The organism is Pseudoselenomonas caprae (assembly GCF_008271345.1).
In the GTDB taxonomy this organism is placed as follows: Bacteria; Bacillota; Negativicutes; order Selenomonadales; family Selenomonadaceae; genus Selenomonas_A; species Selenomonas_A caprae.
In genome coordinates this window covers 1-57,671 of the sequence record NZ_VTOZ01000005.1, presented here as the reverse complement: position 1 = coordinate 57,671, position 57,671 = coordinate 1, and the positions used below count along the sequence as shown (strand labels likewise).

54 protein-coding genes, 3 pseudogenes and 1 riboswitch (1 of these 58 running past the window's edge) are annotated in these 57,671 nt (G+C 49.0%); of the genes and pseudogenes, 2 read left to right on the top strand and 55 right to left on the bottom strand.

The genetic code is table 11. From position 1 onward, the window contains the following. The 26 genes from FZ041_RS03510 to argC form a co-directional block, all read right to left on the bottom strand. Window positions 1–609 carry the 5' portion of a bifunctional 3,4-dihydroxy-2-butanone-4-phosphate synthase/GTP cyclohydrolase II gene (locus tag FZ041_RS03510; protein WP_033169808.1) on the bottom strand. The gene continues 603 nt to the left of window position 1, outside the view, so the window shows 609 of its 1,212 coding nt (coding positions 1–609); the start codon lies at window positions 607–609; the stop codon falls past the left edge of the window. A gap of 16 nt (window positions 610–625) precedes the next feature. Then, window positions 626–1,261 carry a riboflavin synthase gene (locus FZ041_RS03505; protein ID WP_149188542.1) on the bottom strand — a complete coding sequence of 212 codons (636 nt, stop codon included), beginning with the start codon at window positions 1,259–1,261 and terminating at the stop codon, window positions 626–628. 4 nt (window positions 1,262–1,265) lie between these two features. Beyond that, a complete protein-coding gene (ribD, locus tag FZ041_RS03500) occupies window positions 1,266–2,384 on the bottom strand; it encodes a bifunctional diaminohydroxyphosphoribosylaminopyrimidine deaminase/5-amino-6-(5-phosphoribosylamino)uracil reductase RibD (protein WP_149188541.1) in 1,119 nt (372 codons plus the stop codon). A 79-nt stretch (window positions 2,385–2,463) separates the two neighbouring features. Next, window positions 2,464–2,580: riboswitch (FMN riboswitch) on the bottom strand. A 52-nt stretch (window positions 2,581–2,632) separates the two neighbouring features. Then, on the bottom strand, window positions 2,633–4,474 hold the full coding sequence (locus FZ041_RS03495) for a methyl-accepting chemotaxis protein (RefSeq protein WP_255449224.1): 1,842 nt from the start codon (window positions 4,472–4,474) through the stop codon (window positions 2,633–2,635). Window positions 4,475–4,930: 456 nt separating this feature from the next. Beyond that, the gene (locus FZ041_RS03490) at window positions 4,931–6,616 is read right to left on the bottom strand and encodes a glycoside hydrolase family 13 protein (protein WP_149188540.1); all 1,686 of its coding nucleotides are present in this window, start codon (window positions 6,614–6,616) and stop codon (window positions 4,931–4,933) included. Window positions 6,617–6,740: 124 nt separating this feature from the next. Further along, a complete protein-coding gene (locus FZ041_RS03485) occupies window positions 6,741–7,133 on the bottom strand; it encodes a C-GCAxxG-C-C family protein (RefSeq protein WP_255449223.1) in 393 nt (130 codons plus the stop codon). A gap of 92 nt (window positions 7,134–7,225) precedes the next feature. Continuing rightward, entirely contained in the window at window positions 7,226–7,408 is a 183-nt protein-coding gene (locus tag FZ041_RS03480) for a YjfB family protein (protein ID WP_075441751.1), read from the bottom strand. A gap of 115 nt (window positions 7,409–7,523) precedes the next feature. Then, window positions 7,524–8,009, bottom strand: a complete 486-nt coding sequence (gene ahbB / locus FZ041_RS03475) for a siroheme decarboxylase subunit beta (protein ID WP_075441979.1) — start codon at window positions 8,007–8,009, stop codon at window positions 7,524–7,526. Between the two features lie 23 nt (window positions 8,010–8,032). Continuing rightward, window positions 8,033–8,491, bottom strand: a complete 459-nt coding sequence (gene ahbA / locus FZ041_RS03470; protein ID WP_075441749.1) for a siroheme decarboxylase subunit alpha — start codon at window positions 8,489–8,491, stop codon at window positions 8,033–8,035. A gap of 94 nt (window positions 8,492–8,585) precedes the next feature. Continuing rightward, window positions 8,586–9,218 (bottom strand): ribosome biogenesis GTP-binding protein YihA/YsxC, encoded by a 633-nt coding sequence (gene yihA, locus FZ041_RS03465; RefSeq protein WP_149188538.1) that lies wholly within the window; start codon window positions 9,216–9,218, stop codon window positions 8,586–8,588. 48 nt (window positions 9,219–9,266) lie between these two features. Further along, window positions 9,267–11,573 (bottom strand): endopeptidase La, encoded by a 2,307-nt coding sequence (gene lon / locus FZ041_RS03460; RefSeq protein ID WP_149188537.1) that lies wholly within the window; start codon window positions 11,571–11,573, stop codon window positions 9,267–9,269. Between the two features lie 74 nt (window positions 11,574–11,647). Continuing rightward, on the bottom strand, window positions 11,648–12,913 hold the full coding sequence (gene clpX, locus FZ041_RS03455) for an ATP-dependent Clp protease ATP-binding subunit ClpX (protein WP_075441743.1): 1,266 nt from the start codon (window positions 12,911–12,913) through the stop codon (window positions 11,648–11,650). An 11-nt stretch (window positions 12,914–12,924) separates the two neighbouring features. Then, window positions 12,925–13,536, bottom strand: a complete 612-nt coding sequence (gene clpP / locus FZ041_RS03450; protein WP_075441741.1) for an ATP-dependent Clp endopeptidase proteolytic subunit ClpP — start codon at window positions 13,534–13,536, stop codon at window positions 12,925–12,927. Window positions 13,537–13,563: 27 nt separating this feature from the next. Next, complete coding sequence (gene tig / locus FZ041_RS03445) at window positions 13,564–14,853, bottom strand: trigger factor (RefSeq protein ID WP_075441739.1); 1,290 nt, start codon at window positions 14,851–14,853, stop codon at window positions 13,564–13,566. 158 nt (window positions 14,854–15,011) lie between these two features. Then, the gene (locus FZ041_RS03440; RefSeq protein ID WP_149188594.1) at window positions 15,012–15,605 is read right to left on the bottom strand and encodes a GerMN domain-containing protein; all 594 of its coding nucleotides are present in this window, start codon (window positions 15,603–15,605) and stop codon (window positions 15,012–15,014) included. Window positions 15,606–15,626: 21 nt separating this feature from the next. Further along, window positions 15,627–16,694: an N-acetylmuramoyl-L-alanine amidase family protein gene (locus tag FZ041_RS03435; RefSeq protein WP_149188536.1), complete on the bottom strand. Its 1,068-nt coding sequence runs from the start codon at window positions 16,692–16,694 to the stop codon at window positions 15,627–15,629. A 29-nt stretch (window positions 16,695–16,723) separates the two neighbouring features. Further along, the gene (locus FZ041_RS03430; RefSeq protein ID WP_075441735.1) at window positions 16,724–16,924 is read right to left on the bottom strand and encodes a DUF3006 domain-containing protein; all 201 of its coding nucleotides are present in this window, start codon (window positions 16,922–16,924) and stop codon (window positions 16,724–16,726) included. Beyond that, window positions 16,921–17,928, bottom strand: a complete 1,008-nt coding sequence (locus tag FZ041_RS03425; RefSeq protein ID WP_149188535.1) for a ComEC/Rec2 family competence protein — start codon at window positions 17,926–17,928, stop codon at window positions 16,921–16,923. The genes FZ041_RS03430 and FZ041_RS03425 overlap by 4 nt, the downstream gene beginning before the upstream one ends. A 10-nt stretch (window positions 17,929–17,938) precedes the next feature. Beyond that, on the bottom strand, window positions 17,939–18,757 hold the full coding sequence (locus FZ041_RS03420) for an HAD family hydrolase (RefSeq protein WP_149188534.1): 819 nt from the start codon (window positions 18,755–18,757) through the stop codon (window positions 17,939–17,941). Between the two features lie 115 nt (window positions 18,758–18,872). Then, a complete protein-coding gene (gene argH / locus FZ041_RS03415) occupies window positions 18,873–20,300 on the bottom strand; it encodes an argininosuccinate lyase (protein WP_149188533.1) in 1,428 nt (475 codons plus the stop codon). After that, the gene (locus FZ041_RS03410; protein ID WP_149188532.1) at window positions 20,297–21,514 is read right to left on the bottom strand and encodes an argininosuccinate synthase; all 1,218 of its coding nucleotides are present in this window, start codon (window positions 21,512–21,514) and stop codon (window positions 20,297–20,299) included. Before FZ041_RS03410 ends, argH begins: the two co-directional genes overlap by 4 nt. A 37-nt stretch (window positions 21,515–21,551) precedes the next feature. Then, window positions 21,552–22,481, bottom strand: coding sequence for an ornithine carbamoyltransferase (gene argF, locus FZ041_RS03405; protein ID WP_149188531.1), 930 nt, complete (start codon window positions 22,479–22,481; stop codon window positions 21,552–21,554). A 110-nt stretch (window positions 22,482–22,591) separates the two neighbouring features. Beyond that, window positions 22,592–23,797: an acetylornithine transaminase gene (locus FZ041_RS03400; protein WP_149188530.1), complete on the bottom strand. Its 1,206-nt coding sequence runs from the start codon at window positions 23,795–23,797 to the stop codon at window positions 22,592–22,594. A 26-nt stretch (window positions 23,798–23,823) separates the two neighbouring features. After that, window positions 23,824–24,708, bottom strand: a complete 885-nt coding sequence (argB, locus tag FZ041_RS03395; protein ID WP_075441721.1) for an acetylglutamate kinase — start codon at window positions 24,706–24,708, stop codon at window positions 23,824–23,826. Window positions 24,709–24,729: 21 nt separating this feature from the next. Next, window positions 24,730–25,941, bottom strand: coding sequence for a bifunctional glutamate N-acetyltransferase/amino-acid acetyltransferase ArgJ (gene argJ, locus FZ041_RS03390; RefSeq protein WP_149188529.1), 1,212 nt, complete (start codon window positions 25,939–25,941; stop codon window positions 24,730–24,732). Window positions 25,942–25,962: 21 nt separating this feature from the next. Then, on the bottom strand, window positions 25,963–26,997 hold the full coding sequence (gene argC / locus FZ041_RS03385) for an N-acetyl-gamma-glutamyl-phosphate reductase (RefSeq protein WP_149188528.1): 1,035 nt from the start codon (window positions 26,995–26,997) through the stop codon (window positions 25,963–25,965). A 204-nt stretch (window positions 26,998–27,201) separates the two neighbouring features. On the opposite strand from argC, the gene FZ041_RS03380 reads away from it, so the two are divergent. Then, complete coding sequence (locus FZ041_RS03380) at window positions 27,202–28,035, top strand: transglycosylase domain-containing protein (RefSeq protein ID WP_149188527.1); 834 nt, start codon at window positions 27,202–27,204, stop codon at window positions 28,033–28,035. 50 nt (window positions 28,036–28,085) lie between these two features. Here FZ041_RS03380 and FZ041_RS03375 read toward each other — a convergent pair whose 3' ends face one another. From FZ041_RS03375 to FZ041_RS03350, 6 genes are all read right to left on the bottom strand, one after another. Next, entirely contained in the window at window positions 28,086–28,652 is a 567-nt protein-coding gene (locus FZ041_RS03375; protein WP_149188526.1) for a coenzyme F(420) biosynthesis enzyme, read from the bottom strand. Between the two features lie 118 nt (window positions 28,653–28,770). Further along, window positions 28,771–29,646, bottom strand: coding sequence for an L-serine ammonia-lyase, iron-sulfur-dependent, subunit alpha (gene sdaAA, locus FZ041_RS03370; protein WP_149188525.1), 876 nt, complete (start codon window positions 29,644–29,646; stop codon window positions 28,771–28,773). A 34-nt stretch (window positions 29,647–29,680) separates the two neighbouring features. Next, entirely contained in the window at window positions 29,681–30,343 is a 663-nt protein-coding gene (sdaAB, locus tag FZ041_RS03365; protein ID WP_149188524.1) for an L-serine ammonia-lyase, iron-sulfur-dependent subunit beta, read from the bottom strand. A 61-nt stretch (window positions 30,344–30,404) separates the two neighbouring features. Further along, window positions 30,405–31,292 carry a 4-hydroxy-tetrahydrodipicolinate synthase gene (dapA, locus tag FZ041_RS03360; RefSeq protein WP_149188523.1) on the bottom strand — a complete coding sequence of 296 codons (888 nt, stop codon included), beginning with the start codon at window positions 31,290–31,292 and terminating at the stop codon, window positions 30,405–30,407. 91 nt (window positions 31,293–31,383) lie between these two features. Then, window positions 31,384–34,299, bottom strand: coding sequence for an insulinase family protein (locus tag FZ041_RS03355; protein ID WP_149188522.1), 2,916 nt, complete (start codon window positions 34,297–34,299; stop codon window positions 31,384–31,386). A gap of 41 nt (window positions 34,300–34,340) precedes the next feature. After that, the gene (locus FZ041_RS03350; RefSeq protein WP_149188521.1) at window positions 34,341–35,330 is read right to left on the bottom strand and encodes a bifunctional heptose 7-phosphate kinase/heptose 1-phosphate adenyltransferase; all 990 of its coding nucleotides are present in this window, start codon (window positions 35,328–35,330) and stop codon (window positions 34,341–34,343) included. Window positions 35,331–35,560: 230 nt separating this feature from the next. Between FZ041_RS03350 and FZ041_RS03345 the strand changes: the two genes are divergently transcribed. Continuing rightward, a complete protein-coding gene (locus tag FZ041_RS03345; RefSeq protein ID WP_187626293.1) occupies window positions 35,561–36,511 on the top strand; it encodes an Rpn family recombination-promoting nuclease/putative transposase in 951 nt (316 codons plus the stop codon). 65 nt (window positions 36,512–36,576) lie between these two features. Here FZ041_RS03345 and FZ041_RS03340 read toward each other — a convergent pair whose 3' ends face one another. From FZ041_RS03340 to FZ041_RS03235, 23 genes and pseudogenes are all read right to left on the bottom strand, one after another. Further along, window positions 36,577–36,768, bottom strand: coding sequence for a hypothetical protein (locus FZ041_RS03340; RefSeq protein WP_149188519.1), 192 nt, complete (start codon window positions 36,766–36,768; stop codon window positions 36,577–36,579). A gap of 47 nt (window positions 36,769–36,815) precedes the next feature. Continuing rightward, window positions 36,816–37,505 (bottom strand): thiamine pyrophosphate-dependent enzyme, encoded by a 690-nt coding sequence (locus FZ041_RS14720; RefSeq protein ID WP_255449222.1) that lies wholly within the window; start codon window positions 37,503–37,505, stop codon window positions 36,816–36,818. 164 nt (window positions 37,506–37,669) lie between these two features. Further along, a pseudogene (locus FZ041_RS14925) lies at window positions 37,670–38,149 on the bottom strand (UbiA prenyltransferase family protein); the annotation flags it as partial. 314 nt (window positions 38,150–38,463) lie between these two features. Beyond that, entirely contained in the window at window positions 38,464–39,246 is a 783-nt protein-coding gene (locus tag FZ041_RS03325) for a phosphocholine cytidylyltransferase family protein (protein ID WP_149188516.1), read from the bottom strand. Continuing rightward, a complete protein-coding gene (locus tag FZ041_RS03320; RefSeq protein WP_222931129.1) occupies window positions 39,243–39,869 on the bottom strand; it encodes a gamma-glutamyl-gamma-aminobutyrate hydrolase family protein in 627 nt (208 codons plus the stop codon). The genes FZ041_RS03325 and FZ041_RS03320 overlap by 4 nt, the downstream gene beginning before the upstream one ends. A gap of 1 nt (window position 39,870) precedes the next feature. Then, window positions 39,871–42,654 (bottom strand): PEP-utilizing enzyme, encoded by a 2,784-nt coding sequence (locus tag FZ041_RS03315; protein ID WP_187626292.1) that lies wholly within the window; start codon window positions 42,652–42,654, stop codon window positions 39,871–39,873. A gap of 93 nt (window positions 42,655–42,747) precedes the next feature. Next, window positions 42,748–43,803, bottom strand: a complete 1,056-nt coding sequence (locus tag FZ041_RS03310) for a CDP-glycerol glycerophosphotransferase family protein (RefSeq protein WP_149188514.1) — start codon at window positions 43,801–43,803, stop codon at window positions 42,748–42,750. Window positions 43,804–44,010: 207 nt separating this feature from the next. Further along, window positions 44,011–44,220 carry a thiamine pyrophosphate-binding protein gene (locus FZ041_RS14715; RefSeq protein ID WP_255449221.1) on the bottom strand — a complete coding sequence of 70 codons (210 nt, stop codon included), beginning with the start codon at window positions 44,218–44,220 and terminating at the stop codon, window positions 44,011–44,013. Window positions 44,221–44,239: 19 nt separating this feature from the next. Next, on the bottom strand, window positions 44,240–45,370 hold the full coding sequence (locus tag FZ041_RS03300; RefSeq protein WP_149188513.1) for a phosphonoacetaldehyde reductase: 1,131 nt from the start codon (window positions 45,368–45,370) through the stop codon (window positions 44,240–44,242). 10 nt (window positions 45,371–45,380) lie between these two features. Next, window positions 45,381–46,664 (bottom strand): annotated as a pseudogene (gene aepX, locus FZ041_RS03295) (phosphoenolpyruvate mutase). A 342-nt stretch (window positions 46,665–47,006) separates the two neighbouring features. Then, window positions 47,007–47,321, bottom strand: a pseudogene (locus FZ041_RS14920) (DUF6564 domain-containing protein); the annotation flags it as partial. Between the two features lie 88 nt (window positions 47,322–47,409). Beyond that, the gene (locus tag FZ041_RS03290; RefSeq protein WP_149188512.1) at window positions 47,410–48,840 is read right to left on the bottom strand and encodes a lipopolysaccharide biosynthesis protein; all 1,431 of its coding nucleotides are present in this window, start codon (window positions 48,838–48,840) and stop codon (window positions 47,410–47,412) included. Beyond that, the gene (locus tag FZ041_RS03285) at window positions 48,833–49,837 is read right to left on the bottom strand and encodes a hypothetical protein (protein ID WP_149188511.1); all 1,005 of its coding nucleotides are present in this window, start codon (window positions 49,835–49,837) and stop codon (window positions 48,833–48,835) included. Before FZ041_RS03285 ends, FZ041_RS03290 begins: the two co-directional genes overlap by 8 nt. 29 nt (window positions 49,838–49,866) lie before the next feature. Further along, a complete protein-coding gene (locus FZ041_RS03280) occupies window positions 49,867–50,682 on the bottom strand; it encodes an acyltransferase family protein (protein WP_369407309.1) in 816 nt (271 codons plus the stop codon). A 311-nt stretch (window positions 50,683–50,993) separates the two neighbouring features. Then, window positions 50,994–52,097 (bottom strand): DegT/DnrJ/EryC1/StrS family aminotransferase, encoded by a 1,104-nt coding sequence (locus FZ041_RS03275; RefSeq protein ID WP_149188509.1) that lies wholly within the window; start codon window positions 52,095–52,097, stop codon window positions 50,994–50,996. Between the two features lie 15 nt (window positions 52,098–52,112). Beyond that, window positions 52,113–53,060 (bottom strand): GNAT family N-acetyltransferase, encoded by a 948-nt coding sequence (locus FZ041_RS03270; protein WP_149188508.1) that lies wholly within the window; start codon window positions 53,058–53,060, stop codon window positions 52,113–52,115. Beyond that, window positions 53,060–53,974 carry a glycoside hydrolase family protein gene (locus FZ041_RS03265; RefSeq protein ID WP_149188507.1) on the bottom strand — a complete coding sequence of 305 codons (915 nt, stop codon included), beginning with the start codon at window positions 53,972–53,974 and terminating at the stop codon, window positions 53,060–53,062. The genes FZ041_RS03270 and FZ041_RS03265 overlap by 1 nt, the downstream gene beginning before the upstream one ends. A 2-nt stretch (window positions 53,975–53,976) precedes the next feature. After that, complete coding sequence (locus FZ041_RS03260; RefSeq protein WP_149188506.1) at window positions 53,977–54,663, bottom strand: acetyltransferase; 687 nt, start codon at window positions 54,661–54,663, stop codon at window positions 53,977–53,979. A gap of 1 nt (window position 54,664) precedes the next feature. Then, the gene (locus tag FZ041_RS03255; protein WP_149188505.1) at window positions 54,665–54,886 is read right to left on the bottom strand and encodes an acyl carrier protein; all 222 of its coding nucleotides are present in this window, start codon (window positions 54,884–54,886) and stop codon (window positions 54,665–54,667) included. Window positions 54,887–54,900: 14 nt separating this feature from the next. Further along, the gene (locus FZ041_RS03250) at window positions 54,901–55,875 is read right to left on the bottom strand and encodes a ketoacyl-ACP synthase III (protein ID WP_222931128.1); all 975 of its coding nucleotides are present in this window, start codon (window positions 55,873–55,875) and stop codon (window positions 54,901–54,903) included. Next, window positions 55,872–56,288 carry a sugar 3,4-ketoisomerase gene (locus FZ041_RS03245; protein ID WP_149188504.1) on the bottom strand — a complete coding sequence of 139 codons (417 nt, stop codon included), beginning with the start codon at window positions 56,286–56,288 and terminating at the stop codon, window positions 55,872–55,874. Before FZ041_RS03245 ends, FZ041_RS03250 begins: the two co-directional genes overlap by 4 nt. A 35-nt stretch (window positions 56,289–56,323) precedes the next feature. Then, a complete protein-coding gene (locus FZ041_RS03240) occupies window positions 56,324–57,280 on the bottom strand; it encodes a glycosyltransferase (RefSeq protein ID WP_149188503.1) in 957 nt (318 codons plus the stop codon). 8 nt (window positions 57,281–57,288) lie between these two features. Continuing rightward, window positions 57,289–57,671 (bottom strand): DapH/DapD/GlmU-related protein (locus FZ041_RS03235; RefSeq protein ID WP_304621468.1); only part of this gene is annotated, 383 nt, incomplete at its 5' end.

Here is a 57,671-nt window from a genome sequence, read left to right as displayed (position 1 = left end):
CTCCGTGCGTTTGCGGTACTCGATGAGCGCCTGCACCGTAATCATATGCAAGCCATGCTCCTTGGCAAACTCGATGAGTTTCGGCGTGCGCATCATGTGCCCATCGTCGTCCATGATTTCGCAGCAAAGGCCTGCGGGATAAAAACCAGCCAGCCGCGCCAGATCCGTCGTCGTCTCCGTATGGCCGGCGCGGCGCAGGACGCCGCCCTCGACCGCCCGCAGTGGGAACACATGGCCCGGGCGGCGGAAATCCGACGGACGCGCCTTCGGATCGAGGAGCTTGCGAATCGTCAGGCAGCGTTCATAGGCCGAGATGCCCGTATCCGTCTCATGAGCGTCAATCGAGACCGTGAATGCCGTCTCATGATTGTCCGTATTGTTGACGACCATCTGGCCGATGTTGAGCTCATCGAGACGCTTGCCGTCAATTGGCGTGCAGATGAGACCCTTGGCATATTTAGCCATAAAGTTGACATCTTCGGGCGTAACCGTCGCTGCGGCGACGATGAGGTCGCCTTCGTTTTCGCGGTCCTCATCGTCGACGACCACTACCATTTTGCCATTCTTGATATCTTCAATGGCTTGCTCTACTGTTGCAAAATCTGCCATAATCTTTCTCCTTCATTCAAAAACCGTTCTCGAGCAGGAACGCGCGCGAAAGTCCGCCAGCCTTTGGCTGATTCTCACTGCCGCCCAACATCTTTTCAACGTATTTGCCGAGCACATCGGTTTCAATATTAATTGTACTGCCCGCCTTCTTACTGCCAAGGTTCGTGACCTCGCGGGTATGCGGGATAAGGCTTACCGTAAAATCTGCCTTCGTCACGGCTGCCACCGTCAGGCTGATACCATCGAGGGCCACCGAACCCTTTTCCACGATATAGCGCAGAAGTTCCGGCCCCGCCGCAATCTTCATCAAGATTGCATTGCCTTCCTCCTTAAAGGAAAGGATCTCGCCCGTGCCATCGATATGGCCGCTGACGATATGACCGCCGAGACGGCTCGAAAGCGTCAGTGCCCGCTCGAGATTCACAGGACTGCCCTTTTTAAGCTCCGCCAGCGACGTGCGCCGGATGGTCTCAGGCATCACATCTGCCGTGAAATGATTCTTGTCAAACGAAGTCACGGTAAGGCAGACGCCATTTACGGCAATGCTGTCGCCCAAAGCGGCATCCTCAACTACCTTCTGGCAGTCGATAGCAAGCTGCCCGCCGCCAATGCGCCGGATATGCCCGACCTCTTCAACGATTCCAGTAAACAACGTCTCACCTCCGTACCACATAACCCGTGAGCAGGATATCGCCCGCCAGCGGCTCTGCCGACACGCGCGTAAGCTCTACGGCATCGGAAAGCCTTGCAAAGCCCTCGCCCTCGACCGGCGTCAGCGCCTCGCGCCCGCCAATCAGCTTGGGCGCGATAAACGCCTGGACTTTGTCTACCAGACCTGCCTCAAGCAGGGAGAAATTCACGCGGCCGCCGCCCTCGACAAATACCGAGCAGATTTCCCGCTCGCCAAGTTTTGCCAAGAGCAGTTGCAAATCAACGTGTTCGCCACTGCCTGCCACCAGGATTTCGACGCCAGCTTCCTTCAGCGCCTGCACGCGCTCTTTGGGTGCCTGCTCCGTCACCGCCACGATCGTCGGTGCCGCACCGTCGGTCACGACCTTAGCCGTAAGCGGCGTGCGCGCCTTGCTGTCGACGATGATGCGGATGGCATTTTTGCCCGTCCGGCCCGGAATCCGCGTCGTAAGGCTCGGGTCGTCTTTAAGCACCGTGCCGATTCCCGCGAGAATACCATCGTAGATATCACGCAGCTCATGGACGCGCCGCCTGGAAGTCTCATTGGTAATCCACTGCGACTCGCCGGCAGATGTCGCGATCTTGCCGTCAAGCGTCATCGCGGTCTTGAGCACCACAAACGGAAGCCTGGTCGTAATCCATTTGAGGAACACCTCGTTTAGCGCCACAGCCTCTTCTTCGAGCACGCCACAGACCACCTCGACACCAGCATCTTCCAAAATCTTGATGCCCTTGCCAGCAACCAGTGGATTCGGGTCGCGCATCGCGATGACCACTTTGGCAACGCCAGCTTCCGCTACCGCTTTGGCGCAAGGCCCCGTGCGCCCATAGTGGGCACAGGGCTCCAACGTCACATAGAGCGTTGCTCCGCGGGCCAGGTCACCTGCCATGCGCAACGCATGAACCTCGGCGTGGGGCGTGCCGGCCTTGCGATGCCAGCCAGCCGCCACGATGCGGCCATCGAGGACAATCACGGCACCGACCAGCGGATTCGGCGAGGTACGCCCCTCCGCATTGCGGGCCATCTGCAACGCCACACGCATAAAATCTTCATCCTGCAATCGTATCACCTCAGATTCTTTCATCTTAGGTTTGTGATTGAGACCCAGAAAAAAAGCCAGCGGAAGATTTCTCTTCCCGCTGGCTTAAATTGCATGCAAAACAACATGCCTTTTCTCGTCCCGACTATACGGTCGGCTCCGGAATCTCACCGGATCATGCTCCCTAGGGCTCGCGGGCTATACCGCCGGTGGGGAAATTCTCCCCGCCTCAAAGACAAATCTCAAGTCTTATTATAGCACGCTTTTATCCATCCTATCAATATATCTTGTAATCAGAATTTGAATTTTGCCGTCGCATCCTGCAGCTCCGTCGCCATATTGGCCAGGGACTGGGACGCCGAAGCGATTTCCTCCGTCGATGCCGACTGCTCTTCCGTTGCGGCCGAAATCGTCTGCGTATGCGCAGCCGCCTTGCGGCTGACTTCGTCGATTTCTTCCATGGTTCCGACAATCGAGCTGGCACCGCTCGAAACCTTATGCACCCGCGTATTCATGTCCGCTACTTCTTCCTTGATATCATGAACTTTCGCGATGATACGTCCGAACTGATCGCCGACCTCACGGATAGCATCGGTACCGAGCTGGATCTGCTCCGTACTTGCTTTCATCGAACCAACCGCCTGATTCGTATCGCTCTGGATCGACGTGATATGACGCTTGATGTCTTCGGCTGCTTCCTGGGATTCAGCGGCCAGCTTGCGGACTTCCTCCGCCACCACCGTAAAGCCGCGGCCCTGCTCGCCGGCACGGGCTGCCTCGATAGCTGCATTGAGGGCCAAGAGGTTTGTCTGCTCGGCAATGGCCGAGATCGTCTCCACGATCTTGCCGATCTGCTCGCTGTTCTTGCCCAGCTGCGATACGATGGCTGCCGATTCCTGGGATGCCTGCTCGATCAAAGCCATCTTTTCCATCGCCGACTGCATGAGTGCACTGCCCGCAGCCGCCGTATCGTTGGTCTCATTGGTGCGCGCATTGACATGCTCCATGCCCTTGGCCACATCGTTGATATGGCCGACCACTTCTTCCACGACATCCTTCGCATGATCGACGCTGGCCGCCTGGTCGCTGACCCCCTGGGCCACATCCCCCACGGACACTGCCACGCTGTTGGCGGCCTCAGCCGACTGCTGGGCACTGGCCGTAAGCTCCTCGGAGGATGCTGCCACCTGCTCAGCGGCGGCGCTCATCTTCTGAATGAGACTGCGGATGTTCTTGTTCATGGTATTGAAAGCCTGGGTGAGCTGACCGATTTCATCGGTACTTTCCACCGGCAGGTCGGCCATGCGCAGATTGCCATCAGCCAGCTGAACCGCATGCTCGTTGAGTCCCAAAATCGGCCGCGTGATTTTCTGGGCGAAATACTGGCAGACAAACATCATCAGCGCAAAACCGACGAGCGTCAAAAGACCAAATACCCAACGCATATGCTTGAGCGCTGCAAATACAAAATCCTCCGGCACCGCAATGCCAATCAGCCATTCCGTCGAAGGCACCTTCGCATAGGCAAACACGATATCATTACCATCACTGCTCGTCGTAAAGTAACCGGATTCCTTCCCCTGCATTTCCTTGAAGTGCTCGCCAAAGCCATCGACCTCAGCAAAATTCTGCATAGGTTTGCCAAGGCCGGCCGTCGCGAGGATGTTGCCCGTCTTCTCTAAGATGATGCCCTGGCCTTCGCCATGGTACTCGATATTCTTTACCTGCTCATCGAGTGCATCAAGCGAAATATCGTTGCAGACCGCACCGATAAACTGCCCGTTGGCCTTGACCGGCGCAATGGCCGAGATGATGAGCTTATTCGTGATGGCATCGACATACGCATCGGTGAATTCCACCTTGTCGTCCTTCTTGGCCTGCTGATACCACGGACGTTGCGTCGGGTCTTTTTGACCGGTCAGATTGCCGCCCGTCGAGGAAGCGAAATACTTATCCTCCATGCCGAGCGTGACACCCATGACATCGGCCTCCGACGATGCCGATTGCAGGGCTGCGTTGGTCTGCATGCTGGCCTTGTCCCCATTATACGCCGTCATGACATTGGCCGTATGCGCAGTCGACGCCTGCTTGGCCATAAGCCAGCCATCCACATCGGACACCTCTTTGGCCACCACCGTGCGCAGCTCATTGTCAACACTCTACGCCAGGTCCGAGCTGGCTATATAGTAGCCCGCAATCGACACCACAGCCATCAAGATCCCCATGATCCCCGACAACACTAGAAACTTTTGCTTGATTCCCATTCACATTTCTCCTTCTGCATATGGTATTGGATCTATAAAAACAGCCTGGGCTGTCCTTACCGACTGAAACGATTGCTGCGATTAGTTGCTTGATGAAAGTAAACTATCTCCCATTTGCAAAGAATCCGAGCTGCCATTCCGCAGCCCGGATTCTTTGCTATTTCCCTGCGCCTTCCCCAACAGCCCGCAATGATACACTGTCACAGAAATACGCCTTGCTTTATTAAGAATAGATTATAACACAAGGACAAAAGGAAAGCAAGAAAACCTTTTCTTTTGTACACTTATTGTTTATGTATACATCATATGTACATATATGCTTATATATCAAGATTTGTCTGTGAGGATTACACGCGCCTCGTATGGCTGGAGCCAGCCATTTTTATGCGCTGCGTAATTCGCGATGAGCTCTCTGCCCGGCAGTCCATCCAGCAAATTGCACGGAACCTCCCGCTCCGTCCAGTTCGCTGCCACCGTCAGCACCTGCCCGTCAAGCTCACGCTGATAGGCGTAGATTTCCCCGCTGTCCTCCAGCAGCGGCCGAAACCTTCCATAGACGATGATTGGGTAGGTATGGCGCAGCTTGATGAGCTGCTGGTAATAATAGAACACGGAATCCTTGTCTGCCAGTGCCGCCTTGACGTTGATATCCGTATAATTCGGATTGAGGGCCAGCCATGGCTTGCCCGTCGTGAAACCGGCATTTTGCGTATCGTCCCACTGCATCGGCGTGCGCGCATTGTCGCGGGCCACCGTATCAAAGCAGGCGAGCAGCGTCTTTCCATCCACGAGCTTTTTGTCCACCACGAGCTCCTGCCAGGCATTTTTCTCCTCGATATCCGCGCAGTCCGCTACCGAATGGAAATGCATATTCGTCATGCCGATTTCCTCGCCTTGGTAGATATAGGGCGTCCCCTTCTGCATGTGCAGCACCGTGGCAAGCATCTTGGCCGACTTCACGCGCCACTGCGGCGCATCATTGCCGAACCGCGAGACCGCCCGCGGCTGGTCGTGATTGTCCCAATAGAGACTTCCCCAGGCCTTGCCCTCCAGTTCCGTCTGCCACTTATTGAGGATCTTGCGCACATACGGCATCTTCGGCGGGTTCTTCGTCCACTTGCCGATGACCGCCTCCGAGTTGGCGGCACCATCCGTGTGCTCAAAATGGAAAACCATGCCGAGCTCCGTCCCCGCACTATTGGCGTATTTCTTGGCCTCCTCGACCGTAACGCCAGCTGCCTCCCCGACGGTCAGCAAATCATACCGCGAGAGCACCCGGCGATTCATTTCCTGCAGGTACTCATGCACATGGGGCCCGTTGCAGACATAGGCAAACATATCGCTATAGCCGTCTTCATGGACAGGCCCATCGGGGAAATCCGGATGCTTGCTGATCATCGAAATGACGTCCATGCGGAACCCGTCGATACCCTTCTGGCACCACCAGTCCATCAGGTCAAACACCTCATCGCGCACTTTGGGATTATCCCAGTTGAGATCCGGCTGCTTGCGGCTGAAACAATGCAGGTAATACTGGCCGGTTTGCTCATCATACTGCCAGGCCGGGCCGCTGAAACACGAAGCCCACTTATTCGGTGCCCCACCATCCCGTGGATCTTTCCAGATATAGTAGTCGCGATAAGGATTATCCTTGGACTTACGGCTTTCGATAAACCACGGATGTTCATCCGAGGTATGGTTGACCACCAGATCCATGACGATGCGGATATGGCGCGCATGTGCCTCCGTAAGCAACCGGTCAAAATCAGCCATCGTGCCAAAGTCATCCATGATGGCACGATAATCCGAAATGTCATAGCCATTGTCATCATTCGGCGACGCATAGATCGGCGAAAGCCAGATCACATCGATGCCCAGCTCTGCCAGATAATCCAAGTGCTCCGTGATGCCATTCAGATCCCCGATGCCATCGCCATTGCTGTCGGCAAAGGACCGCGGATAGATCTGATAGATCACAGCTTCCTTCCACCATGCTCGTTTCTCTTGTTCCATACCATATGCCTCCATTTTTTTCTTGACTTACGCTTCTAGACTTCCCTTTTCCTTCGCAAGAAACCTGCTGAAGCGGAAACCAAAAATGGATATCGGTACAATCTCTGTACCGATATCCAAGCAATCATGCCATATGTTTTTCGAGCGCCGCCACGGCATGGCGTACGCAGTCATCGCAGGAGCAAAGCACCTGCTTCGTCTTGATGCCCTTGAGGTCTCCGCAGATGGTTGCCCCGGCAGCCGCCTTGAACTCCGCATTCATTTCGCGGGCGATTTTCTTGCTGGCCACATTGTCATTCTGCATCAACCCGACCACCATAACCGCACCACAGAACGCACCACAGGTACCCTCCATGCTGCCCATACCGGAGCCAAAGCCTGCTGCCCAAGCCTTTATCTCCTCTTCAGATTTTCCGTGCATATCACGGAACGCACACAGCACAGCCTGCGCGCAATTGCACCCGCCATGCAGATATTCCACAGCCTTTTCAGCCCGAACGCTATTTACTGCCATCATGATTCCTCCTAAAATATAACCTGCCTTTATCTTACACGATTAACCCCCAAAGTGCAAAAAAGAATCCTGCCGTCAGACAGGATTCTTTTGCGTTAGGCCTGAATGTCAACCAGAGCGCCGAGATTGGGGTCAAGGCTTGCTTCCATCTGCTCGAGAAGTTCTTCCGGGCCTGCCTCGGCCGTCTCCATCGCCATCTTGAGGACAGCGACGCCCATATCCTGACCGGCCTGTGCCTGATGCATGCCTACCGACATAGCGGCAATGCTCATATCCATATCGTGCACCTCCTATCACACATCCTTGTGCCATATATATTATCGGCTGAAACAGCCAAATACTTAAATAGCAAAATGCCTGCCAGGGGCACCGCCCCCTGCAGGCACTATCTTGTCATTCACAGAAATATTTCATCGAAGTCTTCTTCCACTCTTTCTTGGAATAGAGCTTCGTATGCTCGCTGATGCCGCAGGCCTTGCCGAGTTCCTCGACAATCTGCTCGCATTCCTCACGGCTATGGCCATGCACCATCGTATAGAGGTTGTACGGCCAGTCCGGTGCCGTATTGCGGTCATAGCAGTGCGAGACCGACGGGCTCGCCGCCATCTTCTGGGCCACCTCATCCAGCCGTGCCTCAGGCACCACCCAGGCGACCAGGACGTTGGCGCTGAAACCGACCTCACGGTGGCGCAGCACCGCCCCCATCTTGCGGATGACCTTCTGCTCTTCGAGCACCTTGACACGAGCCAGGAACTCCTCCTTCGAGACCCCCGCCTGATCAGCAAGCACCTGATACGGCTCGGCGACCAAGGGGAAATCTCCCTGCAAGGCGCGGATTATCTTCTTATCAAGTTCTGTCATTGCTGTTTCTTGTGCCATCATCTCTACCCCGGTCTTCCTCATCAATGCAGCTTGAACTGTACATTGATCTTGTATTTCTTGTTCGCCTTGAGATTCAGCAGATCCTCAACGCCAGGCAGTGCCTCGACCTCATCGAGGATCTTCTTCTCCGTCTCCAGGCACGGCGTCAGCAAAGTGAACCAAAGGTTATAGCGGCCCTCGCGCTCATAGTTGTGCGTGGCCCCCGGGTAGCGGTTGATGGCCTCAGCCACCGTCTCGATCTTGTCCGGCTCGACACGCAGTGCTACCAGCGTGCCCTTATAGCCCAACTTGTTCGAATTGAAGAACGTGCCGATGCGGCGCAGGTATCCCTCCTGCTTCAGCATCTGCAAGCGCGTCAGCACCGTCTGCTCATCGGTGCCCAGCTCGTCAGCCAATGCGGCGAATGGATGGCTGCAAACCGGCAGATTGCCTTGCAGCAGATTGAGTAAAGACTTGTCAAATGACGTAAGCTCTTTCATGGTATATCCCTCTCCCTAATAAATACACCGTTCCGATTCTTATCTATGCTGCTCATTTCCCCCAGATGTGAATCGGATTCATATTTCTTTACTCTTATTCTACCAAACTATCCCCAATGACGTCAAGTAAATCTGAACGGCCTTCATTTTTCAGTGACGAATACGGCAGCACCGACAGCTCCGCGACGCCGAGCTTGCGCTTGATGGCCGCAATGCTTCTCTGCCGCACCGTCTTGCCAATCTTGTCGCACTTCGTGGCCACGATCAGCACCGGAATATTGTTCTTTACGAGCCATTCAAACATCTCGACATCCGAAGCCATCGGTTCATGACGGATGTCGATGAGCTGGCAGACGAACTGCAGCCGCTGGGAAGTCAGCAGATATTCCTCGATGAATTTTGACCAGATCTTGCGCTTCTCCTTGCCCGTCTTGGCATAGCCATAGCCTGGCAGGTCGACAAGATAGAAGGCCTTGCGGCCCTCGACCTCGGCAATCTTTAGACCGACTTCAAAGAAATTGATGGTCTGCGTCTTGCCTGGCTGCGAGGAAACGCGCGCCAGATTGTTGACCCGTGTCAGCGAATTGATCAGCGACGACTTGCCGACATTCGAGCGGCCGATGAAGACAATCTCCGGCAGATCGTTTTCCGGATACTGATCCTTCTTGACCGCCGAAGCCACATACTGGCCCTGGGTGATGATGACTCTATCCTTCTTTGTGCTCATGCTTTCATCTCCTTCATGAAGAAACCTTCCCCAAAGGGAAGGCTCTTCTTACATCAATGCGGTTTTCAATACCTGATCCATCGATTCCACTGGCACAAACTCCAGCTTCTCGCGGACCGATTCGGGTATATCTTCGATGTCGCGTTCGTTATCCTTCGGCAGGATGATTGTCTTCATGCCCTCACGATAAGCAGCCAGCACCTTCTCCTTGAGCCCGCCGATTGGCAGCACCGTGCCGCGCAGCGTGATTTCACCCGTCATGGCCACGTCGCTGCGCACCTTGCGGTTTGTCAGCGCCGAGATCATGGCCGTTGCCATCGTGATGCCGGCCGAGGGGCCGTCCTTCGGGATAGCTCCCTCAGGCAGATGGATGTGGATGTCTTCCTTCTCATAGAAGTCCTCTGGCAGCTTCAGCTTGTCCGAGCGGCTGCGGATATAGGTAAGGCCTGCCTGCGCCGACTCCTGCATGACATCGCCGAGCTGACCGGTCAATATCAGCTTGCCCTTGCCCTTGAGCACCGAGACCTCCGTCGGCAGCAGCGTGCCGCCGACCTCTGTCCAGGCCATGCCGGATACGACACCGACCTGCGGTTTCTTCCTGCCCTTGGGATCGAGATACTTGACCTTGCCGAGGAAATCAGTCAGATTCTTTTTCGTCACCTTGATGGGTGCCTCTTCGCCCTCGACAAGACGGCGCGCCGCCTTGCGGCATACCTGCCCGATGACGCGCTCAAGCTCGCGGACGCCAGCCTCGCGCGTGTAATTCTCGATGATCTTGTCGATCACCCCTGCCCCGAAGTGGATATCCTTGGCCTTGAGCCCGTTCTGCTCACGCTGGCGCGCGACGAGATAGCGCTTGGCAATCTCGCGTTTCTCGATTTCGGTGTAGCTTGACAGCTGGATGATCTCCATGCGGTCGCGCAGAGCCCGCGGGATATTGCTCAGGTTATTCGCCGTGACGATCCACATGACTTTTGACAAGTCAAAGGGCAGCTCGATGAAATGGTCGCTGAACGTCGAGTTCTGCGCAGGGTCCAATACCTCGAGCAGTGCCGCCGACGGGTCGCCACGATAGTCCATGCTGAGCTTGTCGACCTCATCGAGCAGGAACACCGGATTGCAGGTGCCCACGTTGCGGATGCCCTCGATGATACGGCCCGGCATGGCACCGATATAGGTGCGGCGATGGCCGCGGATTTCGGCCTCATCGCGCACACCGCCCAAGGAGGCCCGCACGAACTCACGGCCCGTCGCCCGCGCCACCGACGAGGCCAACGACGTCTTGCCGACGCCTGGCGGCCCCACGAGGCACAGAATCGGCGCACTCTTGTCCTTGGCCAGCTGATGCACAGCCAGGTAGTCGAGGATGCGGTCCTTGACCTTCTTGAGGCCATAGTGGTCATGGTCGAGGACCTTCTGCGCCTCGCCGATATCGACGGTATCCTCCGACTGCTTGCGCCAGGGCAGATCCAGCAGCCAGTCGATATAATTGCGGATCACATTGTTTTCCGCATTCATGCTGCTCATACCATCGAGGCGGTTGATTTCCTTCTCCACGGTCTTCTGGACCTGCTCAGGATAATCGCCCTCCGCCAGCTTGCGGCGTGCCTCCTCGATATCGGCAGTCTTGCCGTCCTTATCGCCGAGCTCCTCGCGGATGGCCTTGATCTGCTCACGCAGATAGTAATCCTTCTGGATCTTATCCATCTGCTTGCGGACCTTGCGGCCGATTTTTTGCTCCAGCTGCAGGATCTCGAGCTCACGTGCCAGCACCTCGTAAAGCTTCTCCAGGCGCGCCTTGATGTCGATGGCAGCCAGCAGTTCCTGCCGCGTCTCCAGCTTCAGGTTCAGATGGCTCGCGATGAGGTCAGCCAGCCGGCCGGCATCGTCGATGATGGCGACAGATACCAGCGTCTCAGGCGGGATCTTCTTCGAGAGCTTGACCCACTCCTCAAACTCATGCACTACGGCACGATTCAGTGCTTCCATGCCCATCGACGTATCGATCCTGTCTTTATACTCTTCGATGTCGACTTCGGCATAATTCTCGGTCTCGCGGTAAGCCTTGATGATAGCGCGGTGCTGGCCTTCGACCAGCACGCGCACGCTCTCGCCCGGCATCTTGACGATCTGGCGGATTTCAGCCACCGTACCGACCGTATAGAGATTTTCCATCTTGGGTTCATCGACTTCTGCATCCAGCTGGGCCGTCAGCATGATCTCCCGATCATCCACCATAGCCTGCTCCAGCGCCGCCATCGAGCGGGTGCGTCCCACATCGAGATGAATCATCATGTACGGAAAAACCATCATGCCGCGCAGTGGCAGCAATGGCAAAGTACGTATCTCGGCCATACTATCCCCTCCTTTTCTTTTTAGATAAGAACAAGGCGCTGCCGCGGCAGCGCCTCATTTTATTCCGGCTGCCGTCAGGCAGTCTCTTCTTCACTGTCCTTTGCCTTCTTATCGATGGTCAGGACAGGATCTTTTTTGGTATTGACGGTGTCCTTGGTCACCCGGCAGGCCGTTACGCCCGGGATCGACGGCACATCATACATGACATTGCGCATGATTGCCTCGATGATAGAACGCAGGCCGCGCGCGCCAGTCTTGCGCTTAAGCGCTTCCTTGGCAATCTGACGCAGGGCATCATCATCAAACTCCAGCTTGACGCCATCCATATCCAACAGCTTCTGGTACTGTTTGACCAGTGCATTCTTCGGCTGGGTCAGGATGCTGATCATCGCCTCTTCATCGAGCGAATCCAGCGTCACCACGACCGGCAGACGGCCGATGAACTCCGGGATCAGGCCGTGCTTCAAGAGATCCTCCGGCAGCAGCTTGCGCAGGGTATCGCCCACGGAGCGCTTGCGTTTGGACTTGATATCGGCGCCGAAGCCCATCTGCTTCTGGCCCAGACGGCCCTCGATGACCTTCTCGATGCCATCGAAAGCACCACCGCAGATGAACAGGATATTCGTCGTATCGATCTGGATGAGTTCCTGATGCGGATGCTTGCGGCCGCCCTGGGGTGGTACCGAAGCCGTCGTGCCCTCGAGAATCTTCAGCAGTGCCTGCTGGACACCCTCGCCCGACACGTCACGCGTGATCGACGGATTCTCCGACTTGCGGGCAATCTTATCGATCTCATCGATGTAGATGATACCGCGCTCAGCCTTCTCCACATCATAGTCCGCAGCCTGAATGAGCTTCAGGAGGATGTTCTCGACATCCTCGCCGACATAGCCGGCCTCCGTCAGTGACGTGGCATCAGCGATGGCAAACGGCACATTCAGGATACGGGCCAGGGTCTGGGCCAGCAGCGTCTTGCCGCTGCCCGTCGGACCCAGCATGAGGATGTTCGACTTCTGCAGCTCCACATCCTCACCTTTCACGGTCCCCATGTTGACGCGTTTGTAATGGTTATAGACAGCAACCGCCAAGCTCTTCTTGGCTTCGTCCTGACCGATTACATACTGATCCAGGGTAGCACGGATGTCCTTCGGTTTTGGGACGTCCTTGAGTTCTACCTCTACATCTTCGCTGAACTCTTCCTCGATAATCTCATTGCAGAGCTCGATGCATTCATCGCAGATATAGACACCAGGACCAGCAACCAGCTTGCGCACCTGTTCCTGCGTCTTGCCGCAGAACGAGCACTTGAGCTGTCCTTTTTCATCCCCAAACTTCAACATTCCATCACCCCTTAGTCCTTAGATTCCGTTTTCTTGCTTTTTTTCGGACGGGTAATCACTTCATCAACGAGGCCGTAGGCCTTAGCCTCCTCAGCCGTCATAAAGTTATCGCGCTCCGTATCGTTGTTGACCTCTTCCAGCGTCTTGCCCGTGGCATTGACGATGATATCGTTGATGACATCACGGATACGCTGGATCTCACGGGCCTGGATCTGGATGTCCGTAGACTGACCCTGAGCACCGCCCAGCGGCTGGTGGATCATGATGCGCGAATTCGGCAGGGCAAAACGCTTGCCCTTGGCACCTGCCGTCAGCAGCAGCGAGCCCATGCTGGCTGCCTGACCAATGCAGATGGTCGACACGTCCGGTTTGATATACTGCATGGTATCGTAGATAGCCAGACCGGCAGTAACAACACCGCCCGGGCTATTGATGTAGAGGTAGATATCCTTGTCCGGATCCTCAGACTCGAGGAACAGGAGCTGTGCCACGACTACATTGGCTACATTGTCGTCAATCGGACCGCCCAGGAAAATGATGCGGTCTTTGAGCAGGCGCGAATAAATATCATACGCGCGCTCGCCCCGATTCGACTGCTCTACTACCATTGGTACATAACTCATAGATATACCCCCATTATCAGGGTCTGCTTACTCAGCAATGCTATCGATGATGAACTGTGCCGTCTTCTTGCGGAGTACGGATGCAGCCAGATCGCCGATACGACCCTGCTCCTTGATGATTTTCTGAACCTGCTGCGGCGTAGCGCCATAAGCAGCTGCCATAGCAGCAACTTCTGCATCCAGATCCTTAGCTTCAACCTTGATATCCTCAGCTTTGGCAACTTCTTCCAGCATGAGATCCGTCTTGACGTTCTTCTCAGCCGTCTCACGGTAATCCTCACGGATCTTGGCGATGTCCGTGCCAGCATACTGCAGGTACTGCTCGAGCTTCATGCCCTGCTGCTCGAGGCGCATAGCCATTTCCTGGATCATGGACGTTACGCGGTTGTCGATCATGACAGCCGGGATGTCAACCGTCGTGTTGTTCGTAGCCTGCTCGATTGCAGCGCTCTTCTGGTCATTCTCAGCCTTGCGCTCAGCGTTCTCCTGCAGGTTCTTGCGGATGTCAGCCTTGAGCTCATCGAGGGTCTCGAAGGTGCTGACTTTCTTAGCGAGCTCGTCATCGATAGCCGGCAGCTCTTTCTGCTTGATGCTGCGGACCGTGCATTTGAACGTAGCGTCTTTGCCAGCCAGCTCTTTTGCATGGTACTCTTCCGGGAACTTGACGTTTACTTCCTTCTCCTCGCCGATCTTAGCGCCGATCAGCTGCTCCTCGAAGCCCGGGATGAAGCTGCCGGAACCGATCTGCAGCGGGTAGTCCGTGCCCTTGCCGCCCTCGAAAGCCTCACCATCGACAAAGCCCTCGAAATCGAGCGTCGTGAAGTCGCCATCAGCAACAGCAGCACCTTCCGGAGCATCAACCATCTTGCCCTGACGATCCTGGAAGTTCTTGAGCTGTTTCTCAACGTCTTCGTCTTTGATCTCAACAGCAGCCTTCTCTACTTTGAGGCCTTTGTATTCGCCGAGCTTGACTTCCGGACGCGGCGTAACCGTAGCCTTGAATACGAGATCCTTGCCGTCCTCAAGCGTAACGATATCGATGTTCGGGCGCGTTACCGGCTCGATCTTCTGCTCAGTCAGAGCCTCATCGAAAGCTTTCGGAGCTACGAGATCGAAAGCTTCCTGCATCAGAGCATCCATACCAACGTGACGCTCAACAATCTTGCGCGGAGCTTTGCCCTTACGGAAGCCCGGGATATTTACACGGTTAGCCAGACGCTTAGCTGCACGCTCAACCGCCTTGGAAACCTCTGCTGCTTCAACTTCAATCGTCAGAGTAACCTGCTGGTTTTCACCATTCTCAACCGTAACCTTCATTGTCTGAAATGACCTCCTGTAATATCTGTTTCTAAGTGACGACACAATAAAACTATTTTACCATCTACTATGTCATACTCTTGTCATAATAACATAAAGTGCGCAGAAACACAAGAATTTCTGCGCACAGCATTAAATATTTGTCAAAAAGTCAAAAATCACTTCACCAAGCTGCTCATACGCTCAATCGGCATCGTAAGATCCACATGACCGCCGAGCGTCTCCACCTTGTTTCCCTCAATCAGGATCTGTACCTTTTTGATTTCCGGGAATTCCGTCAGCGTGTTGACCACAGAGCCGACCAGCATCTCTTCTCCCGTCGAGCCGCCCGTGAAGTGCTTGACAAGATCCTGGTTGAAGTCAACATAGGCCGTATCACCCTTGACCTTGACGCTCTTGACCTTCGCCTGCTTCGGGATGATCGTGGTCTGTCCCTTTTGCTTCGTACCGGTCAGCAGGGATTTCATCGCCGCTGCATATTTGCCCGCAGCATCGGTTTTGATGGTGCGCTTAACGGCAACGAGCTTCAGTCCCTGGTCATCCGGATAGTAGACCTTGATGTCCAGTTCCTTCGCCGCCTCTTTCTTATCGGCCGAGGAGACAGCCGCACTGCCAGCCGATACTGCCCCATTGCCAGAAACAGACGCCGAAGAGCCGTTCACCGTCCCCTTCTCGTTGTTCGGGTCGCAGCCAGCCGTCACCAGCAAAGCCAGCGTCATCATCGCCAGCAGGATGTATTTCATTCTTTTCATCATCTATCACCTCTTCATATATCAAACGCTGCGGAAATAGCGGGATATCGCCCGGGCCACAGCCATCGCCAGCTTCTGCTGCTGGCTGCCTGAGCTCAGCAGCCGTTCCTCACGATAGTTCGAAATGAAGGCCAGCTCGATAAGTGACGACGGCATATTCGTATGCTTGATGACATAGAAGTTCGCCGTCTTCACGCCGCGGTTGAACAGCCCCATCTCCTTATCGAGTTCCTCATTGAGCAGTGCTGCCAGCCGCTTGCCCTGCCGTGAACCAGCGTAATGATACGTCTCCATGCCATTAGCCGAAGGATTCGAGAAGGAATTGCAGTGGATCGACACAAAGATCTCTGCCGAAGGATCGAAATTGGCTACATTGCAGCGCGCTTGGAGTTCCTGGGCCGCTGTACTGTTAGGCCCATAGACATCCACATCCTTCGTGCGGGTCATGACCACGCGGGCACCGGAGTTCTGCAGGATCGCCTGCACCTTCTTAGCTACCGCCAGCGTGACTGTCTTCTCAGCCACCCCCGTCGGGCCCACGGCACCGCTGTCACTGCCGCCGTGCCCTGCATCGATGACCACCGTATGTCCCTTCACGCCACCGACACTGCCTGCGGCAGGTTCCCCTTCGGGCTCCAGGATATCGATGACCAGCCGGTACGGCTTCTTGGCCTTGCGGTCGCGATCCAGCGTATAAACCTTATAATTTTCCGCCTGTACATCACTTGTGAAATCGATGCGTACCTGCGTATGATTGCGCTGCAATTCCGCAATGCGGACACGGCTGGCCAGACTGCTTTTCATTTTGATTGTCTTGCGCAGCTCACCCGGCATCGTATTTTCCATATCAATGACCAGCTGCTTTGTCAGATACGGTCTTGTCGAGACCTTGTACTCGAGCTTGTCACGATCCATGCCAATCTCAATGCGCAGGGCCTTGCGGCCATCAACGGTCGTCTCCGAAGTCTGGAAATAGTTCAGCTCATGGTCCTGCACCGGACGTGCAGCTTCCGCCGCCCCCGGCAGCAGCATCATGACAGCCAGCAGGACGATTCCCGCCCAACTTGCCCAGCGGAATAGCGTATTCATCAAGGTTCCTCCTTAGTTTCCCCAGCCTCTTACTCTTTGAGCAGATCCAATGCTTCCTGTTCAGCCTGTTCTGTCGCTTCCTTATCATAGGAAAGCTCCAGCTTCAGATAGTCGCCTTCCCCTACCTGTTCGGGCAGGCAGCTCACAGGAAAGTTTACCTTCTTCATGTCATCACCGAGCAGCAGGACAGCCAGATCGCCCTCTATCCGGTCGATATATGCGCTTATCATTGTGCCGCCCCCTGTTCTGCCGTCACCTCATAGCTATTGCCATCGGTCGTCACCGTTATCGTGCCATTCTTATCGGTCTCATAGACCTTGGCCTTGAAGACCTCACCTTTGTCATTCTTGACGATCTTCGTCTTCTTCGTCTTGCCATCGCGGCGGTCCGTAAACTTCGGCTCAGCCAGATAGCGTGCCAGGATGTCCGGATGCGGATGTCCATAGTCGTTGCCCTGACCGCAGGAAATCAGCACCGTCTCCGGCCATACGGCCTTGAGGAAATGCACCGACGATGCCGTAGCACTGCCATGATGGCCAGACTTCAGGATGGTGCTGCGCAGATCTGCCGAATGTGCTGCCAGCAGCTTCTCCTCGGCATCTTTTTCCGCATCCCCCGTCAGCAGCATCGAAAATGCGCCGCAGGTCAGTTTACCGACTACCGATTCATTGTTCGGATCGTGTTTATACCCCGGCGTTGCACCTTCTTTCGCCAATTCAGCCGAAGGATACAGCGCCTTAAACGACACCCCGTTGCCAAGATCCAGCACATCGCCATCCTTGAGTGCATGGCGCTTGATGCCCTTGGCTTTAAGTTCTTTCATATAGCCGATGTAGATCTTGGACGTCGACGGCATGCCGTTGTCGTAGACCTCACCGACTTCATATTCCTTGAGCAATAACGCCATGCCACCGATATGGTCAGCATGCGGATGCGTCAGGATCACCTTGTCGATCCTCTTGACGCCAGCCTTGTCAAGCTCGCGCTTCAGCTTGTCGCGCTCATCGACATCACTCGTATCGACAAGCACCGTCTGCTCGGCCGTCTGCACGAGGATAGCATCCCCCTGCCCGACATTGAGCATCTTTATGGTCAGCTTGGCCGCCTGGGAACTCTCCACGGCAGCCGCCGTGCTGCTGGCTGCGGAGCTGCCGCCCGGCGCAGCGCCGCAGCCAGCCAGCACCGCGGCTGTCAGCATGACCAGCCCCAGTATTATCCCTATTTTCTTTCGCATGTCTGTCACCTCAAATCACCTGCAAGATATGACGGTAAATCCCCTCGGCCACGCCATCCTCATCTACGGATGGCAGGACAAAGTCAGCCTTGGCCTTGAGCTCATTGCCGGCATTGCCCATGACCAGGCTGGTACCGACCGCATCCATCATCTCCAGATCGTTGAGCCCATCGCCGAACGCACAGCTATCAGCTGCAGGAATCCCAAGATGCTCCAGCGCTCGTTCGATGCCTGTCGCCTTCGAGACATCCGCCGAGTATATCTCCATATATTTGAGCAGCGTCGGATCGATGAGGCCTGTAAGCCCCGGCCAGGCCAGCAACTCATGGAACAAGCCTCCCGCGTGCGGCGTCTCCGACAGGAACTCGATCTTGCCGATCTGCATTCCCGCCAGTGACGGGTCATACTCACGCACAAAATGATCCAAGCGGATATCGATAGAAGTGTATACCTTCTCCAGCGCCTTGTACTCCTCCTTCAGATAGACCGCAGGATGACTCTCAAGGATGTATTCCACCTGATTCTGCTCGGCTGCTGCAATCATCTTCTGCACCGTCGCCAGCGGCAAATCCTGCCGGAAGATGACCTGGCCTTCGACCAGCACGATAGCGCCATTCATCAGCACATGCCCATCAAACAGATCCGGGTCGCGCATCTCTTCGCTCAGATAGGCATAGGGCCGTCCCGAAGCGATGAACGTATGATGGCCAGCCTTGCGCAGCGCGCGGATGGCATCCTTCACCGGCGCGCTGATATGCGTCTGCTGGCGATGGATGTTGATGAGCGTGCCATCGATGTCAAAGAAAATTGCCTTTCTCTTATCCGTCATGAAAAAAAAAGACTCCAATCTCTAGTAAACATAGAAGTATATCCACCTCTATACTACTAAAAATCAGAGTCTCATTCAAGCACTTTCAGGCTTCCAGACGCCTGTTGCCTGTTTTTTAATCTACATGCACCTGCTTGGCCTCAGCAGACAGGCAGAGTTTCTGCTCCGCTGCCAAGAGCTCCTTGGCAGCTTTGAGCTGGAGCTCAACCTGTCCATAGGAAGTGCCTCCCAGCGAGTTGCGGTTCTTGACGCAGGTCTCAGGGCTGATAGCCTCCTTGATATCATCGCCGAAAAGCGGCGAGAGCGCCTTGAACTCCTCGATGGTCATATCCTCGAGATACTTGCCCTTAGCGATGCAGTCATGCACCGCCGTGCCCGACACGGCATGTGCCTTGCGGAATGGCATGCCCTTCTTGACGAGATAGTCAGCCAGGTCGGTCGCGTTGGAGAAGTCCTCCGTCACCGCCTTCATCATGACATCCTTGCGCACCTTCATGCCGCGGATCAGCTGCGCGTAGACAGCCAGGCTGAACTTGACCGTATCAATGGCATCGAAGATGCCTTCCTTGTCTTCCTGCAAATCCTTGTTATAGGCCAGCGGCAGGCCCTTGACCGTCGTCAGCATCGCCATCAGATGGCCGATGACACGGCCGCTCTTGCCGCGGACAAGCTCGGACACATCGGGGTTCTTCTTCTGCGGCATCATCGACGAGCCCGTGCAGTGCGCATCGTCCAGCTCCACAAAGGAGAACTCGCGGCTGCACCAGAGGATCGTCTCCTCTGAAAGTCGCGACAGATGCACCATCAGGATCGAAGCCGCGCTGAGGAATTCGAGGATATAGTCGCGATCGCTCACGGCGTCGAGACTGTTCGTATAGATATTCTCGAAGTTCAGCTGCTTGGCGACAAACTCGCGGTCAATCGGGAACGTCGTGCCCGCCAGGGCTCCCGCCCCCAGCGGCATGATGTCAGCCCGCTTGTAGACACCCTCGAACCGTGCGAAATCGCGCGAGAGCATCCCGAAATATGCCAGCAGATGATGGGCAAACAGGATGGGCTGCGCACGCTGCAGGTGCGTGTAGCCCGGCATGATGGCATCGCCATACTTCTCAGCCGTCTCCACCAGCGCCTGCTGGAGGTTCTGGATTTCCTTCTGCACCTCCACGACCTGACGGCGCACATACATGTGCGTATCGAGCGCCACCTGGTCGTTGCGGCTGCGCGCCGTATGCAGGCGTCCGCCAGCTTCGCCGATAGCATCGGTCAGACGCTTCTCGATATTCATATGGATATCTTCGAGGTCCACCGAAAAGTCGAACTTGCCATCTTCAATCTGCTTGAGGACATCCTTGAGCCCGGCGATGATCTTATCCTTATCCTCTGCCGAGATGATACCGCATTTGGCCAGCATCGTCGCATGGGCGATGGAGCCCGCGACATCCTCGTGGTACATCCTCTTGTCAAAGCTTATGGAGGCCTGGAACTCATTGATCATCTCATCGGTGGTCTTTGTGAACCGGCCGCCCCACATTGCCTCACTCATTTATTCGTCTTCTCCTGCATCAGGGCGCGAACCTTGAGCGGCAGGCCGAACAGGTTGATGAAGCCCGTGCCATCTGCCTGGTTGTAGACATCATCATGTTCAAACGTCACGAATTCCTGGCTGTAAAGCGAATACGGGCTCGTGCTGCCTGCAGAGATGATGTTGCCCTTGTAGAGTTTGAGCTTGACAGAGCCCGTGACCGTCTGCTGCGTGCTGTTGACGAAAGCATCGAGAGCCTCGCGCAGCTGGCAGAACCACATGCCATCATAGACGAGCTCTGCATAGCGTACGCCGACCGTCTGCTTGTAATGGTACGTTGCGCGGTCAAGGCAGAGATACTCGAGCTCACGATGTGCATAGTAGAGCAGCGATCCGCCCGGATTCTCGTAAACGCCACGGGACTTCATGCCGACCAGGCGGTTCTCGCAGATATCGACAATGCCGACACCATTGCGCGCACCGATCTCGTTGAGCTCCGTCAGGAGCTCGACAGCGCCCATCTTCTTGCCATTCACGGCCACCGGCTCGCCCTTCTCGAAATCGATTGTCACGTATTCCGGCTTATCCGGTGCATCTTCCGGCGCCTTGGAGATCAGGAACATGCTGTTCTTCGGCTCGTTAGCCGGATCCTCGAGGTCAGAGCCTTCATGGGAAAGATGCCAGATGTTGCGGTCCATGGAGTAGGTCTTGTTCTCCGTTGCGATGGGGATGCCATGTTTCTTGGCATACTCAATCTCAGCGCTGCGGGAATCCAGATCCCACTCACGCCACGGAGCGATCAGCGTGATGTTCGGAGCCAGTGCCTTCACCGTCAGCTCGAAGCGGACCTGGTCATTGCCCTTGCCCGTAGCACCATGAGCGATAGCATCCGCGCCTTCCTGCTTAGCGATCTCGACGAGTTTCTTCGCGATGATCGGACGTGCAAAGGACGTACCGAGCAGGTATTTATCCTCATAGACAGCACCGGCCTTGAGCGTCGGCCATACATATTCTTTCAGGAACTCTTCCTTGAGGTCTGCGATGTAGACCTTGGAAGCACCAGACTGCAGGGCTTTATCGTGGACGACATCGAGCTCATCGCCCTGGCCGACATCGGCGCAGGCAGCGATGACTTCGCAGCCATCATAGTTTTCTTTGAGCCAGGGAATGATGACGGAGGTATCAAGACCACCGGAATAAGCGAGTACGACTTTCTTGATCTGTTTCTTTGCCATAGAAAATTACCTCTTTTCCTCAACCTTCAAATATCAATCAGCACATGGTGAGTGCCATAATAGCTTTCTGGGTATGCAGGCGGTTCTCCGCCTCATCGAAGATGACATCGGCATTAGCCTCAAGCACCTCTTCGGTGATTTCCTCACCTCGGTAGGCCGGCAGGCAATGCATGACGATGACACGTTTGTCGGCGCCAGCCAGCAGCTCCTTGTTGACCTGATACGGTGCAAAGATCTTCTTGCGGGCATCGTGCTCATCCTCCTGGCCCATGCTGGCCCAGGTATCGGTGACGACGATATCTGCATCCTTCACGGCCTCTTTCGGATCCGTGACGAGCGTGATCGACGCCCCCGTCAGTTTGGCATCCTCGATGGCCTGCTTCGTCACCGTCTCATCAGGACGGTAATCCGCCGGCGTCGCAGCGACGAACGTCATGCCAGTCTTGGCGCAGCCATACATATACGAGTTCGTCATATTGTTGCCATCACCGACATAGGCCATCTTGAGTCCCTTGAGGTTCTTGCCTTTGAGCTCCTGGATCGTTAGCAAATCCGTAAGCACCTGGCAGGGATGCAAAAGGTCCGTCAGTGCGTTGATGACCGGAACATCTGCCCACTTGGCCAGCTCTTCGGCACGGTCATGACCAAAGGTCCGGATCATGATGCCATCGAGATAGCGGGACAGCACGCGCGCCGTATCCTTGATCGGTTCGCCGCGGCCGAGCTGCAGGTCACGGTTCGAAAGGAACAATGCCTGTCCGCCGAGCTGATACATGCCCGTCTCAAAGGACACGCGGGTCCGCGTCGACGACTTCTCGAAAATCATCCCGAGCGTCTTGCCCTTGAGCAGGTGATGCTCGATGCCAGCTTTCTGCTTGGCTTTGAGTTCCTTGGCCAGTGCCAGGATCTCCTGCACTTCATCCACCGACAAGTCGTGGATAGATAACATATCTTTCCCCTTCAGCATCAAACAACCTCCATTACTGTAAATCATGTCCGTCACTATTGCATATTATAGCACTTTAGTTTTCACTTGTGAAGAGAATTTCGGAATTATTTTGTATACATATGCAAGAATCATGCATATTTTCTTAAAACCTCATCGAGGACAGCCACGACCTCATCCACCTGCTCCTGCGTGATGATGAGCGGCGGGATGAAGCGCAGCACCTTGCCGACCGTGCAATTGATGATGGCGCCCTTTTCCAAGCAGTCATTGACAATATCGCGGCCATGCTCAGCGCTCGTGAGCTCTGCCCCCAGGATGAGGCCCGTGCCGCGGACCTCCTTGATGAGCGTTGGATATTTATCCTTCAATGCTGCAAGTTTATCCTTGAAATACAAGCCCACCGTTTCAACATTATGCAGGAACTCCGCCTGCGGGACTGTATCGAGCACGACATTGGCAGCTGCGCAAGCCAGCGGGTTGCCGCCAAACGTCGTGCCATGATCTCCCGGCTTGAAGGCGGCCGCAACCTCATCGGTCACAATAAAGGCGCCGATTGGCACGCCGCCAGCCAGCCCCTTGGCCAGGGTCACGATATCCGGCTTGACGCCATACTTCTCATAAGCAAAGAACTTGCCCGAGCGGCCGATGCCCGCCTGGATCTCATCGAAGATCAACAGGGCATGATGCTTGTCGCAGAGCGCCCGCACCTTCTTGAGATAGTCATTCTCCGGCGTATAGACACCGCCCTCGCCCTGGATCGTCTCCAGCATGACGGCAGCCGTCTTGTCACTCATCAGCGACTCGAGTTCCTCGATGTCGTTGTAGTGCACATAATCGAAGCCAGCCGGCAGCGGGCCGACGCCTTCCTGATAATGCGGCTGGCCCGTAGCCGTGAGCGTCGCCAGCGTACGGCCATGGAAGCTGTTCCAAGCCGTGATGATCTGCGACTTCTCGGGATCGATCGCATGAGCATATTTGCGCGCGATCTTGATGGCACCCTCGTTGGCCTCAGCCCCCGAGTTGCCGAAGAATGCCTTGCCCAGCCCGCTGAGCTTCACGAGCTTGGCCGCAGCATCAGCCTGGGCCTGCGTATAATAAAGATTCGAGCAGTGGATCAGCTTGCCCGCCTGCTCCGCCACTGCGTCAACGAGCGGCTTATACGCATGCCCCAGCACATTGACCGCGATACCGCCGAGAAAGTCGATGTACTTCCTGCCATTGTTGTCCCAGACATAGACGCCTTCGCCATGGTCGAGAACGATCTTATAGCGATTGAATACCGGCACATAGCTGGCCTTGTCCGTCGCAAATATTTCCTGATCCGTCTGTTTCATAAACTACTCCTTATATCCAAACACGCTTACCGGACCACCTGCGTACCAATACCCTGTGAGGTGAAGATCTCCAGGATGATGGAATGGTCGAGACGCCCATCGATGATATGCGTCTTGCCCGCCCCCTGCTCCAGCGCCTTGAGGCAAGCCTCGACCTTCGGGATCATGCCGCCAGCGATGATGCCCTCGCGGATATACTGACGGGCCTCCGGCAGATGCAGCGTCGAAATAAACGTGCTCTTATCGTTGAAATCCTTATAAATGCCCTCGATATCGGTGAGCAGCAGCAGCTTCTCTGCTTCGAGAGCCCCCGCCAGCTCTGCTGCCACATAATCGGCATTGATGTTGTAGCTTTCGCCATCGCTGCCAACACCGATTGGCGCAATGACCGGCACATAGCCCTGATCGAGCAAATCCTCGACAATGGCCGTATCGACCTTGTCGACCTCACCGACATAGCCGATATCCACCTGCTTCGATTCATCCCCCTCATAAACCGTTGCGAGTTTCTTGCGCGCCGCGATGAGGCCCGCATCCTTGCCGCTGAGACCTACAGCCCGCACGCCGCGGCGATTCAGGAGATTGACGATTTCCGAGTTCACCTTGCCATCGAGCACCATCTCGGCAATCTCGACGGTCTCCTCATCGGTCACGCGCAGCCCGGCCACAAAGGAGGACTGCTTGCCGACTTTCTTGAGGAAGCCCGTGATCTCCGGGCCGCCGCCATGGACGATGACCGGACGGATGCCGACGTATTTCATCAGCGCGATATCCTGCATGACCTTTTCCTTGAGGTCATCGTTGATCATCGCGTTGCCGCCATACTTGATGACGATGGTCTTGCCGTAGAATTCCTGGATGTAGGGCAGCGCCTCAACGAGGATGGCCGCTTTGTTTTCTGGTGTGAACATACTCTGCCTCCCCCTGCGCCATCAGGTGTGGTATTCGCCGTTGATCTTCACATACTCATAGGAGAAATCACAAGTCCAGACCGTAGCCTCTTCCTCGCCAGCGCCCATATCGATATCGATGACAATATCGTGCTCCGCCATGACCTTGCGCAATGCCTCTTCATCGAATTCTGCACCGACGCCATTGGCATACACCGGAATATCACCGAATTTCACGACGGTCTTCTGGGGGTCCATCGGCACGCCGGCATAGCCGACTGCACAGATGACGCGGCCCCAATTCGGGTCCTCGCCAAAGAACGCCGTCTTCACCAGCGGGCTCTTGGCTACGCTCATGGCAATCGTCTTGGCATCGGCAAACGACTTCGTACCCTTGACATTGACCGTCAGGAACTTCGTCGCACCCTCGCCATCGGCAGCAATGCGCTTGGCCAGCCCCTGGCACATCTCCTGCAGCGCAGCCTTGAACGCTTCATAGTCCTCGCCTTCCGTCGTGATCGTTTCATTGCCAGCCGCACCATTAGCCAGAACGATAGCCATGTCGTTCGTGCTCATGTCACCGTCAATCGAAATCATATTGAACGATACCTCGACAACCTCCGAGAGCGCCTTCTGCAGCAGCGAGCTCTCGATGGCAGCATCCGTCGTGATGAAGCAGAGCATCGTCGCCATATTCGGCTGGATCATGCCCGAGCCTTTGGCAATAGCCCCCAGACGGACCTGCTTGCCGCCCAGCGCGACCTCTGCCGTGCAGGTCTTCGAATACGTATCCGTCGTGATGATGGCGTTGCCAGCCTTCTCGCTGCCATTTTCATCAAGCTCTGCCACTGCCTGCTTGATGCCCTTTTCCATCTTATCCATCGGCAGATTGACGCCGATGACGCCTGTCGAAGCGACAATGACATCACTGGGCTTGCAGCCCAGCGCCTCAGCCGTGATCTGCTGCATAGCCTGTGCATCCTTTTCGCCCTGCTCCCCCGTGCAGGCATTAGCACAGCCAGCGTTAGCCGTGATGGCGTGCGCCGTGCCCGTCTTGACGACCGCCTTTGAAGCAAATACCGGTGCTGCTGCTACAGCATTCTGCGTGAATGTCCCCGCAACCGCTGCTTCCTTCTCCGTATAGATAACCGCTACGTCAAGATTGCCGCTCTTCTTGATGCCCGCCTTGACACCGGCAGCCTTGAATCCCTGCGGGAACGTCACGCCCGCTTTTGCATTCTGTTCGTTGATCATAACCAAATTCCTTTCTATCCATCAGGGGTACATCGGCACATTGTCGAGTCCCAGTTTTTCCTCAAATCCACAGGCGATATTGAAATTCTGCACAGCCTGTCCCGCCGCCCCTTTGACGAGGTTATCGATGACCGAAAGCACGATTACGCGCTGCGTGCGTTCATCGATATGCCAGGCAATATCACAGAAATTCGACCCGCGCACATCCTTCGTTGCCGGATAAGCGCCGCGGCCCAACAGGCGGATGAAATATTCCTTGCCATAAAGTTTTTCGAAGGCTGCATCGATAAGCTCGGGCTGCACACCATCCTTGAGCGTCGCATAACAGGTCGACAGGATACCACGCGACATCGGCACGAGATGCGGCGTGAAATTCAGCACCGTCTGCTCGCCCGACAGATCTGTGATGGCTTGCTCGATTTCCGGCGTATGACGATGCTTGGCTACGTTATAGGCCCGGAAATTATCGTAGAGCTCCGGGAAGTGGTTCGGCTGCTTGGCCGAGCGCCCCGCGCCCGATACGCCGGACTTGGCATCGATGATAATCGTATTGACGTCAATCAGATGCTGCTTGGCAAGCGGTGCCAGCGCCAGGATGCTCGCCGTCGTGAAGCAGCCTGCATTGCCGATGATCTTAGCCTCGCGGATCTTCTCACGGTACAGCTCAGCCAAGCCATAGACCCGCTCCGCCTCGGGATGCGTATGCGGGACATGATACCAGGCCTCATACACCGAGGTATCCGTAAAACGGTAATCCGCGCCGAGATCGATGATGCGTACAGGCATGCCAGCCAGTGCCCTGCCCACTTCCATTGCATGGCCATGCGGCAGACCGATAAATACGAAATCGCTGTCCGCACCGATTCGCCCGATCTCCTTCATGCTCTCCAGCTTCATATCGTAAAGCCCTCGCAAATGCGGGTAAAGATCGCTGATGCATTCTCCCGTATGGCTTTCCGAGGTGATGTGTACGACCTCTGCTTCGGGGTGGTTGTACAAAATGCGTAAAAGCTCGGCGCCAGCATATCCTGTAGCGCCCAGGACACTAACTTTCATACGTTTTCCTCCTCCAACTTGTTCTTCTGGAATGGATAATCCTCTTATAGTTTACTGCTACGAGGTGTACTATGTAAAGCATGTTTATAATTATACATCTTGTATGCATATTTTTGCAAGTGTTTTTCGAAAAATATGCAGCGAAGCGTGAAAAAAGCGAAAATCATGCTATAATATAGAGCATCTACAACAAAGGAGCATTACATGAAAAAATCAACAAAACGGAAGATACGTTTCCGCATCTTCCGTTTCATCTTTTTGCTGTGCCTTATTTTTTTCCTGGCATTCTTCCTTGCCGGCGGCACCTCCGTGTTCTCGCCGCGCACCTGGCAGCATTTCGGGGACTTCCTGCCGAAGCTCGAAAGCCAGCTGCCAGCTATCCAACAGACCACCGAGCCGGTGCCAATCGGCACGGTTGACCGCCTGAGCCGCATCATCTTCATCCGGCGTGCCGTAGCCAGCCGCATCAATCCGGATACCTATGTGAAGCTGCGCGATATCCCTGTATCGCTCCAGCACGCGGTCGTCGCCGTGGAGGACAACCGGTTCTACAGCCATCACGGCTTTGATCCCCAGGGCATCATGCGCGCCACCCTCGTCAACCTCCAATACGGCCAGATTGAGGAGGGTGCGAGCACCATCACCCAGCAGCTTGTCAAGAACCTCTTCCTCTCCCATGAGCAGTCCTTCGGACGCAAAGCCGAAGAACTGCTGCTGGCCCTCGACATCGAAGCCAACTACAGCAAGGATGAGATTCTCGAGCTTTACCTCAACACCATCTATTACGGCTCCAACTTCTACGGCATCGGCCCGGCAGCCGACGGCTACTTCGGCAAGCGTCCTGCCGATCTGCAGCTTCCCGAGGCAGCCATGCTGGCAGGACTGCCCAACGCGCCTTCACTCTACTCGCCCTACGTCGACTTCATGATGGCCAAGAAGCGCCAGTTCATCGTCATCGATGCCATGGTGCGCAGCGGCTACCTTGATGAACACGAAGCCGAGTCCGCCAAGATCAAACCAATCTATCTCGCCCACTAAAAAAGAGAACCCTCTCACTTGAGAAGGTTCTCTTTTTTAGTTTATCCCGATTATTTTTTCTTGCTATTCGTTTTCTGCTGCTCCGTTGCTGCACGCTCAAAATGTTTGTAGAACTGCTGGCAAAGGTTCGTGAACGTCTCGACATTATCGTCCTCGCTACGGTTAGCGCGAATCTCATAGGTATAGAGCAATTCATTCGTACCAGCTTTGTAAACCTCAAAGAAGAACGTCGTACGGCTATTGTTCGCAACCGTCAATACAACATATGCATCTGCATACTTTGCTACGTTTTCCTTGTAAATCTTAGCAGCCTGACGACGATCGAGCGATTTTATGTCCGTATTTGCCGCTTCTTTGATTTTGTTGGCGACTTCATCATAGGAGACAACATACATACGTGCCACGTTGCTGGCATCGTATTCGATTTGCGTCAGCATCGCCTTATCTGGCGCTTTTTCCTTAACCGGCATATATAGTGGTGACGCTACAGCAATACGCTTCACCGTCGTAATATCTGCGCCTTCCTGTATCGTTTCTCTGTCCGCATTAGCAAAAGCTACCTGCGTGCTGAAAACTACCATGCAAGCAATAACCAGCATCTGAATAATTTTTCTCATGGATCAATTCCCTCCATACTGAATAAATTTCGCGAATCCCTATCGCATTCTTCTCTATTCTACACTATTTGCGCCGATTCTGCCAGTCATTTTCTGAAACTTTAATGAATGCTGAATGTTAGCCCTGGGGATAAATCCGCTTTTCCACCGCCTTGGCCGTAGCTGTCACAGCCAGCCCGCCCTCACTCGTCTCGCGCAAGGATTTCGGCAAGGCCTTGCCAATGCGGTTCATCGCTTCGATGACCTCATCGACGGGGATGAATGACTGCACACCAGCCAGTGTCATATCCGCTGCCAGCATCGCCTCTACCACGGCAAAGCCATTGCGCTTGACACAGGGCACCTCGACAAGCCCCGCTACAGGATCGCAGACCAGCCCCAAAAGGTTCTTGATGGACAGCGCACAGGCATTGCCGACCATCGCCGGCGTCCCGCCGGCAAGTTCTACCAGAGCGCCAGCCGCCATGCCAGCCGCCGTGCCGCACTCGGCCTGGCAGCCGCCCTCAGCACCTGCAATCGATGCATTCTGGTCAACCACCATGCCGATGCCAGCCGCCGTGAACAGAGCCCGCACAATCGCTTCATCGGAAAAGCCGCGCTCCTCGCGTGCTGCATAGAGTGCCGCCGGCACAATGCCGCACGAGCCTGCCGTCGGGCAGGCAACGATGCGCCCCATGACTGCATTGACCTCACTGATGCCGACTGCATAGGCGGCTGCCGCCAGCGTCTGCTTTCCCATGTATCCCTTCGCACGATACGCATAGAGCCGCTTGGAGTCACCGCCCGTCAGTCCGCTGACCGAATGCTCCGTATTGACGATCCCACGCTCGATCGATGCCTGCATGATTTCCCAATTCTGCTGCATGCCTGTAAGGATTGCCTCACGGCTGCGCTGGCTGTCGTGCATCTCCCGGGCAATCACGATTTCATGGATTGGCAGCTCCTTTTCCTCCGCCAGCGCAATAAGCTCTCCCATCGTATTGAAATTAATCATCGTTCTATTCCATCCTTACTTATCCACAGACTGCTCAAATAGCCGGAATCGCAAAAGCATTTTCGACCTCGTAAACCTCACGGCACTCGTCGACTACCTCTTCGGCAGGCTGATCGTCAAGTTCCATGATCATCATGGCCGTCTCCCCACGATTCTGCCGCGATACGCGCATAAACGCGATGTTTACCTCATAGCGCGAGAGAATCTGCGTGACCTGCGTGATGACGCCTGGCCGGTCGCGATGAATCGTGATGAGTGCTGGATATTGACCGGTCAATTCCACCGCATAACCGTCAATATTCGTAATCATGATATTACCACCGCCGACTGAAGCCCCGCGCACACGCGCCACACGGCCGGTAATCCCCACGAGATAAATGACCGCCGTATTGGGATGGGCCTCCTCGAGATTGACCGGCTGGAAATTGTACGCCAGCCCCTGTTCATCGGCCAGGGACAGTGCATCGCGGATGCGTTCATCATCCGGGGCAAAGCCCAGGATGCCCGCAATCAGCGCCTTATCCGTGCCATGGCCGCGATACGTGCGCGCAAAGGAGCCATGCAGATTGATTTCCGCCCGCACCGCCGGCTCGCCCAAAATCTTACGCGCCATAAGTCCCAGCCGCACCGCTCCTGCTGTATGCGAACTCGAGGGGCCGATCATCACCGGCCCGACAATATCAAAAACTCCGTGCATATTACCACCTCAACAGATAAAGCCTTCCCCCGCAGGGGAAGGCTTCATTGACTAGTCATTCTTACTTCAGCAGGCCATGATTGCGGAGCGCAGCTTCGAGCTGGCGCTCATGCTCCGGCTCCATCTCACAGAGCGGCATGCGCAGCGGACCGGCATCGTAGCCGAGTTTACGCATAGCAACCTTGACCGGAATCGGATTGACTTCGCAGAACAAGGCATCGATAAGATCTGCATAAGCAATCTGCAGATCCGCCGCCTTCTTGACATCACCGTCAAAATAAGCCTGGCACATATCATGCGTATCTTTCGGTGCCACATTCGAAAGCACCGAGATGACACCCTGGCCGCCAAGCGACAGGATGGGCACGATCTGATCGTCGTTGCCCGAATAGATGACAAGATCATCGCCAACAGCAGCCTTGAGGCGCAGGATCTTCGACAGATCGCCATTCGCCTCCTTGACCGCTACGATATTCGGCACTTTCGCAAGCTCGACATACGTAGCTGTCGTGATCCCAACGCCCGTGCGCGACGGTACATCATACAGGATAATAGGGATATTGACAGCCTCGGCAATCGCCTTGTAATGGGCGATGAGACCTTTCTGCGTGCATTTGTTGTAGTACGGCGTCACAACCAGCAGTGCATCAGCACCAACTTCCTCGGCGTACTTGGACAAGGATACTGCATACGACGTCTCATTCGAGCCCGTACCGGCAATGACCGGGATACGGCCCTTGACCTGCTCGACCGCGAACTTGATAGCCGCGCGATGCTCAGCATCGGTCATCGTAGCTGACTCGCCCGTCGTGCCCGTGATGACGATGGCATCCGTACCACCAGCGATCTGATCCTCAATGATACGTCCCAGCTCAGGGAAATTGATGCCATCCTCTGTATACGGCGTGATGATAGCGACGCCTGCGCCTCTGAAAATTGGTTTTTTCATGAAAAAGCCCCCTACAACATTATCCTGTATAGCTTATCTTTTCCTAACATTATCACATGATATGTGGCGAAAGTCAACGCAAAGCCCACGTTTAGAGTGCAGGTCTCACCTCGCCAAACACCGCCTGATTCTCCTCGATTTTCTGCTGGCCGCCGAATACGCAAAGCACCTTCTGTGCCATGCAGTCCTCGACCAGGCCGGCAAGATTGCGGACATCCTGCTGCCGCGCATCAAGGATCTGCTCGCGGCTCTTCTGGCGATCAGCCTTTGTAATGCCGCGCAGCCAGCATGTAGCCGCCGCACTGCCCTTCATCTGCGGCGTCAGCGGCGTATCGATGCCGCTCATCGTACCGATGATGAACTTGTCCATCTCCCGCTCCGAAGCCTCGAAATTACGGATATAGTCAGCCGTGCCCGCAAAGACATCCAAGGTCTCCGTGAGATTCGGGTCGCGATACGAACCGAAATACATCATGCCATTGCGGTTGAAGCTCGTGAAGGCACCATAGGCACCGCCCTGCACACGGATCTTCGTCCAGAAGTAATCATAGCGCAGCAGCGTCTCCAGCACATGCATGACGCCCGTGAAGGAGTAACCAAGCTTCAGGAAATTCGCCCCCTGGCCGACATACTGGACGCGGCTCGACGAGGTCAGACCCTCATTGCGGGCAGCAAGCTCCCAACGGTACGCCTGGGCCGGGAAGTCTGTATGGCAGAGCTCTTGCTGGAATGCCGCAAACACATCAGCAAAGGCCTTGTAGTCGCTCTCCCGCTCGGTAAGCGACAGGATCAAACGATTGCTGTTGAAGAGTTTCGGCAGGAGCTCTGCAAAGACAACCTGCATCTTCTCCATGCCAGCATCGAAGTCAGCCAGGAACTCCTTCACGAACTGATAGAAGGGCAGCCCGCCCTCATCCGCATAGCGGCCAGCTGGCGAAAGATAGCCTGCCAGACGCGATGCCACGACCTGATGCGCCGAGCGCTGCAGGTTGAGCTCCATCGCTGCCTGCTCCTGCTCCAGCAGCTCACGCACACGCTTCTTGTCCGTGAACTGGCTCTGCGTCAGGATTTCCTGCAGCAGCTGCAGCAGCTCCGGGAGTTTTTCCTTGAGCACCTTCGCCTTGATCTTGAACTTCGGCGCACAGGAATCCGGCTCACCATTCTTCGTATACGTCACAACATCATAAGTGATGCCGCCTGTATGCAAATTCTTGAGATTCGCCAGCTCCGCATAGCTATGCGCACTCGTATCAACGCTGCCGATGATCTCGCTGAGCAGGAACGCATACGGCAACTGCTCCTGCGGCACCGTCTGCGCATCGAAGAACAACGTCAGATACACGATGCCATGCGTCTCGACATCACTGAACAGCACCTTCGTGCCTGCAAGGTCAAGCTCCTTGAGCGGCAGCTCATACGCCTCCCGGCGGATATCCGAGAGCTTCAGCACCGGGATCGTCGCCAGCGCTTCCTCAGTCTCTGGGCTCTGCTGGCGCTCCTTGAGGGCCTTCGTCGCCGCGATGACATCCTCGATTTCCTGCTTGCTCAGTGCGGCCTTCTTAGCCGCAAGTTCCTGTACCAGCTGAGCCTCACGCTCAGCAGCCAGCGTCCGGCTCGGTGCGAGCGTCAAAAGCGTCGCATGATTATTCTGCAGGAAGTATTTGCGGATAAGCCCTTCGAAATAGCCGTTATCGAGGCCTTCCTTCATCGCCTGCAGGATTTTCTCATAGCGCAGGACATCCTCCGGCTCACCATCATAGAGCCAGGTCTTCATCGCACGGATGCCATAGACAAGCCCCTTCGGTGCCGAGCCGAAATCCGACTCACGTAGACGGAACTCCAAGAGGTTCAGCGACGCTTCCATAAGCGTACGGTCAAGACCCTCAGCGGCCAGCTTCTTGAGCGTCGCCATGACCAGCTCATAGAAGGTATCGGCGCGGTCAATCTCCGAATTGCTCACAATGATGCTGAAGAACGGCTGCAGCATGTCCTCCTCGAAATTCGAGTCGACATCCTTGCCAATCCGGGCATCGATCAGCGCCTTGCGCAGCGGAGCTGCCGGCGTGCGCAACAGCGCATGCTCCAGGATCTCGAGCCCCATCATGTCCACAACGTCCAGGCTCTCACCGACCACCCAGTTGAGGGACAGGAAGGACTTCTCTGCCGTCTCGTCATCCTTGCTGACCGGATACTCCTTCGCCACACGCTTGAGCGCTGCAAAGGATGGCTGACGGTCAATCTGCGATGCCACCTCGATGCGGTCAAAATGGCTCAGATACTCCGCATCAAGATAAGCAAGCTTTTCCTCGATATCCAAATCGCCATAGAGATAAATGTAGCTGTTCGACGGATGATAATACTTGCTATGGAACTCCACGAACATTTCCTGTGTCAGCTGCGGGATAGCCTCCGGATCGCCGCCCGACTCATAGCCATACGTCGTATCGGGATAAAGTGACGTCATGATGCGGCTCTCGAGCAGATCATCGGGAGCCGACAGCGCGCCCTTCATCTCATTGTAGACAACGCCACTGTATTTCAGTGGCTCCTCCGGCGTCTCGATCTCGTAATGCCAGCCCTCCTGCATGAGGATCTGCGGATTCTCGCGCATATTCGGATAGAATACCGCATCGAGATAGACATCCATAAGATTCTGGAAATCCTTGTCGTTGCGGCTAGCCACCGGATACATCGTCTTATCCGGATACGTCATCGCATTGAGGAACGTATTGAGCGAGCCCTTGACGAGCTCGACAAACGGCTCCTTGAGCGGATACTTGCGGCTGCCGCAAAGCGTCGAATGCTCAACGATATGCGCAACACCTGTATCATCTACCGGCGGCGTGCGGAACGAAATCGAAAAAACCTTATTATCATCGTCATTCTGCAGGAAAAAGACCCGCGCCCCCGTCTTTTCATGCTCGAAAATCCAGGCCGTAGAGTCCGTCTCCTGAAGTTCGTTCTTGCGTATTACCTTGAAACCATGGATCAAATCGCTCTTGGTCAACAAATCTCCCCCTTATCTATCGGTCAATCTCTACTATTATATCACATCGCCCCCGCACGTAGTAACCCCTGCAATTCCTCACGCGTCACAGCGTACGTACCTACACGGGCAACAACCCTGCTGGCTGCCAGATTTGCCAGATACGCGCCCTCGCGGGGATTCAGCCCGCCAGCCAGGGCCAGCGCGAACACTGCCGCAATCGTATCGGTAGCACCGAGTACATCGAATAGTTCCTGCGCCTTTGTCGGAATATGCTTGACCACATCATTTCCCACCAGCGACAAGCCCTTCTCCGACCGCGTCACGATGACATTGCGCACGCGGTACTTGCGCATCAGATAATGGGCCGCCTTCTCAATCGCCGCATCTTCATTTTCCACGGGCTGCAGCAGCACCTGATTCACGCGTTTCATATTCGCCACCACATAGTCCGCATGCGCATAATTTACCCAGTTATGCCCGCTCATGTCGACCACGACCGGCACGCCATGATTATGACAAAGCTCGATGATTTTTGCGCACGACTTCTCCGTGCAGGCACCATTGTCATGATCGGAAATGACCACGCAGTCAAGGCTCTCATTGAGCCTGCCGCCGATGTACTGCTGGAACGCCTCCGCATACACCTCAGCCACCGCGCCAACCTGCTCAAAATCCAGGCGGAACATCTGCTGGTTGCCGCTCATGATACGCACCTTCGTCGTCGTCGGACGATCCGTGCGGATAAGCCCCGCGCTGTCGATGCCATGATCCGCCAGCTTCTCGACCATGCTCACACAATGCGCATCATCGCCGACGAACCCCGACAGCCCCGTCTGACAGCCAAGCACCGACAAGTTATAAGCAATATTGGCCCCGCCACCGAGCTTCTCATCCGACGAATGTACCCGCGTGATCGGCACCGGCGCCTCCCCTGAGATACGCGTCACCTCACCATAGTAATACTTGTCCAGCATGATATCGCCAACTACCAACACCTTGCAAGCCGACGTCTTCTCCTCCAAGAATTGGCATAACCGCTGATTATCCATAACGCATCCTCCCCACATCATATTTATGCTTAAAGTATTCGCGCCGCCAAGACAAAATCCTGCCAGTATACTTCCATCCCAGCTTTTATGTATACATCTGATTCTATAGAATTTACGTTCTAAATGTGATAGAATATATGTGTGAGGAACATATATTCTCATACGATACTTCTCTGTATATTGCAGAGACATCCATCATTATTTATAATAAGAAGAAAGGAAGGTTTACCATGAAGCAGAGTCATGTCCCTACCGTACGTTCCTATGACCCCACCAACGATTTGCTCTTTAAGTTCGTCTTTGGTCGCGAAGAACGCAAAAACATCACCTTGCAGCTCATCAATGATATTCTTGGTCGTGATGGTGACGATGCATTTGTCGACCTGCAATTCCGCAATACGGAGATATCTCCCGACAAAGATACCGATAAACTCGGTCGCCTTGATATCTTTGGTATTCTAAACGACGGCAGCCGTATCGACATTGAAATGCAAGTAGTCAACCGGCGCAACATGGAAAAACGTACGCTTTTCTACTGGTCGCACATGTACCTGCACTTTGATTCCCTCCACACCGGTGACGATTACGGCACACTGAAACCTGCCATCTCCATCAACATCCTGCGCTACAGTTTTCTCCCCCAGGAAGATCCTCATGCAGCCTATGTCCTCTACAATCCAAAAACCCACCATCGTCTGACCGATGATCTTGAAATTCACTTTCTCGAAATCCCTAAATACAAGGATAAACCCATCCAATCTATGGACCGTATCGAAAAATGGTTAGCTTTTTTTGCCAACAAACTCGATGAAGACAAAAAGGAGGAACTCGCAATGAAAAATACAGCCATCAAGGATGCTATGCAGGCATCTGACCGCTATATCATGGACGACACCGCCTACCGCGAATATATTGCCCGCGAATCGGCCATCTGGGACTACAACAGCGACCTCAAAGCAAACCTTGCCGAAGGATTCAAGCAAGGCCGTGAGGCAGGCATGAAGCAAGGGCTCGAGCAGGGTCTCGAGCAAGGGCGTGTACAAGGCCGCACTGAAGGCGAACGCAGGGCACATGAATCTATGGCTCTCAACATGTTACGCGACAATATGGATATCAACCTAATTATGAAATACACCAGCCTATCCGCTGAACGCATTGCCGAACTTGCAAAAGAATTATAAACATCCCTTAAAATAAAACAGAACCGCTGTGCTTAATACACTAAGCATAGCGGTTCTGTTTTATTTTATTTTCCTTGTTTCGTCTCCGACTTACCGCCCCCGGCCATATCGCCGAGCGCATACTCACAGCACTGCTGCACCAGATTATTGACCGACACATCCTGCGCCTTTGCTACCTCGGTCAATCGCTCCAGCAAATCCACCGGTAGCCGAAACGTCTTATTCATCATCTCGGAGTTCTTCTTTACCACAAACATAAACGATTCCCACTTCCTTTCCATACCGCCTTGTAACCATATGTCCATCAAAGGAGCTGTATATATTCCATGAAATTCTGTTTATTCACCAGCGCCGTAGTCGTCGGACGCCCCAAATCTTCCCGTGCACCGATAGCACTTGCTACTTCGATGAAATGAAGGCCTGGCGTTGTCTTGGCAGCTTGCAACACCTTGTCCAATTCCGCAAAGGACGATACTTTACTGACCGTATCATAGCCGCAGGCCTTAGCAATTGTCGACAGGTCAGCACTCTGTGCTACCGTCGGCATCCCGCCTACCGTTTCATGAGCGCCATTATTGATGACGATATGCACAAGGTTCTGCGGCTTCACTGCCCCCATGACCGCCATTGCTCCCATATGCATAAGCACTGCACCATCGCCATCGATGCACCAGATTTTCTGCTCTGGTTTGTTAATGGCAACGCCCAACGCAATCGATGACGTATGTCCCATTGAGCCTACTGTCAAGAAATCATACTTATGACTCTGCCCATTTGCTTCTCGCGTCTCAAAGAGTTCGCGGCTGGCTTTGCCTGTTGTCGAGATGATTGGGGCTTCCTCGGACACAGCCACGATATGCTGGATGATTTCCTCACGCAGCATCTGATTGTCGTTCTTATAGACCACTTTCTCCTCATAGGACAGCGCACCCTTACGGATGACAAAAGCCACATTCTTGCCTTTCTGCAACAATGTCTTGTACTCTGCCAGCACAGCCTGCAGTTCCTCAACAAGAGTATAAGGGCTGTCGCAGCAATAGCCATCAACTGGTCAATGAGATCAATACTATAAAACCGCAAAACCTTTCGCCCTCGAGTAATTTCGTTATCCGCCAGTGCCGCCAACTCATGCCGTCGCTTCCCCAATGCAAGGAACAATGACAAAAACGTCACACACAGTAAAAACCACATTGTCATTTCCATTCCAATAGCAATTGCCCCCATAACAGCCCGAAGCACAAATCCTGAAGCAATAATCATCACATCAATAATAACGACATGCTTTAGCCGCAAAGTATAGCAGATATTTATAATCACATAGGTTAAAATATGGCAAAAGCAACCTACATTGACCATATACGCTAACAGCCCACCCACAAGCCATAACAAAATAGACCATATATAGGCCTGAATAATGCTAATCTTACCTGAGGCGATGGGACGATTACACTTTTTAGGATTGTACCTATCATTTTCCGCATCGACAATGTCATTAAAGAAATACACCCCACTGCCGGCCAAACAAAAGGAGCAAAAAGCCATAGTTACCAGCAACAATTTCCCCTCAACAAATAAACTTCCTCCAAACAGCAATGCTGCGTATACAAGTATATTTTTTGTCCATTGATAGGGACGCATCTCCTGCAAAATACACATTCCCAATAATTATCCCCTCCGTAAGATGAATGTCAAGAAACACATTCATCCCAATTATGATAAACACTAAAAAACATCCCCCCATACTTTTTACTACACTTAGCAAAGCCAAAGTTCATACTCAAATAATATTCAAAAGCATAAAATTATAAATTATACAAATACTTGCCACATTCAACATCTATAAATAAGGAATACTAGAACAAAGTCTTCAAAGTGGTGTACAGAAAAATCTATGCAGAAAAAAATCCACAACGGATTAAATAGTGTCTAATCATACATAGTTACACAACATATCATAATCTAATAATTTTTGATATACTACCATCTTTACTCCATCTCAGCGCATTTTCATAGTCTTCATTTGTATCAAATTCTATCCAACCATTATTAAAATGAATTGCCTTAACTTCTTTTCCAGCTTCAATTATTGCATTAAGCAGATCTGTCATATATGCCTGTTTTATCGTCTTTCCGGATTGTTGCCACGGTTTATTCATAAATGATTGATATGCTTCCCCCATAATTTTTTGAATAAACTTTAATCCATTAACAGAAAATTTCAAGATCCCTATATATCTAGCACTAATATTACCTGCAGATGGATTTTCAAGACCAAGCTCTATTATATTATCTTTATCATCAATTACTAAACTTTCAGTATCAAAATCCACCCTTCCATAGCGCTTCACCCAATATTCTTGCCAATTATCATCCACCGCACATGCAAAATCCGCTTTTAATTCCATCATTTTCTTTAACATATCATCCTGAAAAAGAACATCAGAATAGCTTACAATGATGTCATCATCAAACTCCGCTTTAGCCTCCATTAATGACTCAACCATATTAGTATTAGCGTAATTCTTATTTGTATAATATTTTATGCCTTCATATGATATTTTATCTGCAGCAAATCCACGAACAATTATTATATCCTCAATTCCACAATCTCTATATACTTCTATCTGGCGTTCTATTAATGTTTTCCCCATAAAATCCAGCATTCCCTTGGGTAAATTTTTAGTATATTTCTTTAAACGTGTCCCTGATCCAGCTGCTAAAATGATTGCTTTCATTTTTCAAAACCTCCTATAAGTGTCTTCAATAAATTTATATCATTTTTTCTAAATGATTTTTCTCTTTCTGGATGCCACATAGTCCCTATAATAGGTAGTGATTTATGACGAATCTTTTCAATGACGCCATCATCAGCTCGCATTACAGCGACTAGTTCATTACCATCCAACTTTAAACATGCTTCATTATGATAGCTATTTACCTCAATCGAATCTTCAATTCCAGTAATAGTATGGTATTTCGCAACATGTCCATCTACCTTTACTAAATTATTTCCAAAATAATCCAAAATAGACTGCATTCCGCGACAAAATCCGTATAAAGGGATTTGCCTTTTTACTGATAAATCGATCAGTTTTCTATCTGTATCATCTCGTTCAGGAGCATCGCCACCATACTTTACCAGACTATTTCCTCCGACTAGGACAATACCATCAGGATCAACATTATCAACAATTTGCTCGACGATCTCCCAATTATTCGGAACGGATATTGGTAAATAACCACATGCAAAAATATATTCAGGAATTCTCTGATCAACACAATCTCTACGTTCATTATACGCATCAATAACTTCTACTCTTTGTGTATATAAGACCTTTTTCATAAAACCACCATACAACTTAAACTTCTCTTATTATTTTTTCATGTTTGCAATCTATTGTTAACTTATGTGAAGCTATAGCATATTCATACAATATCGCCCCACTTCCTATTGCTGCTGGAATTTTAAATTCAGCACATCTAATTGCCATGTGTGAAGCTGCCCCACCATACTTTGTAATCAGCCCCACTATTCCTTTTGAAAAGATCCAATCATATCCTGGATCCGCTTTCTCTATTACAACAATTTTACCATCTACACTTTCTTCTGCATCATCCTCTAGCAATACCACCTCCGCTGTAACTTTTCTTTCGGTAATGAAATTAGGTCTAGAATTTATGTTTTCTATATACACAAAATCTTGTCTTGAACATATCACTGCGGGTAGAATCATCTCAGAATTAATTTTGAACAAATCATGTCTTTTATCTATGATAAGCGACCAAAACTCATTTAATCTATCGACGTCCGAATAAAACTCTGTTGCATAAATCTCCGGTAATTCTAGGTAAGATAAATCCGCCACATGTATACTTGCTATTGTACCTATTTGTTTAATAAGTTCTATTACTTGACTTAGACTCTTCGTAAATATGAATTTAAAATATTCACGTTGCTCTGTTGCCTTTTTTACAAAATCAACAACATTAACCCCTTTGATACCTACTAATCCAGAATTAATAATAGCATTATCAAAAGCATCAATAACATCTTTCTCGTTAAGGTTAGATATTTTCGTATCTGATTTATGGCGATCCGTTTTTTTAGAAAAAAGATGACTCATTTGATCATAGCGTGGATTTCTAATATTGTATGTTCCTGCCCTAAGGTGACCATAGATTTGCATAAACTGATCCTTATCAAGTCTACCGTCAAGGACTGCATGATAATCACGATCGTAATCAACAGCAATCGTTCGAATACTCGACATAAATTGATTATACTGCTCGAATGTTATATAGCCCTCTGTTACCAGTGATTTGCACATTGACTTAGCAATAAATGCACACCTTGCATGTCGTGAAAATTGCGGTGTTCCAAACTTATTTATGGAATCAAGTAAAGTGTGTATAGATTTTGCTATCAATCGAAAATCTGTAGTACCGCTGGTTATATTATTTATATCCAGCCTAATTCCCTCTAATTGCTTAAGACTCTCCATATCTGTTGCTAAGACATCTGCATACGAGGAAATTGTTTTTATGGTCAACTGTTTCAAGGCATTCTCAAGTTCCAGGATCTCTTCTGTAGAAAAACCTTCCGTCATCAGTTTAGCTAATCTGACATGCATAGAGAAATCATAACAATTATGCGAAATTTCAAATTCTATTTTATCATGTGCAGATAAATTATCTTTAAGTTCATTTATATAATAATCACGAAGCTTCTTAGACAAATCATCCGATAAGGCACTTGGCATTAATGCTTCAAAAGATCTCTCCACACTGATATAAGGTTTATTACCAAACCTATACATCAACTCTTTAGGAACTGGTCGATACCCCATAGGAACCAAACCTTCATTCCATGCCGATTTCGTAATAATTTCACGATACAACGAATAATCCAAATTTTTGGGATTATCCCCTATGATTTCAGCAGGATTCCAAAATGCCATATCAGAATAGCATGTTAACCCCATACCACATCGCTTTAAATACTTCTTAACATTCTCCTCTTTTATGTCTTGTAAGTCCTGTTTATTATTCTTTCTTCCATATTTATACGCTGCTGCCAAAGGACGCACTTGGAATATAACAACTGATTCACTCGTTATTGCAAACTCAATATCCAGCAAAATTCCCTTTAATATTTCTTCCATTTCCCATACTGCTTCCATAAGGCTTCGCCATTTTAGAGGAACATTATTCTTATCCACGTCATATGACAACCATGCCGAATATCCCCCTGAACCGGACGTTACAGAATCAGTACTGCCGCTATCATCATAATTAATTACATAATATGGTCTATTTCTTTGAATGTCTCTAGTAAAGACAACACCTGAAACAAGAACATCTTCTGTCTGCCGTTGAATCAGTACTTGTTCATCGTCATCCACCTCTTCTCCATAAGAGCTAATAACTGTAGCAATTGCATGTTTTACAGCTTCTCTATCTATTACACTGACATCCAGAATAGATTCAAAATGCCCCGCATTAGACTCCTCAAACGCATCCTCCCTCTTCGAGGAACTGCGAACTACAATTTTCCCCGCTTTAAAGGCACGAACTATATCATCCGCCACTTTATCATTATCTGTAGAAAATTCACCTATGGTTACAATATACATCTCCTCAATGCGGGCTTTTCTTATCATTTCTTTTAGAGATTGTAGTGTATTAGCCTTTGTTGAAATTAAATTACTATTTAATTGTTTCTTTTGAATAACATTCGTATTTAGCGTATCCAAAATCGCCTGCGGTGAAAGCTTGTCATAATAATCAATTTTCACCACTCTACCGCCTATATTCTGCACATATTTTTTAGCAGATAAGATTGCCCATTCATTTCCATGATACAGTGTTATTTCTGCATTAGGATATTTTTTGTGTAAAATTCTTAAATTTTCAACAGGGTCAAAAGTACTTTGTGGCCAAACTTCATCTACATACTTAATACTTTCAACTACAGTTCTTCTTTCACTCTCATCTGAAACGTGAACCCCCATCCATGCCTCAGCAGCATCATCGCTAACTAAGCCAAAAACACTCAAGTCGTTTTCTTGTTTGGCTTTCTTCAATGCTTTTATATGCCCAAAATGTAGCAAATCTATAAGGCCAAAACTATAAGATATTTTCATAATAATCCACCATATAATTCTTATACTATAAAATTTTCTCATTACTAAAGGATTAAAATTTCCAAGTTGCTTTATGCTTAAAATCCACCGCGCTTAAACCTTCTTCAATGAATTTTTCTGTACTCTCCCCATATAATCATCAATCAAAAAAGAAACAATCCTCTCCCCAGTCTTTCCATCATGTCTCAACGAGCTATTTATGTATTCAATTCTTTTTCCCTGTAAAGGATCATTACCATTAAGTAAAGTTTGTAAATTATTAATTAACTCTATATCAATATGAGCTTTATACATAAGTTTCGATCTGTATTTTGCATCTAGATTCCATCCTTTATCACTTCCGCAATATATTACAGGATTACCTGTTGCTATTTCTTCAACCAGCAATGATGACCAATCGCTAACAATTACATCAGCCGCTTTTAAACAGGACAAGTAGTCAGGGCTACTATCTAGTAAAAAATTATCAATTTCATCAAATAAAGCGATAAATTCTTCTTCTTTCTTAGTCATTTCTCCACTAGAAACATAATTCCTAAGCATTAACGGATGTGGCCTGCATATCAGTTGATATTGTATGTTTGTTTTAAAAAATTTAATTATACTATCTTTAAACTTAAAAAAAGTTGATGGATTTATTGTTTTATCAGTCGACCATCGAGGTAACCAAACTACTTTTTTAAAGTCACTCTTGTAAACCAGAGCTGTTTTATGCAGATCAAAACGGGTAAAACCTAGATACGCTATCTTTTTCCAATTTGCATGAAAACACCTTTTATAAACGTTATTTAAATCTTTACAACGTGCCATGTTCTCAGTAAAAACGATAAACACAGAATCAAGATAATACATATAATATGAAATTTTTGTTGTCCAAATATTTTCACAATATGCATAAGGAATAAAACATAATTTGCAATATTTTGATAAAACTTCACTTCGATATTGAGGAGGCATGTGAATATCATATGGTCTGTTAACAAACACATCATCTGGATTTAATACCTGAAGATCAAACCATTTTTTATTTTCGTATCCATTTATCGTATCATCAAAAAAGCTTTTACAATACTCATATGCTTCATTTTTACCATAGTTTTCATGATTTAAATCACCATTTTCGCCATATATCTTCTCTGATATAGCCAATAAATACGTGTCATCTCCTTGCTGATAACAAAGCTCTGGATATCCATATCTACCAGTAGCTTTATCGTTACCTGCCCCTGGTAGATATGCTGCGGTTCATCATGTATGCCCAGCCCACCACGCCAGCCGATGACAAAGATCAATGGCATATACCTTATCGCTCAGCAGCGAGGCAACCGGATTGATGATATTGCCCTCGCCGCTGTTCTACATATATACGACCGGAACCTTGCCCGTCGCCAAGTGATACCCTGCCGCCAGTGCCGCACAATTTCCTTCATTGGTTGCTATGATATGGTGCTTTTTATCAATGCCGTAGGTATGCATCAGATAGTTGCACAATGTTTTCAGCTGGGAATCAGGTACTCCCGTATAAAAATCTGCGCCTAAGGTACGCACGAAATCTTCTATTTTCATGGTCTTATAAATCCTCCCTTTATCCTTTCAGGATTGCCCGATACAGACAGGTAAAATCCGCCGCCTCCAAGTGCAGCAGATGGTTCTGCAAACGCTGCACATTTACAGAACCTGCCAGCGCTGCAATGACATCATCCGTTTCCTCATCTGTCCGGTTTAGTTTATCCATCTTGCATTCTTTTAGTATCTGCTGAAATGTAGCGATTGCTTCCTGTACAGACTCGCAGTCCATGGCCGCAGCGATTCCCGCAAAATTCTCCTGCAGCTGCTGTTGCGTCGGCGCATCCGCAGCAGACAACCTATTTTGCATATACGGCCATAAATGACTCAGGCATAAAGCTGCCGCCTGTCCATGCGGCACTCCAAATAGGCTGGTCAGCTTATAGCACATGGCATGTGCTGCCGTCGTCTTCGATATATTGATGGCTTTGCCGGCATAATGCGCTGCCATCAACATCGACATATTGACCGTCACATCTGCATTTCCCTGCAGATACGACAATCTTGCCGCACACAATAAACGCAATGCCTCCCGTGCATACACACGGCTCTCCGCCGTCGCATGGACAGACCAATACGACTCAATGGCATGGCACATCGCATCAAGATACGTCGCCCGTTTCTGCCGCAACGGTAAATTTACCAGTGTCGCTGCATCCAGGACAACCGCCTGCGGGATATTATCCGGCTCTGCCACGGAAAGTTTCCTGCCATCCTGATAAACTACCGCAAAGTGCGTAGAATCGCTGCCTGTCCCGGCTGTTGTCGGGATTACCACGAAAGGCAGTGTCCCCGGCTTAAGATTCTGCAGGAAATCCGGCTTAGAGGTATCCACTTCATAAAACAAACGGATGCATTTTGCCACATCTATTGCACTGCCGCCGCCACAGGCAAGGATAAGGTCACACCCCTGCGTCTTGCATAAAACAGCACCGGCAATTGCTGACTGTATATCCGGATTCGGCTCGAAATCCGTAAACTCAATAACATCTATGCCTAGATTCTCCGGAAGATGGAGCAGATACTGCCCCACCTCCAGATGCAACATCGAACTGCCATGTACCAGCAAAGCCCGCTTGGCAGGCACAGATTGCAAATACGCAGTCAGCGATGCATAATCCTTATCCACGAAAATCAACTGCTGTTTCATTTCCGTATCCTTAATAATCTGCCGGAATCAAGCGGATAATCTCTTTGAACGACATGCACATATCGTCACATTCCTTTGCCCGATGATTCTGCAGGATGCATTCTGCCGCTTTCTGCATAGCAGGGAAGCCTGCACGCATCAGCTGATTGGCATAGATAACGACATTGACGCCGCGCGCTTTGAACTCTTCCTCAGTGACCGAGTTGAACGACGTCGGCACAACGACGATCGGCGTCTTGGCATCCTGCGCACGGAATTTCTCTACAAACTCAAAAATTTCCGATGGATCTTTCTTGCGGCTGTGAATCATAATGGCATCTGCACCAGCCTTGACAAAAGCAAAAGCTCGCGTCAAAGCATCATCCATGCCCTGCTCTAAGATAAAGCTTTCAATGCGGGCACAGATCATGAAGTCCTGCGTCTTCTACGCCGCCTTACCTGCAGCAATCTTCTCCGAAAAATTCTCAATCGAATCCTGCGTCTGGTTGACCTCGGTACCAAAGAGGGAGTTCTTCTTGAGGCCAGTCTTATCCTCGACGATGATCATGGATACACCCATGCGTTCCAAGGTACGTACCGTATAGATGAAGTGTTCCTTCAGCCCGCCAGTATCAGCATCGAAGATAATCGGTTTCGTCGTGACCTCCATGATGTCGTCAATCGTGCGGAAACGCGATGTCATATCGACAAGCTCGATATCCGGCTTGCCTTTGTCCGTCGAATCGCACAGCGAGCTGACCCACATCGCATCAAACTGATGTGCTTTGCCCTCGTCATACACGACGGTATTTTCAGCCAGAAGTCCCGTAAGGCCGCTGTGGGTCTCGATAGCCGTAACCGTGCCTTTCATCTCGATTGCCTTCTTCAGACGACTGCGACGCATATCGGGAAGCGACATCTCCTCACGTGTGCGCGCATCCATCTGACGATATTTCTCGCTCTGTGCATATGGGAACTCAACCAGCTTGCCGCCATATGCTGCCAGGCAGGAAACGACCTCATCACGCACCGGTTTTTGGAATCCTTCGCACCAGTCATCGCCATGAACGACGTACGTCGGCTGATATTTCTCGATGTTTTTCTTGTAGCTAAGCTCATCCTGTGCCACCACACGGTATACACCAGCAATATTTTCAAAAAGAGCCTTACGTTCCTCAAACGGAACCATCGGAAATCTCTTATAGCTTGCCACTGCCTCATCCGTAAGCACACCAACGATGAGCTTGCCAAGACGAGCAGCCTTCTTGATCAGCGCAATGTGGCCGCTGTGCAGGACATCCGTAGCAAACGACATATATACAGTACGTTTCTCAATCTCCTGTAGCTGATGCGAGACCACCGCCAAATCCTCCGGATTATCGATCTCACGGCAAAGCATATCCTTGACATCCAGCGGACGGATAGCGCACGAATCGCTGACTTCATTCAAAGCATTTTCCGCATAGCAAGCGGTGTTGCCTTCCTCACAAAATGCAACAATCTTTGCCAGCCAATTCTTCCAATCTTCCTTCGTCAGCTTGTAAAGCGGCTGAGCAGCCATCGCCTGCTCAAAGAATTCAATGCCTACCTTTTGAATCTTGCCGTCAACAACCACAGCCTTGAAATCCTTCTGCGGCAGGTCTGCTGTCGAGCTAACCGCCATAACACTTCCCTCTACAGCCATAACCTGGTCGAACACAGAATTCTCGAAGACAAGATCGCCATGCATCAGGATCAGCTCTGTATCCTGCAAATACTCTTTCGCCTTGAACATCGAATAAATGTAGTTCGTATCCTTGAACTTATCATTATGGACAAAAGTAATCTTCAACGGCAAGTCCAGTCCCTGTACATACTTCACCAATACATCTGCAAAGGCACCAGTCGTGATAACCACTCCATCTACACCAGCATCTACAAGACTCTGCAACTGCCTGCTGAGAATCGTCTCCCGACTGGAAATCTCCGTCATACACTTGGGCTGCTCTGCTGTCAAAACGCCCATAGAGTTCCCATCCCCGAATTTAAAATCAATGCTTTCATAATATTAAAATCTCCTCTCACCATTTGAAATACCGGATAATCTCCTGTCGTTTAATAAAACTCCCCGCTAAAATCAATAGGATTAATATATATCGAACTATACTTGGAAGTTGATATACATATAGCACTCCAAAAGAAAATACTCCTACCATTATGGAAACAATCGACAAATATTTCATATCATATACATTCATACGCAAAAAATAATACGAGATAAGGTAATCCATAACCGCTTGCAATAAATAACAAACCAATGTAGTATATCCTGCTGCAACATATCCATAACCAGGAATAAACAAATAATTCAATCCAACATTCAACACACCCGTCGATATACTAGCTATCATGACATACTGCGGTTTTTTCATTAAATATAAAACATTTGTAAATAAATAATATAATAAGCTAAAAAAAGCACCACATATAACTGGCGGCACAATATATACAGCTTCTAAGAATTCATCTGTTGCCAAAACTTTGATAACCTCCGGTGCTAACAATGCGATAAAAACACAAATAACGCCAAAGAAGGTAATAATTGGCAAAACTGTATTGGATATTTTGGGGTAGTTTTTTACTTCATAGCATTTTATGATAAAAGGTACTAATGAACTATTTACCGCTGTCCATACCATCATAACCAACATTGCTACCGTATAAGATACGCTATAAAATCCAGCTTCACGTTCTCCTACCAGCGCCGCAATCATAAGACGATCAGAACCGCCCAAAAAAAACAACGATAGGTAATGTGGAATAAGTGGCAAATTAAACAAAATAGCGGGACGCCAATATTTAACTACCAGCTTATACCCAACACGTTTAGCAATATGAAAATAAAAACCAACATAGCAAGCAACAAGAGGAAGCGCAGCTCCTAAGACTCGTTCGTACAAGCGATTAAATGGCATAATCAACAACACAACGACCACTGTAATAGTTGACAGAATAGAACTTCCCACAGAAAAAATAGCCGGCCATTTGTAACGATAACCAAATCGTTCCTCTCTGAGCCAGAAGAACATCGCAGGACTAAATAAGAAATTCGTAAACATTACAACTAATAACATTGGCTCTACCCGCAAAAATTCTTTAATCCATGGATATATTACACATACGCATATGCCAGTAATAATCGTTATGACATTTGAGAGTACCAACATGGAAAAAACGAACTCATGACGTTCTTCCTTATAATCCTGAAGGCCAATATCCATCCAGCCAGCGCCCAAGCAAAACATTGCTACAATCCCTAGCATCTGCTCTGTTGTATAATATACAGATGCCGCACCATATTCTTCTACTGTCATTAATCGTGTAAATATCGGAGTAGTGATGAAGCCTAAAGCTCGCTGAAGAACCATGCCAAACAGATATACTAATGCAGCTTTTGCAGTTATCGGCATGTTTAGAAACTTCTTCCAAAATCCCAAAATGAAACTAATCATGGATATATGCCTGCAATTTTTCTTCTATATACTTGATTTCATCTTGATATGGATATTTCTTCCATAATCCAATATTCTTAGCAGAAATCTCTGGTTTAAATCTCGTCTGTTTTCCTATATGTTGAGATTCTTCTAAACCTAAAAAATCCATAATTTCATTACTAGTTTTTTCGTAATCCAATACCAATTGTTCAAAACAGATAAATTTCACATTTTCCATCTTCTTAAATCTATGCTGATTCTTCCGATACGGAAGGAACCAATCAATAAATTTTTTTACATCATGCGTTTTCTTTATATCTGCGCCAATCAACATATTACTATCAATCAAATCAACATATTGATCGCGTGGATCTCGTTCCGCCACAATCACTTTGTATTCAGAAAAATAATCTTTTGCCACCTCAATATTCTGGACAGGAACTGCTTGATCTAGGATAATATAGTTTTTATCTTCACTAACAATACATGCCATCAAAGAATCTATATACTCCCTGCACCACCGGCAAAACTCCTCCTCCTCGCATTGTGCATAAAATAGTTTCGGCATTATATTTCGCGAAGCTGGCCATAATTTGTGTTTTATCTTATTGTATAAAATTGTTGATTTCGACTTTTGAAATTCTAAATAATGCCAATTACTATCATATTGAAAAGGCGATAATCTTTTTATAAAGTCATTGGTTATTTCAAGGAATTTATCCCCCCAAACACTTTCATATCCAAGACCATTAACCAGTTTAAATCTGCCACTTTGTACACTCAAATGATAAGCAAACCATAAAAAGTTCTTTATCGCAACATCTACATTCAGCGGCTCCCAACGATCAATTATATTATATTTTAAATCCATCAAACCACATGGATCTTTAATCAACCGAAACTCAATCCCTGGTTCCCATGTCACGGAAAACTCTCGCAAAAAATCCACCACCGCACTAGACCCAGACCAACCATAGCCTAATACAGGAACATAACACCGTTTATTTATTGACACGTACTATCCTCCCCACTATAACTATCCACTTATAAAAGTTTCTCTTTCAAAGTCTTAGAAATAAATTTTTCTACAATTTTATGCAAGAATATCGCATATATTGTACACTGAGAAAAAGAAATTAATATTCTTGCAGCATTTGTATCAACCCCCAGTTTGGTTATAATATATACAGTCGAATTCCACACAAAGAATTGTGCAAGAAAAAATGCATATGATATTTTCGAACAATATCTAATACTTTTCAAATCATAAATATAAGCAGGAACTTTCCAGCCCGACATCGAAATAATCTGCAGCATAAACATAGGAAGCGCTACCCAGCTATACAACATATAATTACCTACAGAAACATGAAGTTTCACCCCCACAGTTACCCCTGCCACTAAAATCAAAAACTCTAGCAATATCATTTGCCAAGAATAAAGCCATTTACTAGATTTACCAGTTGATATTTTAGGCATTAGCGAGCAAATTACTACCCCCAACAAAAATTCTAACATCCTAAAAAACGGATTAGAATATATACTACTTGTTTTGAAAAAATAAACTATAAATGGTGCATACAGTAAAATACCAGCTACAACTCCTATAATGACCACTTTCATTCTAACAGTTATTTGCTTGACTATTTCCTGCATAAACGGATAAATGAAGTAACACATTAGTATACAAGATATAAACCACGTACCACCATTATGCGAGATGGCAAATAAGCTATCAAAACTTGATTGAATGCAAAGCATCTCCACAGGTGCCAATAAAATATTTTGACTTATAGTTTCCTTCCCTAAAAAACAAACATAAAAAAACGCTACAGTATAATACAAAGGAATTATGCCAATGATTTTTTTATATAAAATTTCCTTATTACATTGATATCCCGTAAATCCTTAGCTTTCCATGTCCAAAACAATGCAAAACCTGATAATATAAAAAATGCTGTCATATAAATAGCACCCATACTTACAAAGGGTGTAAAGATACCATAATCACACTGTATATGGATATGTGAATGAAACAAAAAAATCATCAACACTGACAGAATCCTATATATATCCAATCCTACTATTCGTGTCTGTCTGTCTGTCTGTCTGTCTGTCTGTCTGTCTGTCTGTCTGTGACGAGCATTTTCCATATTTCTCCTCATGTCAACTCATTCCGCAAAATCATTCAGTTTTTCAATCACATAGGTTACTTGTTCCTCTGTCATGCCATAATACATTGGAATACTAAGCACCGACCGGCTGATTTCCTCAGCATTAGGCAATACCCCCTCTGCAATCTGCAAATCAGCATAGGCCCCTTGCATATGCATCGGAATCGGATAATGCTTTACCGTATGGATACCGTTCTCCGCTAGGTATTCTTCCAATTCATCACGTTTTTCGCAACGAATGACAAACACATGGTAGATATGTTCATACTCGTCAGACGTCGGCAATGGTAATTGGATTAACGGATTCTTTATCTCAGCCAAATAACGAGCAGCAATTTTACGGCGTGCATCATTCCACTTATCAAGATGTGGCAGTTTCACTCGCAGGAATGCTGCCTGCATCTCATCTAGACGACTGTTGGTTCCCTTATAAATATGGTGATATTTATAATCCGAGCCATAATTACCAAGTGCACGGACTTTAGCAGCCAGGTCATCATCGTTAGTCGTTACACAGCCGCCGTCGCCCAATGCACCAAGATTCTTACCTGGATAAAAACTAAAGCCAGCTGCATCGCCAAGGGCACCAGCTTTCTTTCCTTTGTATTTAGCGCCATGCGCCTGCGCTGCATCCTCGATGACTTTCAGCCCATGCTTTTTTGCAATGCGATTAATTTCATCCATATCACAGCAACGACCTTGCAACTGCACTGCCATGATAGCTTTTGTTTCTGATGTAATCGCTGCCTCTATCCGTGATGTATCAATATTAAACGTTTCAATCTCCGGCTCCACAAACACCGGCGTTGCGCCCGCATACGAAACAGCTAACGCCGTAGCGATAAAGGTGTTAGAGGGGACGATTACCTCGTTGCCAGCCCCAATGCCATAGGCCTTCAAAATCAAATACAACGCATCCAACCCCGTAGCAACGCCAATGCAATGCTTTACACCAACATAGGTGGCGAACTCTTTTTCAAAGGCTTCCAATTCAGTGCCTTGAATAAACCAACTGTTATCCATAACTTTTTTATAGGCTGAATCCAACTCATGACGTATTTCATCATGCATAGGACGCAAATCTGCAAATGGTATTTCCATTTATATCAACCTCTCTTATTCAATATCCCATTCATAAAAATCGTGCACTACAGCTCTTGCCCCAAATCCTTCTTTCTGTTCAATCAATCCCTTATTCAAATACCGACCTTGTTGTTCATTAGAAATTCCAAAATCTAAATAAGTGCTTTTCGCATATTTCTCTGTAACTAAATAATCTATAACACAATCTAATGCACCTAAAGCTCTCCCCTTGCCAGAATTAGCCAAATATTGCGTATGAACAACATCATCATTTTCAAAAACCACGGTACCTGCTAACAACTCTCCATTCAGCTCTGCAATATACAAATGTATATTTTTAGGGAATCTGCTTGCCAGCAACTCTAATTCTGCTCCAGTATGTACAGCACTAGTATTATGATATTTGCTTAATACACTGTTTACCAAATCTATAAATGCCCTGAAATTTTTAGATTCTTTCACCTCTACACCATTATTATGTGCCTTATTAATCATACGCTTACGAAGTTTTTTATATTTATATCTACAAGGCAAATAAATAGTTGTTGACACATCACGTCGAATAAGTTTAGCATTGTGAATAAACAATGCGTATTTTTCCTCCTCGGATGGATACTTATAGTAAATATAAGGCATGCACTTATACAATAATTTAATTATTCGTTTTTCTTTACAAAACTTATATAACTCATTAAATATTTCAAGCATAAGTTCCGTAGACATACTCTCATTTGATAGCACACCGCCGAACGTTAATCCACCATGACTTATCAAAGTATTATCATGCCTCGAAGCCGGTAGTAATGCTACAATTTTATCTTTATCATTAATAAACATCAATGATAAATCATTAAATCTATCCGAATGATATTCCATATATTTACGATAAAAAAAGAAATGTTTATTCTTTGCGTTTTGCACAAATTCATCCCAGGCAGCTTCATAGTTATGATTATATACTACTGCTCTAACTCGACTCATTATATCAACTCCGCATATCCAAACCCTGTTTTTCCACAACCATTTCCATTGTAAAACATATAGATGTGTTCATTATATTTGTAAATATACGGATAACTTAAATTTGTATCATCCCACGAATCAACACCGACATCAATCCCTGCTAATTCGTCTTTTCTATTCCATTTAATTCCATCATACGATTCAGCATAACCTATATAATATCCCCTTGAGTATGTTCTAATGGAATAATACATTTTTAACATATTTCCATCTCGCCATACAAAAGGTCTTCCAAATCCATGCTCATCATCATTTTTATATGACATGCACTGTATCGGCTCTTTTCCCCAATGTATTCCATCTAATGATTCCGTATACTTCATAATGTATAAGGGACGAAGCTTTCCTCCACTTGTAGTCCAACCTTCACGATTACTACCAATGTACCACATTTTATAAATCCCTTGATCATATATTACATTAATGCCACAGCGCGCATATATTTCATCCCCACATCTATCTAATATCGGACTTTCCGAATATCTGCTAAACGTATGCCCGCCATCCACGCTAATAGCCAAACCGCCAAACATATAATACGGTACATTAACACCTAATTGAAAACCAACATAATATAAAAAAATCTTACCATCGCACTCTATTACAGAAATTGGAACCACACCATTATCATCAAAAGATCCTTTTCTTCCAATATCCAAAACCGGCTCTCTTGAAACACATAATACTTCCGACGGATTATTAGGATTAACATCCACATATCCAATTCGACCAACATTATCCTTATCGCAAATTCCTATAAATATCCTCAGTTTATTATCAACTAAAATTGGCGTAGGTAGCATCGCAAATTGATTTCTCCACGGATAAATATTATCAGCTTTATAAATCAATCCTTTTTTCTTCCACATCACCTTTATGCCTCCTCAAGACCGAATATCACACATGTCTTTAATCGTTCCGCCTCAGCTCTTGGAGCTCGGTACAATTCACCTTTGACTGTGTCATGCATCAACACCACACCGCCACCTATAAAACATCCTTCAGCGATATTAACACCATCACCTACACAACAATTTATGCCCAAAAAGCAATTATCGCCAATACTACAAAACCCTGAGATAGCCACATGTGACGAAAAAAATACATTATTCGCAATCTTTGTCCGATGTCCTATATGATTGCCACTCCACAAATAGACATTATTGCCTATACTGACATTTCGCTGAATAACATTGTTTTCTAAAATAAAACAGTTATCACCCAATTTTACATTATTGGCAATAAACGCTCTTGAGCTAATATAACTGGCAAATTTATACCCCATTGTTTTAATTCGATTATACATATTGGTTCGATCATGATTAAGGTGTCCGTACCCCATCGCCACAAACACTTTGTACTCACTCAAAGGATATTTTTCTTGCAAATCCTCCACTCTTACAACCGGCAAACCATTCAACATACCAGTGGTATTGTCAACATATTTTGCATCAGCAGCATAACCACATACTTCGTATTCCGAATCCGACTGGAAATAATCAGTCGCTAAATCAGCCGTTTCTCCGAGTCCGATAATTACTAGCTTTTCCTTCTTCTCCATTTTATTTACTTTCCTCTATCAAGTTCAACAAAACTCCCACCGTATTACATTTTTCAATTTCCTTTACTGGAACCACAACATTATAAACAGAATCAATAGCTGCCGATACAGCCAAAATAGCAAGCGAATCCCACAAATCATCTGGCAATACAGTATCTTTATTTACCATACCACTTTCCATTTCTAAGATTTCTTCCAATTTACAAAAAAATTCTTTCTCCATATTTATACACCTCTTTATAATTTCACGATGCAACCGCCCCACGAGTAACCGACACCAAAACCAACTAACATAATTTTCATTCCACGTTTAACTTCATTCCGTTCTATTGCTCTTTGCAGAGCCAAAGGAATAGATGCAGAAACAATATTACCCGTATTTTCCAAGTCTAAACAAAATTTCTCTTTAGGAACTTTCAACTTTGTACATAGATGTTTTAAAATAAAAGCATTTGCTTGATGAAATACAAAATAGTCAATATCATCAATAGTCATATTCCCCTTAGCCAGTATATTTTTCACCAGCTTCGGAATTGTAATTAAGGTGAACTGAAATATTTCCGGTCCATCCATAAAAAGATGATTATCTTCCACTTCTCTATCTATACGTGCTCCACGATTATGTACAATAAGATTTTCAGCCCCTCGACCATCAGTTCCTAAAACAAAACTACCTATATACTCATCTTCACTATTACAAGAAGAAATCCATGTTGCTGTCGCGCCGTCACCAAAAATTGTTCTAGTCGATTTATCCATTTTTTGAATATATTTTGTATACGTCTCTGCTGTTATTAACAAAACATTTGTTGCAACACAAGACTCAATCAGTCCTTTTGCTAAAGACAAACCATAAATAAAACCAGAGCACCCTTGATTGATATCTATAGCTGCACAATATTTGGATAAACCTAATGTCTTTTGCAAAACACACGCTGTAGCCGGTAAAACATAATCCGAACTTTGACTACAAAAAATCAAATAGTCAATCTGTTCCCTCAATCCTTTATTACGATTGAATAACTCTTCCGCTGCACTAACACCTAAATCAGAAGCACATTCGTCTTCTACAACGTGTCTTTGCTTAATACCAGTCTTTTTAAAAATATCGTCAGCCGTCCATGATAACCCCATTTCATCAACAAGATATTCATTTGTTTCAACTTTGGGCGGCAAATAATATCCAATATCTTGAATAACTGCTTTTATCAATGTTTATCTCCTCCTTCATTCGTTATAAAATCCAAAAACTCATCATAATCTCTAATGTAGTCATTTGCATCATACAGTTCTGATGCAAAGACTAATAAAACTGCATCTTTAGAGAAATCAAACATCTCTCTCCACATATTATTAGCAACATATAATCCTTCATAAGGCTTTTCTAAAGGAACAATCTTTTCTTCAACACCATTGTTGAGCCTTATTTTACAACTGCCATGAATGCACACAAGAATCTGTTCTAATTTCTTATGCGCATGATGCCCACGCACCACACCTTCTGCAGTATCATACATATAGTAAACGCGTTTAATTTTAAAAGGGATATCCTTAAATTCTTCTAAAGCAATTAACTGTCCTCGTTTATCCCCATGTGGTTGGAATACATATTTTACGACCTGCACATTGCCCCTCCTTTTCCCTTAATCAATGATTCTCATTACCTTAATAACTCTTGAACAAAGTCTTTATCTACCTGCGTCGGCGTTCGATTCGGAAAAAGTTTTTTTCGGATCGAAAACAGTATTCGTGAGGGACATATCCACCACCGCAACAACCGATACATCCATCCATGTTTTTGCTCAATTTTTAAAAATTCTTGCACATTCAATCTTTTCGCCTCGTCACACGGTTTCATAGAAAGCATTATCTCATTAGCCTTCTTCCAATCCTCATTTAACCGTTCCGCCCATACAGAACTGCCACTAGTAGAAATCCCCGTCCCATATTCGTAAAGCAAAAAACTACGAGGAACATGTGCAAACTGTTCTCCACAATATATCATCAATCGATAGGAATGATCTTCTGCATAAATAACTTTACCAGCTATCATTTCAAGATATTTTATCCACGACTCGCGTCTAAACATGGATGCTGCGCCTAAACAAATATCTCCACATAATAGATATTTACGCAGAACTTTTTCACCTGAAGAAATATTACGATATTGTGGATGAGCAATTTCTTTTGTCGAAACAATTTTTCCATTTTCCATATGGTAATATATAGCATCACAATAGGACATAATGCATTCCGTATGAGCATGCATAAAATCCACCCAGTCTCTTAATACATGTTTTCCATGCAAAAAATCTCCAGGTGAAGCTGGGCGCACCAAATTGCCGACACACGCATTAAGACCTTGTAAAACATTATATACTGTCCCGTTGTTATTCGGACTTGATACCAATTTATATTTTGAAAATCCTTGTTTATAAAAAAAATCCTGTATCTCATAAAAAAGATTATCTTCCGAGCCATCATCAGTAATTACAATCTCGAAATTACAATCTTCTTGCATAAGAATCGACTTTAATGTTAACCTCAATTTATCCCAACTGGGACAATAATTACAAACCATTACACTACATTCAACCGCTATTCCATTACTTTGCATGAATCAAGTCAGCTTCCCTTCTTCATTTTCAACCACTGCTGGCTACTCTCATCCCACATCTTTACCACCCGTGCTGGACTCCCTACAGCGATGGAATTTGCTGGTATATCATGAGTCACTGTACTATGGCTGCCGATAATACTGCCTTCCCCAATAGTCACTCCCGGAAGAATTGTTACAAACTCACCAATCCAGCACCTATCACCAATTTCTACACTTTCTCCCTCTGTAAGTCGCCTTTTCGCAGGTGGAATGTCTGGGCTACTTACATCATTACCGCGATAAATCCCATGATTGTGATCGGTAATATATACTTTACTGCCCATCAAGACATCATTACCAATAACAACACGATGAGTGCAGCCAATATGCACATATTCACCTATATTCG

Excerpts from the sequence above, each read along its gene's own strand:
- FZ041_RS03440 (WP_149188594.1), bottom strand. The coding sequence starts at position 15,605 with ATGAAAAGAATGAAATACATCCTGCTGGCGATGATGACGCTGGCTTTG.
- FZ041_RS03260 (WP_149188506.1), bottom strand. The coding sequence starts at position 54,663 with ATGGAGAAGAAGGAAAAGCTAGTAATTATCGGACTCGGAGAAACGGCT.
- FZ041_RS03480 (WP_075441751.1), bottom strand. The coding sequence starts at position 7,408 with ATGGATATGAGCATTGCCGCTATGTCGGTAGGCATGCATCAGGCACAG.
- FZ041_RS03255 (WP_149188505.1), bottom strand. The coding sequence starts at position 54,886 with ATGGAGAAAGAATTTTTTTGTAAATTGGAAGAAATCTTAGAAATGGAA.
- argF (WP_149188531.1), bottom strand. The coding sequence starts at position 22,481 with ATGCTGAAGGGGAAAGATATGTTATCTATCCACGACTTGTCGGTGGAT.
- FZ041_RS03430 (WP_075441735.1), bottom strand. The coding sequence starts at position 16,924 with ATGATAAGCGCATATATCGACCGGATAGAGGGCGATCTGGCTGTCCTG.
- FZ041_RS03410 (WP_149188532.1), bottom strand. The coding sequence starts at position 21,514 with ATGGCAAAGAAACAGATCAAGAAAGTCGTACTCGCTTATTCCGGTGGT.
- argH (WP_149188533.1), bottom strand. The coding sequence starts at position 20,300 with ATGAGTGAGGCAATGTGGGGCGGCCGGTTCACAAAGACCACCGATGAG.
- FZ041_RS03325 (WP_149188516.1), bottom strand. The coding sequence starts at position 39,246 with ATGAAAGCAATCATTTTAGCAGCTGGATCAGGGACACGTTTAAAGAAA.
- ahbB (WP_075441979.1), bottom strand. The coding sequence starts at position 8,009 with ATGGCACAAGAAACAGCAATGACAGAACTTGATAAGAAGATAATCCGC.
- FZ041_RS03350 (WP_149188521.1), bottom strand. The coding sequence starts at position 35,330 with ATGGATAATCAGCGGTTATGCCAATTCTTGGAGGAGAAGACGTCGGCT.
- sdaAB (WP_149188524.1), bottom strand. The coding sequence starts at position 30,343 with ATGCACGGAGTTTTTGATATTGTCGGGCCGGTGATGATCGGCCCCTCG.
- FZ041_RS03340 (WP_149188519.1), bottom strand. The coding sequence starts at position 36,768 with ATGTTTGTGGTAAAGAAGAACTCCGAGATGATGAATAAGACGTTTCGG.
- argC (WP_149188528.1), bottom strand. The coding sequence starts at position 26,997 with ATGAAAGTTAGTGTCCTGGGCGCTACAGGATATGCTGGCGCCGAGCTT.
- FZ041_RS03400 (WP_149188530.1), bottom strand. The coding sequence starts at position 23,797 with ATGAAACAGACGGATCAGGAAATATTTGCGACGGACAAGGCCAGCTAT.
- FZ041_RS14715 (WP_255449221.1), bottom strand. The coding sequence starts at position 44,220 with ATGAAAATAGAAGATTTCGTGCGTACCTTAGGCGCAGATTTTTATACG.
- FZ041_RS03375 (WP_149188526.1), bottom strand. The coding sequence starts at position 28,652 with ATGAGAAAAATTATTCAGATGCTGGTTATTGCTTGCATGGTAGTTTTC.
- FZ041_RS03425 (WP_149188535.1), bottom strand. The coding sequence starts at position 17,928 with ATGCGAAAGAAAATAGGGATAATACTGGGGCTGGTCATGCTGACAGCC.
- FZ041_RS03315 (WP_187626292.1), bottom strand. The coding sequence starts at position 42,654 with ATGAAAATATCTTATAGTTTTGGCCTTATAGATTTGCTACATTTTGGG.
- FZ041_RS03290 (WP_149188512.1), bottom strand. The coding sequence starts at position 48,840 with ATGATTAGTTTCATTTTGGGATTTTGGAAGAAGTTTCTAAACATGCCG.
- FZ041_RS03270 (WP_149188508.1), bottom strand. The coding sequence starts at position 53,060 with ATGAGTCGAGTTAGAGCAGTAGTATATAATCATAACTATGAAGCTGCC.
- sdaAA (WP_149188525.1), bottom strand. The coding sequence starts at position 29,646 with ATGATTAATTTCAATACGATGGGAGAGCTTATTGCGCTGGCGGAGGAA.
- ahbA (WP_075441749.1), bottom strand. The coding sequence starts at position 8,491 with ATGAAAGAGCTTACGTCATTTGACAAGTCTTTACTCAATCTGCTGCAA.
- FZ041_RS03485 (WP_255449223.1), bottom strand. The coding sequence starts at position 7,133 with ATGATGGCAGTAAATAGCGTTCGGGCTGAAAAGGCTGTGGAATATCTG.
- clpP (WP_075441741.1), bottom strand. The coding sequence starts at position 13,536 with ATGAGTTATGTACCAATGGTAGTAGAGCAGTCGAATCGGGGCGAGCGC.
- FZ041_RS03490 (WP_149188540.1), bottom strand. The coding sequence starts at position 6,616 with ATGGAACAAGAGAAACGAGCATGGTGGAAGGAAGCTGTGATCTATCAG.
- FZ041_RS03345 (WP_187626293.1), top strand. The coding sequence starts at position 35,561 with ATGAAGCAGAGTCATGTCCCTACCGTACGTTCCTATGACCCCACCAAC.
- argB (WP_075441721.1), bottom strand. The coding sequence starts at position 24,708 with ATGTTCACACCAGAAAACAAAGCGGCCATCCTCGTTGAGGCGCTGCCC.
- clpX (WP_075441743.1), bottom strand. The coding sequence starts at position 12,913 with ATGTTGAAGTTTGGGGATGAAAAAGGACAGCTCAAGTGCTCGTTCTGC.
- yihA (WP_149188538.1), bottom strand. The coding sequence starts at position 9,218 with ATGAGCACAAAGAAGGATAGAGTCATCATCACCCAGGGCCAGTATGTG.
- lon (WP_149188537.1), bottom strand. The coding sequence starts at position 11,573 with ATGGCCGAGATACGTACTTTGCCATTGCTGCCACTGCGCGGCATGATG.
- FZ041_RS03435 (WP_149188536.1), bottom strand. The coding sequence starts at position 16,694 with ATGAATACGCTATTCCGCTGGGCAAGTTGGGCGGGAATCGTCCTGCTG.
- dapA (WP_149188523.1), bottom strand. The coding sequence starts at position 31,292 with ATGAAAAAACCAATTTTCAGAGGCGCAGGCGTCGCTATCATCACGCCG.
- FZ041_RS03420 (WP_149188534.1), bottom strand. The coding sequence starts at position 18,757 with ATGACGGATAAGAGAAAGGCAATTTTCTTTGACATCGATGGCACGCTC.
- tig (WP_075441739.1), bottom strand. The coding sequence starts at position 14,853 with ATGAAGGTTACGGTTGAGAATGGTGAAAACCAGCAGGTTACTCTGACG.
- FZ041_RS03300 (WP_149188513.1), bottom strand. The coding sequence starts at position 45,370 with ATGAAACAGCAGTTGATTTTCGTGGATAAGGATTATGCATCGCTGACT.
- FZ041_RS03275 (WP_149188509.1), bottom strand. The coding sequence starts at position 52,097 with ATGGAAATACCATTTGCAGATTTGCGTCCTATGCATGATGAAATACGT.
- FZ041_RS03240 (WP_149188503.1), bottom strand. The coding sequence starts at position 57,280 with ATGCAAAGTAATGGAATAGCGGTTGAATGTAGTGTAATGGTTTGTAAT.
- ribD (WP_149188541.1), bottom strand. The coding sequence starts at position 2,384 with ATGAAAGAATCTGAGGTGATACGATTGCAGGATGAAGATTTTATGCGT.
- argJ (WP_149188529.1), bottom strand. The coding sequence starts at position 25,941 with ATGATCAACGAACAGAATGCAAAAGCGGGCGTGACGTTCCCGCAGGGA.
- FZ041_RS03380 (WP_149188527.1), top strand. The coding sequence starts at position 27,202 with ATGAAAAAATCAACAAAACGGAAGATACGTTTCCGCATCTTCCGTTTC.